Here is a 57316-nt window from a genome sequence, read left to right as displayed (position 1 = left end):
GCCGAAGCCGACGAGCACCCCGGCCGCGCCGGTCCGCATCAGGTGCAGCGCCGCGGTGTAGGTGGCGCACCCCCCGACGACCACGGGGACGTCGAGCTCGTAGATGAACTGCTTGAGGTTGAGCGGCTCGGCCCTGCCGGAGACGTGCTCGGCGGAGACCGTGGTGCCGCGGATCACGAAGATGTCCACGCCCGCGTCGATGACGGCCTTGTGGTACTGGACCGTGCGCTGCGGGGACAGCCGGACGGCCGTCGCCACCCCGGCGGCGCGGATCTCCTCGATGCGCCGGCCGATCAGCTCCTCCTTGATCGGCGCGTTGTAGATGTCCTGCAGCCGCCTCGTGGCGGGCTCACCCTTGAGCTCGGCCACCTCCTCCAGCAGCGGCATCGGGTCGTCGTACCGGGTCCACAGCCCTTCGAGGTCGAGCACGGCGAGACCGCCGAGCCTGCCGACCTCGATGGCGGTCCTCGGCGAGACCACGCTGTCCATCGGGCTCACCACGACGGGCAGCTCGAAGCGGTAGGCGTCGATCTGCCAGGCGATCGAGACCTCCTCCGGGTCGCGGGTGCGCCGGGAGGGAACGATGCCGATCTCGTCGAGCGCGTAGGCACGACGGCCGTTCTTGCCGCGGCCGATCTCCACCTGAGTCATATGTCTGTCTTTCCCGTTCCGTGCGTGCACAGCGCACGCCGCGTTCCATGCGTGCGCCATGCACGCCGCGTTCCATGCGGTACGGCCGTGCGCGCGGCGTCCCGTGCGTGCGGGGCGCACGCCACGTTCTTCCCGCGTGCGCGGCGCGCCGCCCTAGCGACCGTGGTAGTTGGGCGCCTCGACCGTCATCTGGATGTCGTGCGGGTGGCTCTCCTTGAGACCGGCCGCCGTGATCGGCATCAGCTCGCACCGCACGTGCATGTCGGTGACCGTACGGCACCCGGCGTACCACATGCCCTGGCGCAGGCCGCCGATGAGCTGGTGGGCCACCGCGGCGACCGGGCCCCGGTAGGGGACCTGCCCCTCGATGCCCTCGGGGATGAACTTGTCCTCGGCGCCGACGTCGCCCTGGGCGTAGCGGTCCTTGCTGAAGGAGGCGCCGCCGCGCTCGCGGTTGCGGACCGCGCCGAGCGAGCCCATGCCCCGGTACGACTTGAACTGCTTGCCGTTGATGAAGATCAGCTCACCCGGGGACTCCTCGCAGCCCGCCAGGAGCGACCCGAGCATGACCGTGTCGGCCCCGGCCGCGATGGCCTTGACGATGTCCCCCGAGTACTGGAGGCCGCCGTCGCCGATCACCGGGACCCCGGCGGGCCCGGCGGCGAGGGAGGCCTCGTGGATGGCCGTCACCTGCGGGGCGCCGACCCCGGCGACCACGCGGGTGGTGCAGATGGAGCCGGGCCCGACCCCGACCTTCACCGCGTCGACCCCGGCGTCGACCAGCATCTGGGCGCCCGCCCGGGTGGCGATGTTGCCGCCGATCACGTCGACCCGGCTGTTGGACTTGATCTTGGCGATCATGTCGGCGAGGCCCTTGGAGTGACCGTGCGCGACGTCCACCACGATCACGTCGACCCCGGCCTCGATCAGCGCGATCGCCCGCTTCTCCGCGTCGCCCCCGACGCCGACGGCCGCCCCCACGACGAGCCGGCCGTCGGCGTCCTTGGTGGCGAGGGGGTACTGCTCGCTCTTGGTGAAGTCCTTGACCGTGATGAGCCCGCGCAGCCGCCCTCCGGCGTCGACCAGCGGGAGCTTCTCGATCTTGTTCTGCTTGAGCAGGGCGAACGCGTCGTCGGTGGAGACCCCGACCGGCGCGGTGACCAGCGGCATCGGGGTCATGACCTCGCGTACCGGACGGTTCTCGTCGGTCTCGAAGCGCATGTCGCGGTTGGTGACGATGCCGACGAGCACGCCGGTCTCGTCGGTCACCGGGACGCCGGAGATCCGGTACGTCGCGCAGAGGCGCTCGACGTCGGCCAGCGTCTCGCCCGGGGAGCAGGTCACCGGGTTGGTGACCATCCCGGCCTCGGAGCGCTTGACGAGGTCGGCCTGCTGGGCCTGGTCCTCGATCGACAGGTTGCGGTGCAGGACGCCGATGCCGCCCTGACGTGCCATCGCCACCGCCATGCGGGCCTCGGTCACCGTGTCCATCGCCGCCGAGACCAGCGGGATCCGCAGGGTGATGCCCCGAGACAGCCGCGTGGTGGTGTCGGCCTGCCCCGGCTGCAGGTCCGAATAGGCGGGGACGAGGAGCACGTCGTCGAACGTGAGCCCCGGCTCGGTGAACTTGGCCATCTGCAACCCTCCTGCCGCGGCGCTCTCATGACGGGGAAAGGCGCCGACCCCCGGATCACAGTTTAGAGTCTGGCGCCAAACCCGATGGACCCGGGGGAAAGAGCCGGGTCCCGGGAGGCCCGGGGGAAAGACAGGCCCCCGAGGACCCGGGGAAAACGGGGAAAGAATGGAAAAGCAGGGAAAAGCGGGGGACCGAGCGGTCGGTGACCCGCTCGGTCCCCCGGATCACCGGCGTCGGCGCGGGGACGCCTTGACGCCACCCGGACCCCCCTCCGCATCCGGACGACGGCGTGATCCGCGCCTCTGCCGACGCTCCGTTAAGACTGCGTCACGATGCGTTCGCCTCGCAATGTCCAAACGTGCAATTGCACGAAGCTGCACACGGCGGTAAAGCGAGTAGGAGCAACGCCCGGACAGGGATGATTCGCCGGGTTATCCTCGCCAGACCTCGTGTCACCTGCAGGAGTCCCTCGCTAATGCGTACCGACACATTCGCACTGCCCGATCCGCTGGAAACCCTGGGGCTCACCCCGGCCCAGACGGCCCTGTACAACGCGGTCCTGCGCCTGCACCGCGCCACCTGCGCCGATCTCGCCCAGGCCACCAACGGCTCGCCCGAGCCGCTCCGCCGCGAGCTCGCCACCCTGGTACGGCTGGGCGTGGTCGACGAGCAGAAAGGCGAGTACCTCGCCCGCCACCCGGCCGCGGCCCTCGGCCACCTGATCGCCGAGAGGCTGGACCGGCTCGCCGCGGAGAGCCGCAGGATCGACACCGTGCTCGGCTCGATCCGCGGCTTCATCCACCAGTACGACGCCGGGCGCGACTACCAGACCGGCCAGTTCGCCGTGGACCTGGTCGGCGGGGCCGACGAGCTCTACGAGAGCGTGATCGGCATGGCGGTCCAGGCCCCGCCGCTGAAGCTGCTGTCGGGCATCCCCGACCGGCGGACGATGAGCGACTTCGCGCACCGCTACGCCGACCAGTGGATCGGGGCCCAGCGCGACGGCCTGCTCTCCTGCCGGGTCGCCATCCCGGTCCACACCCTGGAGATCCCCGGCCTGCGCGACAAGCTGGACCAGTTCGAGGAGGCGGGGGCCGAGGTGCGCACCCTCGACACGGTGCCGAGCTGGTTCCTCGTCGCGGGGGACGACGCCGCGGGCATGCCCGCCCAGTGGGGCGGCGCGCTGGCCGAGAACGCCTACAACTTCCACCTGGTCAGGGCTCCCGTCGTGGTGGCCGCGCTACGCTCGCTCTTCGAGGAGCTGTGGGCCCGCGCGGCCCGCCTGCCCTGGACGTACCGCGACGACGGGGTGGTCAGGGTGCTGCGGCTGGCCGGGCAGGGCGTCCCCGACGAGGTGATCGCCCGGCAGCTGGGCGTCTCGGTCCGCACGGTGCGCGCCAGGTTCGCCGACGCCATGGCCGAGCTGGGGGCGCAGTCGCGGTTCCAGGCGGGGGTGGAGGCCTCCCGGCGCGGCTGGCTCGTCTAGGGTCTCCCATGGATTCCCCATCCGTGTACCAAGCCTCCGGCTCTGTCCGGGCCGCCCCGAAGCGTCCTACTCGTGCAGTTCGGACCCTGTCTGTCACATCCAGGCCATAAGGTGGGATCGTGCTCGACGATGTCCCTCGCGACCCGTTCGCGGATGACCCCGACGACCCGGCGGCGGCGCTGGGCGATCCCGACGATCCCGAGCCGCTGACGACCGACGAGCGCGACGAGGCCATGACCGACCTCGCCGACGTGGAGGTCTTCCGCTCATTGCTGGAGCCCCAGGGTGTGCTCGGCCTGGTGCTCGACTGCCCCGAATGCGGGGAACAGCACTACTTCGACTGGGAGCTGCTGCGCGGCAACCTGCGCCAGATGATCGAGAACGGTCAGCCCCAGGTGCACGAGCCCGCCTACCAGCCCAACCCCACCGACTACGTGAGCTGGGAGTACGCCCGTGGTTACGTGGACGGCGTGATCGACACCGAGGAACACCGCTGATCCACGTCGTCGACGAGGGCCGCCAGCAGGGCGACCGCGACGTCTGAGGTGGAGACCGGCGCCCTGCCGGAGAGCGCCTCCACGAGCTCGTCGGTCTCGGCTACCGCCGGGTCCTCGTCCGGCCCGTATCTCCGAGCCGGACGTCGCGGGTGAACCGTTGTCATGATCGTTCTCGCTCCGGGTCGTCGCGAGCCCCGTCCCGCGGTTCGGGCTTCCGCTCGCGCCCCCTGCTCGACAGCTCCGCGGTCAAGCTATCGACTCCAGCTCCGCCATCGCTCGTAGCCGGGCCAGCGCCCTGTGCTGGGCCACGCGAACCGCACCTGGTGACATGCCAAGTACATTACCGGTCTCCTCGGCGGAAAGGCCCGACACCACTCGGAGCATGAGTAGTTCGCGCTGGTTGTCCGGCAGCCTCGACAGCAGCCGGCGGGCGTGTTCGGCCTCGATGTAACGCACCACGGTCTCCTCCGGCCCCGGACCCTCGTCGGGCCCGTCAGGAAGGTCCTGGGTGGGCACGGCGGATCGTACGGAGCTGCGCAGCGCGTCGGCCACCTTGTGAGACGCGATGCCGAAGACGAAGGACGCGAACGGGCGTCCCATGTCACGGTAGCGGGGCAGTGCGGACAGCACCGCTATGCATACTTCCTGGGCCACGTCGTCCGCGATGTGATACTGACCGGAAACCCGGCCCAGACGACCACGGCAATATCGGACGACCATCGGCCGCAGTTGCGCGATCAGAGATTCGATCGCGGTGCGATCCCCCTGAACGGCGAGGCTCGTCAGATCCTTGAGATCATCCCTATGGGCGACCCCATCAGACCTCGTCGCAAGCCTCACCCCATTTTTGGCGTCGGCGACGCATCCCTCGGTCACGTTAGGCATGATGCCCGCCCTGATAGTGACTGTCGTCATCGCAAACGGCTACGGATTGGTCACATTGAGGCGGAGATAACGGCGCGTAATCAAACGGCGACGGCAACGACTACAGAATGTGCAAATATTTCATTAGATTGCCAAATACGTCGGCTATTCGTTAGAACCGCGTTTGGCCTTCCGCCCCGCGAGACGCTTGAGATCGTTTTCGGTTTACCGCAAAACGCGAACGGCTCGCGCCTCCGGGGAGACGCGAGCCGTACGGAACCGGGATGCGGTGAGGGGTCAGTGGCCGTGACCGTGACCGTGGCCACCGGCGGCGGCCGGGGCCTCCTCCTCGGGCTTGTCCACCACGAGCGCCTCGGTCGTCAGCAGCATGCCGGCGATGGAGGCGGCGTTCTGGACGGCCGAGCGGGTGACCTTGACCGGGTCGATGACGCCCTGGGCGATCAGGTCGCCGTACTCGCCGGTGGCGGCGTTGAAGCCCTGGCCGACGGGCAGCTCGGTGACCTTCGCCGTCACGACGTAGCCCTCAAGACCGGCGTTCTCCGCGATCCAGCGGGCCGGCTCGACGAGAGCCTTGCGGACGATGGAGACACCGGTCGCCTCGTCGCCGGTCAGGCCCAGGTCGTCGAGGACCTTGGAGACGTGGATGAGCGCGGAGCCACCGCCGGAGACGATGCCCTCCTCGATCGCCGCACGCGTCGCCGAGATGGCGTCCTCCAGGCGGTGCTTCTTCTCCTTGAGCTCCACCTCGGTGGCCGCGCCGACCTTGAGCACGCAGACGCCGCCGGAGAGCTTGGCGAGACGCTCCTGGAGCTTCTCGCGGTCCCAGTCGGAGTCGGACTGCTCGATGGCGAGCTTGATCTCCTTGACGCGGTCGGCGATCCCCGCGGCGTCACCGGCACCGTCGACGACGGTGGTGGAGTCCTTGGTGATGACGACGCGCCGGGCGGTGCCCAGCACCTCCAGGCCGACGTGCTCCAGCTTGAGGCCGATCTCCTCGCTGACGACCTGGCCACCGGTGAGGATGGCGATGTCCTGCAGCATGGCCTTGCGGCGGTCGCCGAAGCCCGGCGCCTTGACGGCGACGGAGGTGAAGGTGCCGCGGATCTTGTTCGTGACGAGGACCGCGAGGGCCTCGCCCTCGACGTCCTCGGCGATGACCAGCAGGGCCTTCTTCGTCTGCGCGATCTTCTCGAGCAGCGGCAGGAAGTCCGCGACAGAGGCGATCTTGCCCTGGGTGATCAGGATGTAGGGATCCTCCAGGATCGCCTCCATGCGCTCCTGGTCGGTCACCATGTAGGGCGACAGGTAACCCTTGTCGAACTGGAGACCCTCGGTGAACTCGAGCTCCAGGCCCATGCTGTTGGACTCTTCGACGGTGATGACACCGTCCTTGCCCACCTTGTCGAACGCCTCGGCGATCAGCTCGCCGATCTTGGCGTCCTGCGCGGAGATCGTCGCCACATTCGCGATCTCCTTCTTGTCCTCGACCGGGCGGGCCGACTCGATCAGCCGGTCGCTGACGGCCCTGGCCGCGATGTCGATGCCGCGCTTGAGGGAGAGCGGCTGCGCTCCGGCGGCCACGTTGCGCAGACCCTCGCGGACCATGGCCTGGGCCAGGACCGTCGCGGTGGTGGTGCCGTCACCGGCGACGTCGTTGGTCTTGGTCGCCACTTCCTTGGCCAGCTGGGCGCCCAGGTTCTCGTACGGCGCCTCCAGCTCGACCTCGCGGGCGATGGTGACACCGTCGTTGGTGATGGTCGGCGCACCGAACTTCTTGTCGATGACGACGTTGCGGCCACGCGGGCCCAGCGTCACCTTGACCGCGTCCGCGAGAGCGTTCACGCCGCGCTCGAGAGCTCGGCGCGCGTCCTCCTCGAACGACAGGATCTTCGGCATGACAATCCTCTCTTATAAGTACGTCGGCGCATCAAAGCCCCGGGCGCTCTCGCGACCCGGGGCTCGATACGTCATCTTTGTGAAGTTGAGAATTACTTCTCGATGATGGCGAGCACGTCACGGGCGGAGAGCACGAGGTACTCCTCGCCGTTGTACTTCACCTCGGTGCCGCCGTACTTGCTGTAGAGGACCACGTCGCCCTCGCTGACGTCGAGCGGAATGCGCTTCTCGCCTTCCTCATCCCAGTTGCCGGGACCCACCGCGAGGACCTTGCCCTCTTGCGGCTTCTCCTTGGCGGTGTCCGGGATGACCAGACCGGAAGCGGTGGTCTGCTCGGCCTCAAGCGGCTGGACCACAATGCGGTCGCCGAGCGGCTTAACGGGAACCTTGGTGGCGGTCGTCACGTCGGACCTCCCCTTCAGATGTGAACGATCTAGAAGAGGCGACCAGCGGTCTGCCGTCGCGGGTGTCAGACCTGCCTCGTCGCATGTATTTGGCACTCTCACCGGGAGAGTGCCAATACGGAACAGTATGCAAGGTGGCCTTGACAGTCAACACGAAGCACCCCTTCTGCGCTTCACGCGAACGTCAAACCAGGTGGGAACCCCTCACGAAGCCCTACGGCTGAGGCGGTAGCGTCGCCTGGTGTGAATCTCGACGCATTCCGGGAACTCCTGACCCCGCGCGGCCAGGAGGCCCTGGGCGCGGCGGCCGAGACCTCCGGCGACGACCCGGTGGCGGCGGTGACGAGGCTGAGAAAGATCTACGATGCCGACCTGACCTCCGCGGCGCTCACCCAGGCCACACTTCGGTCGCGCGCGCGGGAGAAGTTCGGGGCCGACGCCGCTCTCATGTACTTCACCCGGACCGGCCTGGAGCAGGCCACCCGCCGCGAGGTCGCCGACCACCGGGCGCGGCGCGTCCCCGCGGGCTCACGGGTCGCCGACGTCTGCTGCGGCATCGGCGGCGACCTCCTCGCCCTGGCCAGGGCCGGGTGCTCCGTCGAGGCCGTCGACACCGACCCGCTCACCGCCGCGATCGCCCAGGCCAACGCGGACGCCCTGGGCTTCGGCGACCGGGTCTCGGTCCGCGCCGCCGACGCCTCCACCCTGGACCCGGCCGCCTTCGACGTCCTGTTCGCCGACCCCGCGCGCCGTACGGCACGGGGCAGGACCTTCGACCCGATGGGCTACTCACCGCCCTGGCCCGCCGTGCTGGAGATGGTGGCCCGCGCCGGGGCCGCCTGCCTGAAGGTCGCCCCCGGGATCCCGTACGAGTTCGTCCCCGAGGGCGCGGAGGCCGAGTGGGTCTCGTACCGGGGCGACGTCAAGGAGGCCGTGATCTGGTGCGGCACGCTGGCGGGCGAGACGGCGCGCAGGGCCACGATCCTGCCGTCGGGGGACACGATGACCCCCGACCCCGCCCTCGGCGATCCCGCCACCGGCCCCGCGGGCCGCTACATCTACGAGCCGGACGGCGCGGCGATCCGCGCCCACCTGGTCGCGGAGATCGCCGCGGCGGTCGGCGGGCACCTGCTCGACCCGCAGATCGCCTACATCACCGGCGACGTCGCGACCCCGACTCCGTGGGCGTCGCGGTACGAGGTCCACGAGACGCTGCCGTTCTCGCTCAAGCGGCTGCGGGCGGCGCTGCGCGAGCGCGGCGCGGGCAATGTGACGATCAAGAAGCGCGGCTCCGCGGTGGACGTCGACCGCCTCAGGAAAGACCTCCGGCTTTCCGGCGGCGAATCCGCGGTGGTCATTCTCACCCGAATCGGCGACCGGCCGTTCGCCTTCGTGTGCGAGCCTGGCTGACCTGCGGACCAGCCATGGTGGACCAGCTAAAAACCGTCAATTCTTCCAGCCAACCGGCAATTCCTCTTTTTTAATCTCGCTGCCGGAAAACCTTGATCCAGGGGCTAGGGTTACCGGGCGGGAGTTCTCTCTCGCCTGCGGTTTTCTCTCGTTCATCGGCAAATCCCATCAAATCCAACCGCGCGGCTGAGCGTCGGCGAGTGAAGGAGCTCTCGGTGGATCATTCCGACCACACCCTGCTCCAGGCAGGCAGCCAGACCGCCATCTCCGACCGGATGCGCGAGCTCCTCGCCCGCGCGGCACAGGACCACGTCTACGAGCAGCGGACCCAGGGCGCCGTGCTCGACGAGATCCGGCAGCGCCTGGAGGGCATGGAGTGGCTGCTGCGCGAGGTCAGGGAGCGCGAGATCGGCGGGCTGAACGGCACGCTGGAGTCCGTCCACGGGCGGCTGGACGACATCGCCGCCCGCCCGCCCTCCTGGGCCGAGGGCCTGGCCCAGCACGTCGAGGCGGTACGCGACCACGTCGACTCCGTCGGCGAGCGGATCGACTCCCTCGGCCGCCGCGTCGACACCGTCCGCGACCGGGTCACCCCTCTCGGCGAGCTGCCGAGCCTCTGGACCGACCTCGGCACCGTGGGCGAGAGCGTGGACGAGGCGCTCACCCGCCTGCGGTCGATCTCGGACGGCACCCAGGGCCTCGACGAGCAGGTGCGGCAGCTGGCCGAGCACCTCGGCAGGCTCCAGGCCGACATGGGCATCGCGGCGCACCGGTTCGGCCGCCTGGACAGGGCCCTGGCCGACCTCTCCCAGCGCACCGGGCGCGTCGAGGCGGGGATGCTCGACCTCGCGGCGAGCGTCCAGCAGAGCGTCGGCACGGCCACCGACCGGATGCTCGCCGCCGTCGAGCAGGTCAACGGCAAGGTGGACCTGGTGAGCGGCAGGATCGAGCAGGTGGGCGCCAGGGTCGATTTGGTCGTGCCGAGGATCGACGAGCGCGCCGCCGCCGTGGAGAGCCGCATCGACAGCCGCATCGACCGGCTGGACGGCCATCGCATGGCGTCCGGCGGCCGTTTCGACACCCTCGACGAGCGCCTCGACGACATCGAGGGCCGCCTCACCGGCCGGATGGACGTCATCGACTCCCGGCTGTCCACGCTGGACGGGCACGCGGAGAAGTCCGCCGAGCGCCTGGAGAGCCTGGACGAGCGCATGGAGGCCCTGCCCGCCGTCCTCGGCGTCGGCGCGCTCATCGGCGTCCAGACCGACGAGCAGCGCGAGCGCTTCGACTCCCTGGACGAGCGCGTCATCAGGGCCGAGGCCGCGCTGGCCCCCCTCGCCGAGACGCTCCGCGCCCTGCCCGACCGCGACCAGCTCTCCGAGGCCCTGAGCGAGACCGTGGAGCCCGCGCACACCGACCTCACCCGCCGCCTGGGCGCCCTGGAGGAGACCATGCTGGCCCTGGCCGAGGCCCTGCTCCGCCCCACCCGGGGCGACAAGGACTGACCCGGCCTCGTACGGGGTCCGGAGCACGGACGCCGCCAGCCGACGCGCGGGCCCTCGCCCTGCGGGGAGCGGGGGCCGTGCGGGGGGACGGAGCGGGGACGTCGCCGTACGGGGAGGCGGGGGGCGTCAGCCGACGGGTGTGGCATCCGGGGCTTCGACGACCCGCGCCTCCCGGCACAGGTTGCCCCTGACCACGGAGAGCAGGGACGACAGCTCGTCGGTCTGCTCGGCCGTGAGCCCCCGGGTCATCCGGCGGTGCACCTCGGCGAGGACCCGGTCCACCTCGGGGCGGAGCGCGTGTCCCCTGGGCGTGATGTCGACGATGCTGATCCGCCGGTTGGCGGGGTCGGGCCTGCGGCTGACGAACCCGCTGCGCTCCAGGCGCTGCAGGGTCTTGGTCATGGTGGACACGTCGATGCCGACGATTCTCGCCAGGGCGTTCTGCGACTGGGGGCCGTTGTCCCACAGGGCGCCCATCACGCGCTCCTGGCCCGGGTAGAGGTCGATCTCGCCGAGGAGGGCGGCGAGCAGCACGCGGTGGCCGCGGGCCGCGTAGGCCATCAGGTAGTTGAGGTCGCTGTCGTACTCGCCGCAGTCCTTGACCATGAGGCACGCCTCGGCCGTCTCCCCGCCCGCGACGCCTTCCCGGGTCGTGTCGTGTCCTTCGTCGGTCAGCGGCTCCGCCATGGTCAGGTCCTTCCGTTCTCCCCCGAGACTACCGCTTGCATGTTGGCCGACCAAGTTGTAGAAATGCTTATTGGCTAGCCAAGTTGGTCAGCCAACAAAGGAGTCACCATGCCGTTCTCACCGTTCACGCTCGCCGGTCTCCAGTTGCCCAACCGCTTGGTGATGGCGCCCATGACACGCTCACGGTCCTATGTCGACGGGATCCCCTCGTCGCTGACCGCCCTCTACTACGCCCAGCGGGCCTCCGCGGGCCTGATCATCACCGAGGGGGTGCAACCCAGCCAGGCCGGACAGGGCTACATGAACACCCCCGGGCTGCACACCGACGAGCAGGTGGCCGGGTGGCGTGAGGTCACCGACTCCGTCCACGCGGCGGGCGGCAGGATCTTCGCCCAGATCATGCACTCCGGCCGGATCGGCCACCCCGACAACACCGGCGCGCTGCCCATCGGGCCGTCCGCCGTACGACCGGCGGGCCAGATCTTCACGCCCACCGGCCTGCAGGACTACCAGACCCCGCGCGAACTGACGACCGCCCAGGTGGAGTCGACCATCCAGGACTTCGCCGACGCCGCCGGGCGCGCCGTGGACGCGGGCTTCGACGGGATCGAGCTGCACGGCGCCAACGGCTACCTCATCCACCAGTTCCTGTCGCAGAACGCCAACCTGCGCGAGGACTACTTCGGCGGCTCGGTGGAGAACAGGATCCGCTTCGCCGTGGAGACCGCGCGGGCGGTCGCGGACCGGATCGGCACCGCCAAGGTCGGTATCCGGCTCTCGCCCGGCAACGGCGCGGGGGACCTGGTCGAGGAGGACAGGCACGAGGTCTACCCGGCGCTGGTCTCCGAGCTGGCCGGGCTCGACCTGGCCTACCTGCACCTGGTGTCGGGTCCCTCCGACGACCTCAACCTGGAGATCCGCAAGGCCTGGCCGAACACCCTCATCGTCAACGACCCCTCCGTCGGAGACCCGGCGACGAGGATCGCGCACTCGCTGGAGCGCGGCGCCGACCTGGTCTCGCTGGGCCAGTCGTTCCTGGCCAACCCCGACCTGCCGCTCCGCCTCCGCCTCGGCGCCGAGCTCAACCAGGCCGACTTCGGCTCGGCCTTCGGCGGCGACCACCACGGCTACACCGACTACCCGGTGCTGGCCCTGCACTCCGCATAAAAGCAGGCGGGGAGGAGCCCGCGCAGCCGCCGCCCGACGGGGGCGCGACGGCCGGCGGGCACCGGGCACCGGGCACGCGCGGGACGTCACCCTCTGACGAGGGCGGAAGCCCCCGTCAGACGTGGACGGTGGTGACGGGCATCGAGGAGTCGGCGGGGATGTCCATCAGCGACGGCGCGACACCGGCCGCCACCAGGTCAGAGCCCAGGGCCGCCACCATGGCGCCGTTGTCCGTGCACAGCCCGGGGCTGGGAACCCGCAGCCGGACCCCGGCCGCGTCACAGCGCTCCTGGGCCATCGCCCGCAGCCGGGAGTTGGCCGCCACCCCGCCGCCGATCAGCAGGTCCTGAACGTCGTACTTGGCACACGCGCGCAGCGCCTTGCGGGTCAGCACGTCGACGACGGCCTCCTGGAACGACGCCGCCACATCGGGCACGTGGACCCGCTCGCCCGCCCTCTCCCTGGCCTCCACCCACCGGGCCACGGCGGTCTTCAGGCCGGAGAAGGAGAAGTCGAGCGTCCCGTCGTCGTACTTGCCACGCGGGAACGCGATGGCCGCGCCGGAGCCGTCGCGGGCCACCCTGTCGATGTGCGGCCCGCCGGGGAACGGCAGGCCGAGCACCCTGGCCACCTTGTCGAACGCCTCGCCCGCGGCGTCGTCCACCGTGGACCCCAGCGAGATGACGTCCCTGGCGACGTCGGGCACCAGCAGCAGCGAGGAGTGCCCGCCCGAGACCAGCATGGCGACGCAGGGCTTGGGCAGGGCGCCGTGCTCCAGCTGGTCCACCGCGACGTGGGCGGCCAGGTGGTTGACGCCGTACAGCGGCACGCCCAGGCCCAGCGAGTACGCCTTGGCGGCGGCGACGCCGACGAGCAGCGCGCCGGACAGGCCGGGCCCGGCGGTGACCGCGATCGCGTCGACGTCGGCGAGGCGCAGGCCCGCCCGTTCCAGGGCCCGCTCCACGGTCGGGGTCATCGCCTCCAGGTGCGCCCTGGAGGCGACCTCGGGCACCACCCCGCCGAAGCGGGCGTGCTGCTCGACGCTGGAGGCGATGGCGTTGGCCAGCATCGTGTGCCCCCTGACGATGCCGATGCCCGTCTCGTCGCAGGAGGTCTCGATGCCCAGGACCACCGGTTCGTCACGCATGGAGATCCTTCCTCATCATGATCGCGTCAGTGCCGTCCTCGTAGTAGCGGCGGCGCAGGCCGATCCGCTCGAACCCGAACCTGTCGTAGACGGCCTGCGCGCCCGGGTTGTCGGCGCGCACCTCCAGGAAGACCGACACGGCGCCCCTGCGGGCGGCCTCGGTCAGCAGCTCGGTCAGCATGGCGCCGCCGACGCCGGTCCCGCGCCACTCGGCCAGCACGGCGATGGTCTGCACGTCGGCCTGGTCCCCCGCCGCGGCGAGGCCCGCGTAGCCGACGATCACGTCGTCGACCAGGGCCACCACGTAGTGCCTGGTCCTCGGCTGGTCGTCGAGCTCGCCGCGGAGCATGCCCTCGCTCCAGGCGTCGGCGGGAAAGGTCTTCCGCTCGACCTCCATGACCGCGGGCAGGTCGCCCGCGGTCATCTGGCGCAGCACGGCGGTCATGTGGAGACCTTCTTGGGCGCCGAGGGCTCCTTGGCGTCGGGGCGGCGCAGGTAGATCGGGCGGGGCGGGCCGAGCACGGGGTGGGCGCCGCTCTCCACGGCCTCTCGGGCGCCCGGCTCGCCGAGAAGCCCGGCGGCGAGCGCCGCCATCGCGCCCGCGTGGGGATACTCCGGCACGTCCAGGAGCCGGGAGGCGCCGACGACCTCGGCGTACATCCGCGCGCCCGCACCGGCCAGCGGCAGCTCCCCGGGCAGATCCTGGGGCCGGTCCACCGCGGGGCCCGACACCCGGGTGCGCGCGTCCCGGTAGTGGCCCCAGAACACCTCCTTGCGCCGGGCGTCGGTGGCCACCAGGAACGGCTCGGCCAGCCCGCTGCCGTACGCGAGCGCGTCGAGGGTGCACACGCCGTACGCCGGGACGCCCAGCGACGTCGCGAGGGCCTGGGCGGTCACCAGGCCGACCCGGAGCCCGGTGTAGGGGCCGGGGCCCGATCCCGCGACGACGGCGGTGACGTCGCGGAGCGAGGCTCCTGCCTCGCTCAGGACCGTCTCGATCGTGGGCACGAGCAGCTCGCCGTGACGGCGCGCGTCGATCGTCGTCGACTCGGCGAGGACCCTCTCACCGTCGTGCAAAGCTGCGGTGACGGCGGGGGTGGCGGTGTCAAAGGCCAGGACCAGCACGAACAGTTAGCCTATCCCGTCCCGCGAGGGCTCAGGGGCACTCCCCCCACACGGCCCCCGGACAAAAGGCCGTATCCAGGGCGGGACGATCCGGGACGAGCACACGTTCCAGGACCGGGGCACGGCTCAGGACAGGCGCGGTCCGGAGCGAGAGTCGGCTCAGGACGAGCACGATCCGGGGCACGGCTCAGGACTGGGGCTCGGGGCGAGCATGATCCAGGACCGGGCGGCTCGGGGCTGAGCGTCAGGGCGGGCCGGGCTCAGGTCTTGACCAGGGTGGCGTAGACGATGAGGTTGTCGCGGTACTCGTGGCTGTCCCAGTCGAAGGCCCCGCCGCAGGTGATCAGCCGGAGGCCGTCCTCAAGATAGACCTTGTCGGCGGGGAACCGGTTCTTGCTGATCTGCTCGACCGTGTCCACCCGGTACTGGGCCACCTTGCCGTCGCTGCGTACGACCTTGATGACCTGTCCCTCCCGCATCTCCTTGAGCTTGTAGAAGACCGCGGGCGCGGTCTTGGTGTCCACGTGCCCGAGGATCACCGCGGACCCCTCGTCGCCGGGGACCGCGCTGTCCTTGACCCAGCCCGCGGTGTCCGGCTTCTCGTACGGCGGCAGGTCGACCCGGCCGTCCGTCACGCCGAGCTTCATCAGGGGCGCCTTGATCCCCAGGGACGGGATGTCGATGCGGCTGGGCACGATCGAGGCGCGGGCGGGCGCCTTCTCCTTCTCCTTGACGTCGCCGCCCCTGTTGCCGAACGCGACCATGACGGCACCGGTGATGACTCCGGCCAGGACGATCCTGGACCAGCGGGTGGAATCGGCCATCGGGGACTACGAACGGCGGCGACGCACGACCGCGATGCCGATGCCACCGGCCAGGGCGAGGGCGAGCAGGACACCCGTCATGCCGATCGGGCCGCCCGAGTCGCCGGGCCCTCCGGCGGCGGTGCCGCCGCCGCCCGTACCCGGCGCCTCGGTGCTGATGACCGTCCTGGTCGGCCTGGAGGTGGGAGTGGAGCTCGGCTCGGTGTCGGCCACGATCCTGAGGTTGGCCTTGCCGGTGTCGTTGGTCCCCTCACACCTGGCGTTGACCTCGTGGACCCCGGTGGCGGCGCCCGAGGCGATGGTCGCCTGGCCGCGGACCCACGGGCGCGGCGTCGGGGTCGCGGTCGAGGCGGGGTCGGGCGTGGGCGTCGCGAGGATCGGGTCGAGGGTCACCGGGGTGCGGAAGATCCGGGAGGACGCGGTACCGCGATGCTCGGGACCGCCCTGCGGGATCGGGCAGTTGGCCAGGATCCACACCTTCTGCCCGGCCCTGGCGCGGGCCGGTTGGAGCTGGACCTCGATGTCCTGCCGGCTGATGCCGGAATCGGGCGGAGTTGGGGTGGGAGTGCCCGTCGGGTTGCCGGCTTCGGCACCGGCCGAACACCCGACCAGCCCGAAAAGGACGATGGCTCCCAGAACCGCGACACGCTTGACGCTTGGCACCGTCGAACTCCACTTCGCCCTCCGGCCGACGACCCTCGCCCGGCACGATTTCCCACCTGTTCCCCATTAAACATGGGCAAACCCGCCAGAGTCGATCATCACGCCTGACGATCTAGACCAATGGGGCGTAGTGCCAGCGTGCCAGGATTTCCCTGACTTCGTCGGCTTATCCGATGACTCAGATGACGGCGTGCCACCGCGGGCCGACTCCCCGGAGGGTCACGGTCCGCTCCTCGCCCGGCTCGCCGGGCGCTCCCCGGCCGATGAGGATCTCCAGCCGGTCGTCGGCGAGCCCCTCCACCAGGCCCTCGCCCCACTCCACGATCGTCACCGACTCCTCCAGCGAGGCGTCCAGGTCCAGGTCGTCGACCTCCAGATCGCCCCCGAGGCGGTAGGCGTCGACGTGGACCAGCGCCGGGCCTCCCGAGAGCGAGGGGTGCACCCGGGCGATGACGAAGGTCGGCGAGGTGATCGGGCCGCGCACCTTGAGCCCCTCGGCGATCCCCTGCACCAGGGTCGTCTTGCCCGCGCCGAGCGGGCCCGACAGCACCGCCAGGTCTCCCGGGCGCAACAGCGCCGCCAGTTCCTCGCCCAGCTCCCGCATCTCCTCGGCGGTCGCCACGATTCTCACCGCTTCGTCACTCCTGTTCCGTACTTCTTTCCGTACTTCCCGGACCGTGGGCTCACCGGTCGTCGGCCGCGTCCACCCGCTTGAGCAGGTCGTGCAGGGCGTCGTTGACCACGGTAGGCCGCTCCAGCTGGACCAGATGCGAACTTTCCTGAACCTCGGTGAACCGGGCGGTGGGCAGCGCCGCCGCCATCGCCCTGCTGTGCTCGACGGGGGTCAGCCAGTCCTTGTCGCCGACCATGATGGAGGTCGGGACCTCGTCCAGCACGCGCAGCGCGCTCAGCTTGTCGTGCGACATCAGCGCCGGATAGAACTCGGCGATCACCTCGAAGGGGGTGGAGCGGATCATCGACTCGGCGAAGTCGACGACCGTGGGGCTGACGTTCCTGGAATCGCCGAAACCCAGGTGGCGCAGGGCCAGGAAAGCCACGTCGTTGCCGACCTGGCGGCTCTTGTCGACCAGCGAGCCGCCGCGCCTCAGGATCGACACCGTGCCCGGCGTGACCTTGTGCACCGCCTTCGACAGCAGCGCGGGCAGGCCCAGGGAGATCTCGCCGAGCTTGCCGGTGGAGGTGGAGATCAGCGCGACACCCCTGATCTTGTCGCCGAACAGCTCCGGGTGCCGGTCGGCCAGAGCCATGATCGTCATACCGCCCATGGAGTGGCCGACGAGCACGCACGGGCCGGGCACCAGCGCCTCGATGATCTCGGCCAGGTCGTCGCCGAGCCGGTCGATCGAGCAGTCCTTCATCGGGATGCGCGGCGAGCGCCCGTGGGAGCGCTGGTCCCACAGGACCAGGCGGTGCGTGCCGCCCAGGTCGCGCCGCTGGTAGTGCCAGGAGTCGAGGTTGAGTGTGTAGCCGTGGCAGAACACCACGGTCAGCGGGGCGTCCTCGTCGCCGTCGACCTCGGCGTACAGGGGAACACCGTCGGAGGTGGTGACCGTGGTGGGACGGCCGCGCAGCTCTCCGAGCGGCTCGCTCGCCTCCAGGTCGGGGCGGAGCCTGATGCGTCCGACGGCGTACCGCTTGGCGAGGGCCCCGGCGGCCACCCCGGCCGACGCGACACCGACGATCGCGCCCGCGATACCGACCCTGCGCCGGCTGGTACTACTCATGCGACCCCCTGAGCTGCCTTTCACCGGTAAACGCGCGGGACCCGCGAACCGATCCTGGTCACGATCTCATGCGTGATCGTGCCGAGGGAATCCGCCCACTCCTGGGCGGTGGGCTCACCCCGCGAGCCGTCACCGAACAGGATCACCTCGTCACCCTCCGCCAGCGGGTCGTCCCCCACGTCGATCATGAACTGGTCCATGCAGACCCTGCCCGCGATCCGCCGCCTGCGGCCACCGGCCAGAACCTCCGCCAGGTTGGTGGCGTGCCGCAGGACCCCGTCCGCATACCCGAGGGGGACGAGGCCAAGCGTCGTCTCCCGGTCCGTGACGTACAGGTGCCCGTAGGACACGCCGGAGCCGGAGGGCACCCTCTTGACCAGCGCGATCCGCGCGGTGAGCGTCATCGCGGGGCGCAGCCCGAAGCCCCCGAGCCGGGGCACGGGGCTCAGCCCGAAGGTCGCGATGCCCGGACGGACCAGGTCGTAGCGCGCCCTGGGCAGCGTCAGGATGGCCGCCGAGTTGGCGATGTGCCTGATGACGTGGGAGCCCCCCGCGCCCGCCTTCTCCGCGACGAGCAGCGCCTCGTCGAAGGCGGCCAGCTGGGCCGCGACGGACGGGTCTCCCGGGATGTCGGCGCAGGCGAAGTGGGACCAGAGCCCGACGATCTCGATCGTGCCCTCGGCCCGGTGCCGCAGCGCCCGCTCGACCAGGGCGGACCAGTCCGCCGCCGACGCGCCGCCGCGCGACATGCCGGTGTCGGCCTTCAGGTGCACCCTGGCGGTCCCGCCGATCCCGGCCGCGGCGCCCGCGATCGCGTCGACCCCGGCGACGGAGCCCGCCGACAGCTCGACGTCACGCGCGACGGCCTGCTCCAGCGGCTCACCCGGCGGGATGATCCACGCCAGGATCGGCGCGGTGATCCCGGCCTCCCGCAGCTCCAGGGCCTCGCGGACGTAGGCGGTGCCCAGCCGCCTCGCCCCGGCCTCCAGGCAGGCGCGCGCGACGGGGACCACCCCGTGCCCGTAGGCGTCGGCCTTGACCGCGACCATCATCTCGGCGCCGGGAGCATGGCTCGCCAGCAGCGTCAGGTTCTCGCGGATCGCCGAGAGGTCCACCCGTGCCTCGGCGGGAGTCATCGGGAAACTCATGACCCCAGTTTGGCAGGTGAGCGGCCGTGCCCGGGTCCGTTGAGCAGGGAGCGCACCGCCTCGGGCAGGGCCTCGGCGACGTCCAGGGCGGTGAGAGGGCCCCTCTGACCGGCGATCCCGTGCAGGTGGGCGGCGCAGGAGGCCGCGTCGTACCCGCTCAGTCCCGCGGCCAGCAGCGCGCCCGCCAGGCCCGCCAGCACGTCGCCGGTACCGCCGGTCGCGAGCCAGGGGCTGCCGGTGAGGTTGATCCTGACCGGCCGCCCCTCCTCGGCGACCAGCGTGGTCGAGCCCTTGAGCAGCACGGTCACGCCCAGCTCCGCCGCCGCCCGCCGCGCGTTCTCCAGGCGCCGCCCCTCGATCCGCTCCCTCGGCACGCCGATCAGGCGGGAGAGCTCGCCCGCGTGCGGGGTGATCAGGACCGGCGCGGCACGCCGGAGCAGGGCCCTGTCCTGGGCCACCAGGGTGAGCGCGTCGGCGTCGACGAGCACGGGGACCTCGCTCGACAGCACCGAGCGGACGACGGCGCGCGACTCGTCGCCGGTGCCGAGGCCGGGGCCGAGCACCCACGCCTGGACGCGGCCCACCCTCTCTACCCCCTCGCCGGGGGCGAGCGTGGTGATCACGGCCTCGGGCCAGCGGGCCCGCACCCGGGCCACCGGCTCCGCGACCCCCGCGTAGCGGACCATGCCCACCCCGGCCCGCAGGGCCCCGCCCACGGCCAGCACCGCGGCACCGGTGTAGAGCTCACCGCCTGCCGCGATGCCGACGACGCCCCGGCGGTACTTGTCGGACGAGGCGCCGGGCCTGGGCAGCGTCGCGGCCACGTCGGCGTCCGTCGGCGCGGCCGCGTCGGGGTCGGGCAGGTGGGGGCCGAGGCCGATGTCGACGAGTTCCGTACGGCCCGCGTGCCCGGAGCCGGGATCGACGAGCAGCCCGGTCTTCCAGGCCCCGAACGTGACGGTGGCGTCCGCGGCGACCGCCGTCCCCTCCACCCGGCCGCTGCTCGCGTCCACGCCGCTCGGCACGTCCACCGCGACGACCTCTCCCGGCGCGTCGTTCGCGAGCCCGGCGAGGGTCGCGTACGGCTCCCTGAGCGCCCCGGTCCCGCCGATCCCGAGCATCCCGTCCACGATCAGCTCCGCGGTGCCGAGCAGGCCGCGAACGCGGGCGCCCACCGGGTCCGCCGGTTCCCCCGTGTCTCCTGTGTCTCCTGCGCTCGTTTCGGGGGCGGCGCGCAGGTCGGTCACCCGGCCGCCCGCGCGGCGCAGGGCCTCCAGGCCCGCCGCGTGGACGCGCGTCCCGGCGAGGAGCGCGTCGACCCTGGCCCCCCTGGCCGCGAGGCGGGCCCCGGCGTAGAGGGCGTCGCCGCCGTTGTCACCGCCGCCGACGAGCAGCACCACGCGGGAGCCGTACACGGCGCCGAGCATCCTGGCGCAGACCACCGCGAGCCCGGTGGCCGCCCGCTCCATCAGGGCGCCCTCGGGCAGCGTCGCCATCAGCGCCGCCTCGGCCGCCCTGATCTGGTCGGAGGTGTACGCGGTCCGCATTCCACCGAATCTATCCCTCGGCGATCACGTAGGCGATGGCGACGCCCCCGTCGTGGGTCAGGGATACGTGCCACCGGGCCACGCCCAGGGCCTCGGCGACGTCCGCCACCCGCCCGGTCACCCGCAGCTCGGGCCGCCCGTGCGCCCCGCTGAGCACCTCGGCGTCCAGGTGCCGCAGCCCGGGAGGGGCGCCCAGAGCCTTGGCGACGGCCTCCTTGGCCGCGAACCTGGCGGCGAGGGACTCGGTGGCCAGAGCGCTCTCCCCCTCGGTGAACAGGCGCCCCCGCAGCGCGGGCGTCCGCGCCAGCGTCGCCTCGAACCTGGCCACGTCCACGACGTCGACACCGATACCAACGATCACCCTCCCAGGCTAGTGGCGTCCCGCCACCGGCCCGGAGGTCAGAAGCCGCCGCGCTGCCAGGGGCCCCAGACGGCGAAGCTCGTCCCCTTGGACGACTGGACGTTGACGTAGAGGGTGTGGCCGCCGGGGCCGAAGGTCGAGCCGGCGAACTCGGCGCCGGAGTCGCCGTCGACGGGGACCAGGCGGGAGAAGTCGAAGATCTCGCCCTTGCGGGTGAGGCCGCGCAGGTAGTTGTCGCCCGAGCCGTCCTCGCAGAGGACCAGGGTGCCTTTGGGGCTGGCGGTGACGTTGTCGGGCAGGTCGAGGGTGACCGAGCCCGGCGACTCGTAGACGAGCCTGAGCCGCCCGCTCCACGTCTCGTACGCCCACACCTGGCCGCGTCCCTTGCCGAAGCCGCTGGGCGGGGTGTCGCCGGACGCGGTCGCGCCGCCCTGGGTGGAGACGAAGTAGATCGTGCCGTGGTGGTTGACCGCCCCCTCCAGCCGGGAGAAGAGCGCCGCCCCCTTGGACCTGCCCTGATTGCCGACGGCCTGGACGGCGACGTCGTTGGCGGGGGTGCCGATGAACGCGGGGTCGGGGTCGTCGATGTCCACCCAGGTCGTCGCGTACGAGGCCCCCTTGAGCTGGCCGAGCGAGAGGTCCTTGCCCGGGGCGCCCCGTACGGCCAGCATCTGGAGCCTGCCGCCGTCGAGGATGCGGCCCGCCGTGAGCGGGTTCTTCGGGGGCAGGTAGCGGTAGAAGCCGGAGGCGAAGCCGAAGTTGTCCTCGGTGAGGTAGATCGCGCCGGTGAACCCGTCGAACGCGGCCGACTCGTGGGCGAACCGCCCGGCGCTCCTGATCGGTCCCTTCGCCCTGCCGTCGAGCGGGACCTCGAAGATGTAGCCGTGCTTCTGCGTGAGCCTGCCGTTGTCCTGGCCGCTGAAGTCGTTGCCCACGTCCGGCCCGTTGACGGTCTCCTCGCAGCTCACCCAGGCGCCCCAGGGCATCGGGCCGCCGGAGCAGTTCATCTGGGTGCCGGTCAGGCTGGGGGCGGAGGTGAGCACCTTGCCGTAGCGGGTGACCCGCAGCGTCGAGGTGCCGCCGCCGGCCGCCGGGTCGTAGGCCCTGGCGAAGTCGCCGAACGCGCCGACCGGGCCGTTGACCTCGTGGTTGCGGACGAGGATCGCGCTGCCGGAGGGCCCGCGGAACGCGGCCATGCCGTCGTGCCGGGAGGGGACGAGGGATCCGTCGCCGTATTTGTCACCGGCCGCGCTGAAGGACCTGTAGTGGAAGCCGTCGGGCAGGTGGAGCCGTACCACGCCGTCCCGTTCGTCCTTGACCGGCTTCAGCGGCCCGTATCCGGCTCCCGGGAGGATTTGCCCGTTCGCCCCCGCCCGCGCGACACCCGCGAACGGCCCGGCCACCCCCAGTGCGGCCAGCGCACCGCCTCGGGCGAGGAAACGACGACGATCCATCTTGCGGCTCCCTTGGGTCCGGTGGATTCACGCCACGTTAATGTGCCCTAGTAAACCGTTATATGGCATATATCGACAATTAATCTGACAAGAAGGCGGTCAGGCCCCATACCCACTTATGGCTGTGGGTAATCCATAGACTTTATCCACAGGCTGTGGACGACACGTGGGGAGCACTTACTCCACCGTGACCGACTTGGCGAGGTTGCGGGGCTGGTCGACGTCGTGCCCCTTGGCCGTGGCCAGCTCGCAGGCGAAGACCTGGAGCGGCACCGTGGCGACCAGCGGCTGGAGCAGGGTCGGCACGGCCGGGATGTGGATCAGCGTGTCGGCGTACCGCCCGACCACGGTGTCCCCCTCCTCGGCGATGACGAGGGTCCTCGCGCCCCTGGCCCGGATCTCCTGGATATTGGACACGATCTTGTCATGGATCACCCGCTGGCCGGACGGCGAGGGGACGACGACCACCACGGGGAGCCCCCGGTCGATCAGCGCGATCGGGCCGTGCTTCAGCTCCCCCGCCGCGAAGCCCTCGGCGTGCATGTACGCCAGCTCCTTGAGCTTCAGCGCCCCCTCCAGCGCGACGGGAAAGCCCACGTGCCGCCCCAGGAAGAGCACGCACCGCTCGTCGGCCAGCGACCTGGCCAGCGCGCGGACCGGCTCGACGGTGACCAGGACCTCGCTCACCTTGGACGGCATCTCCGCGAGCCGGTCGACGATCTGGGTGATCTCGTCGCCGAACTTCGTCCCCCTGACCTGGGCGATGTAGAGCGCCACCAGGTAGCACGCCACCAGCTGGGTGAGGAACGCCTTGGTGGAGGCGACCGCGACCTCCGGGCCCGCGTGCGTGTAGAGGACGGCGTCGGACTCGCGGGAGATCGTGGAGCCGTTCACGTTGCACACCGCCAGCACCCGCGACCGCTGCCCGCGCGCGTGCCGTACCGCCATGAGGGTGTCCATGGTCTCCCCCGACTGGCTGATCACGATCACCAGCGTGTCGCGGGTGAGGATCGGGTCGCGGTAGCGGAACTCACTGGCCACCTCGACCTCGCAGGGCAGCTGGGCCCAGTGCTCGATGGCGTACTTCGCGATGAGCCCGGCGTGGTACGAGGTCCCGCAGGCGACCAGGATGACCTTGTTGATGTCCCGCAGCTCCTGGTCGGACAGCCGCATCTCGTCCAGCACCAGCCGCCCGTCCTGGCCGACCCTGCCGAGCAGCGTGTCGGCGACGGCCCGGGGCTGCTCGGCGATCTCCTTGAGCATGAAGTGGTCGTAGCCGTCCTTCTCGGCGGCGGAGGCGTCCCAGTCGACGTGGTAGTCACGCGTCTCGGCCGGGAGCCCCTGGAAGTCGACGACCGTGATCTTCGAGGGACGCAGCTCGACCACCTGGTCCTGGCCCAGCTCCACCGCCTCGCGCGTGTACGCGATGAACGCCGCCACGTCCGAGCCGAGGAAGTTCTCCCCGTCGCCCCTGCCGACCACCAGCGGCGAGTTGCGCCGCGCCCCCACCACCACGTCGGGCTCGTCGGCCGAGACCGCGAGCAGGGTGAACGCCCCCTCCAGCCGCAGGCAGACCCGGCGCATCGCCTCCATGAGACCTCCGGCGGCGAACTGCTCCAGCAGGTGCGCCACCACCTCCGTGTCGGTCTCGGAGACGAGCCGGTGCCCCGCGTTCTCCAGCTCGGCCCTGAGCGCGGCGAAGTTCTCGATGATCCCGTTGTGGATGACCGCGATCCGCCCTTCACAGTCGGTGTGCGGGTGGGCGTTGCGGTCGGTGGGGGCCCCGTGGGTGGCCCACCGGGTGTGCCCGATCCCCGTCGTCGCCGGAGGCGTGGGCCGCGAGGCCAGCACCGCGCGCAGGTTGGCCAGCTTCCCCGCCCGCTTCTCCACGTCCAGGCCGTCCGCCCCGATCAGGGCGATCCCCGCCGAGTCGTACCCCCGGTACTCCAGCCGGCCCAGCCCCTCGACCGCGACCTCGATCGCCGGACGCTGCCCCGTATATCCCACTATTCCGCACATTGTCATACCCCCTCCCTGAGAGATCGTCCGCAGCGTCTATGGAGAACCCCCTGGACAGACCAAGAATCCCGCCCGGTACCCACCGGGAGCCCGTTCCCGGTGGATCAGTAGGCTCTCTGAGCATGGCCAACGGTTTGGACACCGCGACACCGTACGTGCAGCTCAGCCGGGCTCAGTGGAGCGAACTCCGCAAGAACACGCCTCTCACGCTCACCGAGGACGAGCTGGAGGAGCTGCGCGGCGTCGACGACCCGATCGACCTGGCCGAGGTCACCGACATCTACCTGCCGCTCACCCGGCTGCTCAACCTGCACTTCACCGGGGCCAGGCAGCGCAGCGCGGCGCTCAACACCTTCCTCGGCGGCGGGAAGCGGGAGGCCCCGTACGTCCTGGGCATCGCCGGAAGCGTCGCGGTCGGCAAGTCGACCACGGCCAGGCTGCTGCACACCCTGCTGGCCCGCTGGCCGGAGCACCCCCGGGTGGACCTGATCACCACCGACAGCTTCCTGTTCCCGAACGAGGTCCTCACCGCCAGGGACATCATGCACAGGAAGGGCTTCCCCGAGAGCTACGACCGCCGGGCCCTGGTCAGGTTCGTCGCCGACGTCAAGGCGGGCCTGCCGGAGGTGACGGCCCCGGTCTACAGCCACCTGGAGTACGACATCGTGCCCGGCGCGACCCAGACCGTACGCCGCCCCGACATCCTCATCGTCGAGGGCCTCAACGTCCTCCAGCCCGCCCCGCCCGCCGCCCTCGCGATCAACGACTACTTCGACTTCTCCATCTACGTGGACGCCAAGGTCGAGCACATCCGCGACTGGTACGTGGACCGCTTCCACAAGCTCCGCCGCACGGCCTTCGAGGACCCGAAGTCCTACTTCAGATACCTCGCCGACCTGTCGGAGGAGGAGGCGACCGACTTCGCGAGAAACGTCTGGCGCGACATCAACGAGCTCAACCTCGTCGAGAACATCGCCCCCACCAGGGGCCGGGCGGACCTGGTCCTGCACAAGGGCGCCAACCACTCCATCCAGCGCGTCCGCCTCCGCCGGATCTGACCTCCTCCTTCACTTCCCGTCTCTCATGCGATGCGGTCCTGGCCGACCAGCAGCTGGGTCTTCGCCAGCTCGCGATAGAGCCGGTCGCCGCTGACGAGATCGGCGTGGGTGCCGGCCGCGCGCACCCGGCCGTGTTCCAGCACGATGATCTGGTCGGCGTCGGTGACCGTCGACAGGCGGTGGGCGATCAGGACGACCGTGCATCTCCTCGCCGCGCGGCTGATGGTCCTCCTCATGGCCTGCTCGTTGCGCGCGTCGAGCTGGGCCGTCACCTCGTCCAGCAGCAGGACCCTCGGGCGGCGCAGCAGCGCGCGGGCGATGGCCAGCCTCTGCCGTTCTCCTCCGGAGAGGGAGAGACCCCGTGCTCCCACGGGTGTCTCCACGCCGTCGTCGAGACCGGCGACGAACTCGCTCAGGCAGACCTCGGCGAGCACCTCGGCGATGTCGTCGGCGGTCGCGTCCGGTGCCGCGTAGAGAAGGTTCTCGCGAATGGTCCCGCTGAGCACCGGCGCGTCCTGCTCCACGTAGGCGATCCATTGGCGGACCTCCGCGCGGGGGAGCGTGGCGATGTCCTCCCCGTCGACGCGGATCACGCCGTGCTGCGGTTCGTAGAAACGCTGGATCAGGGACAGCAGGGTGGTCTTACCCGCCCCGGACAGGCCGACCAGCGCGGCCTGGGACCCCTTCTCGACGACGAAGGACACCCCGGCGAGGGCGGGAGACCTGTCGGGATAGGCGAAGTGGACGTCGCACAGCTCGATCGACGGAGGCCCGTCCGATGGCCTTTCGGCCGGTACGGGCACGTCGACGTCCTCCTCGATCGGTATCTCCCGGATCTCCTCAAGCCGGGTGGCGGCCCCCAGCCCCTGCTGCAGGGCGGTGGCTCCGCCGATCAGGGAGCTGATCGGTGTCGACAGGTAGAACAGGTAGAGCAGGAACGCGATCAGGGCGGAGGCGCTCAGCCTTCCCGAGGCCACGAGGGCCCCGCCCAGCCCCAGCACGACCAGGAAGGCGAACTGCACCGCCGCCCCGGAGGCCATGTTGACCACCGCGGTGTACCGGGCACCGAGCAGACCCGCCTGATAGGCCTTCTCGATCGCGTCGTTGGACAGTTGCGTCTCCCGGGCCTCGGCCCCGTTGGCCTTGACCGTCCGGGCGGCGTTGAGGGTCCGGTCCAGTGCCGCGCCGATGTCGCCGACGGCGGACTGGGCGCGGGTGACCGCCAGGCGGATCCTCGGAAGCACCACGGTGAGGACGGCCAGGACCACCAGCAGGACGGCGACGGTGGTGGCGAGCAGACCCGCGTGGAGCGTGGACATCAGGACGATCGCGCCGACGAAGGTGATCGCGCCGTTGACGATCATGATGACACCGTCGGTGGCGGCACTCTGGATCAGCACGCTGTCCGAGGTGACCCGGGAGGTGAGATCACCCACGGGACGGCGGTCGAATTCGCTGATTCGCATTCTTATCAGGCGGTGGACGGCCTCTCGGCGAACCTGGCGCACTATGCGTTCCGAAGTGCGCTGCTGCAGCCAGGAATTGAGTCCGGTGAGCACCGTCGCGACAACGAGGACCATGGCGAGTCTTATCGTGTTCGCGACGACATCGCCTCCGGAGCCGATCGAGTCCATGACACCCTGCGCGGCGAGCGGTAACACCAGTCCCGCGCCGCTGGCGAGCAGGCTGATGACCAGACTTATTGTCAGCACGCCGCGGTGTGGACGGATGTAGCGGGCCAGTGTCCCGAATGATCGGCCGGGTTTTCTTACTGCGGAATCGGCGGCGGCGCTGACGGCCACGACTGGCCCCCTGTCTCAGTGGGTCGTTTTCCGAACGACGGAGGGGTGCGGACGGTGACGTCACGCACCCCTCGTCGGCAGAGGCTTCACAGCCCACGGACGCTAGGCGTTCGTGTTCGTGTTCGTGCAGGTACGGCAGGTGTAGATGACGAAACTGGCCAGCGGGTTGGTCAGGCAGGTATACCAGCAGCAAACGGCCAGAGGCATCCCGTCCGACTCCGTCTGAGGCAGCTCCTGGAGAGCGGCGACGTCAAGGTTCACGATGTTTCACCTCCTCTCAGTTCGGCTTTTCCTGTTGTCGTGCTCACGTTGTCTTGGTGTTCCGGCTGCACAGGATCGTGCACGTGTCGCAGGTGACTATCGACCAGAGCGCACAGCATCCCAGCGACGCACCGAGACGCTCGGTCTCCGGGAGCTCCTGCAGAGCGCCAATCTCAATTTCCAATTACTTTCCTCCTCCCGATGGATTCTCATGACCGCCTGGACGCCGGTGTCAACGAGTCACCGAGCATCCGAAACAGGTCGCCCAGCTGGCGCAGATATCGATCCAGGGAGTGGTGCAACAGCCCGCGTACTGCCTCGCCTGCAACGGAATGGGATCCGTTGGCGACAGCTCCTGGAGCGCGTTCACGTCAACTGACAATGGAATTTCACCTCCTTTCGACGGGAGTAAGTAAAAGGAACTGGGAGATCAGCTCCCGAATCGGCTTTCCGTCGATGTCGAAGAGCGGGTTGTGTCCCTCACCGGGGATCTCCCAGTAGGCGAAATCGACGCCGTCGCGCCTGCCGGCCTCAGCCAGGCGGGCGCACAGCGCACGGGACTGGGTGACCGGGACCACGGGATCCTGGTCGCCGTGAACGATGAGCAGTCTTGAGGTGATCCGCGGGGCCAGCCGGAACAGGTCGCGTGGCCCGATGGCGTCGTCGATCTCCGTGAGCCCGTCCAGGCGGTCGAGCAGCAGGCGAACGTTCGGCCCCGCCTCCCGATAGAGCCTCGGACCCGACATGAAGGGCGCGACCACCACGCACGCGCTCCACAGCTCCGGCTGGACACTGGCGGCCAGCAGCGCGAGGTACGCCCCGTAGCTGATTCCGTACAGGGAGAGCCTGCTGTCGGGCAGGCGCCGTTGCGCCGTGACGGTCTCGGCGAGATGGCGGACGTCCTCCAGGTCGGGCCCTCCCCAGGCGCCGCGGATGGCCTCCTGATGGGCCGGGCCGTACTGGGTGCTCCCCCGCTGGTTCGGGGCGATGACGGTGACCCCGGCCAGGGCCAGACCGGCGAACAGCGCGTCGAACCGGGGGCTCCAGTGGTGCTCCGGCCCGCCGTGCAGGGCGATGAGCACGTGACGGGCGTCCCGCCAGTCCTTCTCCCCGTAGACGATGGCCTCGATCGGCCCGCCGGGCCCCGGAAACCGCTCGATCCGGGCGTTGGGCGGGCTGGGCGGGCCGGGCGCCTCCGGGGATTCCCGGAGCGGGACGTCGATGATGTCGGCGGGCCGGTCCGGGGTGGAGTAGGCCATCCGCAGGCCGTCCCCGGTGAAACGCACCGGTCCGCAGAGGCCGCCGAGGGGCACCGGCACCTCGGTGGTCTCACCGGAGCCGAGGTCGTAGAGCACCGGGCTCTGCCGGACGCCGTGGCTCACCTGGAGGAGGAGGTGGCGCCCGCCGTCGTCGAAGATGAGCGGGTAGATCGACCCGTCGATGCCGTTCAGGCCGTGCGGGACCGTGCGTTCCCCGGTGGCGAGCCGGTTGACGACGAGCCGGAAGTCCCCGGTCGCGTCGCTCGCCGTCAGCACCAGGTCGTCGCCGGGACAGGTCAGCTGGAGAATCTCGTTGCCGGTCCGTACCGAACCGAGAAGGGGTGCCGACTCCCCGCCGGGCACACCGATGGCCAGGGGGCGGACGCCCCCGTCGGCGTGCCGCCGGTTCACCGCGTACCGGCGACCGGCGGGGTCCAGCCACCCGCCGCCGATCAGCTGGAGACCGGGAACGTCGCAGACCTTCTCCAGGCGTACCGTGCCGGCGTCGACGCGCCACACGGACCCGCCGGAATCCCCGGTACGAGCGGTGATCAGGGCGAGGGCCTCCGTCCCCGGGCACGGCCGGATCCGGAGTTTGTCGCATCGGATGCTTCCCAGGGGAAGCTCGCGGCCCCCGTCAGCGAGCACGAAGGTGTGGACGGGTCCGGCCTCCGAGTACGCCGAGTAGCAGAACACGACTCGCCCGTCATCCAGGGGCAGGACGTAGGAGGGGACCCCCAGGTCCTCCCGCGTCGGCACGTGGTGCGACCGGGTGGGCTCGTCACCGAACGACCACTGCTGGATCTGGACCTGAAGCCGCTCGTCCGCGGCGAGACACGCCGCCCTGGTTCCGTCCCAGGAGAACTCGAAGTTGATCCGCTGCACCGTGGGCACCTGGAGGGTCTGGAGGGTGGTGGAGGTCATCGGGGGGAGTCTTCCGCCGCCACCCCGGCCGGGCGCTCCGGTGCCGTGAGACCGTCCGCCGTCCACAGCCTGCCGCCGCCGTACCGCAGTCTCAGCAGGAAGCTGAGGACTCCGGCGAGGCCGGAGTTGTAGCCCATCTCGATGGTGCTCATCGAGTCGGCGGGGACCACCATGCGCCCGTCCCGGATCGTGTTGCGCGCGAAGATGCACATGGCGAGTTCCTCGGCCCACTCCCGGTAGCGCTCCTCACCGAGCGCGTCCGCCAGGTCCAGGAGGAACTCCCCTCCGCTGGAGGCGCCGTGACAGGCGGCGGGTGAGTAGAGCCACTTCTCGGTCCGTACGGCGACGGCCGCGGCCTCGGCGAGTTCGCGGAACTCGTCCTCACCCGTGGCCTGCCACAGTCTGATGAGGAAGGTGCCGATCCCCGCGGAACCGCTGCACCACCACGTCAGCCCGATGTCCTCGGCGCCCTCCTCACCGGTGGGCCACCGCGCGGCCTCGCCCTGCCGGATGGCCGCCCGGACCAGGGTCCTGCCCCCCGCCCGCGCGAGTTCCACGTACTCGTCCCGGCCGAGTATCCGGCCCGCGGCCAGCAGGAACATGCTCACCCCGGCGACGCCGTGGGCGTACCCGTAGTGGCTGATCCCGGCCATCTCCGAGCGGAACTCCTCCGACACCGACCACCGCACCTCCGAGCTCCCCAGCTGCGCGGACGCGATCAGTCCCTGCGCGCAGCGGTGCGCGCGATCCGCGAAGTCCTGGTCGCCGGTCGCGGTGAGGAAGTACAGCATCGCCATCCCGGCACCGGCCGTGCCGTGGGTCAGGTCCGAGTTGGGCCAGCGGAGCGGGATGAGCCGCGCGTACTCCGCCGCCCAGTCGGCCAGTTCCCGGTCCCCCAGCGTCGTCGCCGCCTCGTGGAGCGCCCACGCGGTCCCGGAGCGGCCGAAGTACAGGCCGGGCAGGACCCTCGGCTCCTCCGGCAGGCGGCGGTTCAACCACTTCGCGGCCGTGGCCAGGCTCTCCTTGAGGAAGGGGTCGTCCATGGTGCGCGCGGCACGGTTGAGAACCGAGAGGACCCCTCCGGCTCCGCACTGCACGTTGCACGGGTCGGAGGTCATGCCCTCCGCGACGATCGGCGGCCACAGATGCTCCTCGTCGGGAGTCATGGTGGCGGCCGTGTGCGCGAGTCCGTCGCGCAGCAGCCTGCTCTGGCCCTCCTCGGGAAGACGCCCCTCCTCCCGGCTGACGGCGAAGGACGTGCTCGTGGACGTGCCTGTCAGGAACTCACCCGCCCGCGCCAGGCTCCAGCGCTGCGAGGGGTCGTCCGCCGTCAGCCCCAGGATCAGGGGGGCGAGCCTGCGGGTGGCCTCTCCGGTCGCCGCCGCCGCCCGGACGAAGGTGGTGAGCCGCTCGCCGTACGTACGGCCGGGCTCTCCGTCGTCGGGGAGGACCGGGTCGATGTTGGCGGTGAGATAGAGCAGTGTGGCGCCGAGACTGTAGAGGTCGGCGGCCTGCTCGGGCGCCGGGCCGTAGCGCTCGGCCGCGAGCTGCTCCGGGGCCGTGTATCCGAAGGTGGCGATGTTCCTGACGTGCTCACCGGGACGCGCCAGGAACTCCAGGTCGATCAGGTGCGGGATGTCGTCCGCGACGACGACGTTTCCGGGATTGAAGTCCCGCATCACGAAGCCTTTTCCGTGGATGACGTCGATCAGGTCCACCAGGGTCATCGCCATCGGCTCGGCGTCCTGCAACGAGATCGAGCGGGTGGGCTCTTTCTTCACCCGCTCCTCGCACCAATGGCGCAGCGAATTCCCCTTGATCTCCTCTTCCGCGAGGAAGAGATCGCCCTGGTACTCGAAAAGGTCGACCAGTCGTGGAGTGATTCCCATGGGTTCGAACAGCGCGAGCATTTCCGCCTCATGGCGCATCCAGTCGCGGGCGTCCTTTCCGGTCAGATCTGCCCCCACGTGCGGACGCGCCTGCTTGATGACGACCTTCTCGCCGGTCTTCTGGTCGAAAGCGCGGTACACGCCGCCGCGGAAAGAGTGCCGGATCGCCTCCTCCACCACGAACCGGTCGGCGAGAAGCACTTTCTTTCCCCGCTCTGAGTCCGGTTTCGCGGAAGGGGTGTCGGGCAGCGGGGGCGGCGCCCACGGTGGCGTGCTGAACCAGGCCTGACGTTTGTCCCTGAGGAATGACCCGTCCGGTTCCACCAGGACGTACTCATAACTGCCCTCGGAGTTCAGCACCTGCCGCGGGGAGAAACCGCCGTACCGGTAGTGGACCAGGCTGCCCGGGGAGTAGACGCGGTCGGAGAGGATGCCAGGACCGTTCTGACCTCGGGTGACCCGGTCGAGCTCCTTGATCACCTCGCGAAACTGGTCGTCATTGTCGGGATACACGGTGATGAACTTTCCACCCGAACCGCGGTCACATCGCGACGAGACGAGTTCCTCGATCTCCTTGTATCCTCTTGCGAACTTGAACGCACACCTCTTGCCGATCAGCACTTTCGCCGACGCCGCAAGAACGGCCGGAGCGGACAGCGGGGTCGCCGAGACGTGAATCTTCCAGCCCTGGTCGCGGCGAAGATGACCGGCCGGGGTCACGTAACACCAGAAACCTTCGCTCTTGATTCCCCATCTCTCGTTCTCGCCGAATTCATTGAGAGCGTTCTCCAGCAGAGATCTCAGGTCAGCGCCCGCGCCGCTCTCCCCCTCAGAGTGAAGGTGTGCCGACTGATCCGCCGCATGTGGTGATGAGGTCGCCGACATGGCTTTCTCCAATTGGTTGGCGAGGAACGAGGAATCGCGTGACCGCCGCGCTCCCGCATCCTTTCTGGCTCTACAGTGAAACTGTCCCTCTCGGGCGTAGACGGTTACCGGAATTCTCTGTAGATTCGCCGTTCAACGCTTTTTGTGACCAAGTGGACGCGATCGGTCATCGACCCGGCTCCGGCTCTCCCGGCCTTCACGCGGCCGGCCTTCATGCGACCGGCTCGCAGGTGAGGCGGACACCGCGGAGCCGGTTCCCACACGCCGACGGCAACGCGCCCGCCCGACAGGACCCGGACCGGGCAACCCCGAGGGTTGCCTCACCCTCCACGATGGGTTATCGTTTTTCAATAACATCGATATTCGATAAGGAGGTTGGTATGGAATCACCCACGTCCACCCCCGGCTCAGGGTCGGCACCGCTCCGGACACGCCGAAACTCCTGGCTGAAGTGGCTGTACGGGGCACTTCTCCTGGCGCTTCTCTCCGTCACCCTGCTATCGATGCGACAACTGGCCGGCAGCGTCATGCTGGCGTTCGGTCACGGGGAGCCGATTCCCATCTCGATCCCGGCCAGCGGTGTCCGTCTCGACACTCCACTGCCACCGGGCGTCGAGCTCGTCGGCGATCATTTACAGGCCACGGTCCGCGTGGCGGGCGGAGGCCTCACCACGGCGCTCTACCATCTCCTCACCTGGCTTCCGCTGGCCGTGGTGAACGTTCTGTCCTTCTGGTGGATGGTGCGGCTTCTCTACGGCGGGCTCAAGAGCGATCGCTCCTTGTTCTCCGCTCAGACAACCCGTAACCTCCGCCTGATCGGCGTGACCCAGCTCATCGGCACGACAGTGATCTCGCTCACCGCGAGCATGGTCCAGAGCACACTCTCAATCCATGTGCTCGGCACCGGCGCCTACTATGGCGGCCTGTCTCCATACACTTTCACCGGTGGTGCTCTCATCGGTCTATCCGCACTAGCCGTATCCGAGATCATTCGGAAGGGGCGATATATGCTTGAGGATCTCGAAGGAACTGTCTGATGAAGGATGAGGTCCCGGATCACGGAATTGAGGTCGCGCTCAGCGAGATACTCGCCGAGCGCGGCATCACCCTCACGGATCTGTCCATCCGGGTGGGAATAACATTGGCGAATCTGTCGATTCTCAAGAACGGACACGCGAAGGCGATCCGCTTCAGCACACTCTCCCGGATATGCGAGGAACTCGGCTGCCAGCCCGGCGAGCTGCTGAGATACAGGCCTTCACATCCCGGCGACGCGGCCTACGGGTCCGTCGTGGATGACACGTCCTGATCCCGGAGTCCATGACCGGGCGCACGGCCGGAGATCAGGCCAAACCGTCGTGCCGTGACGAGTCGATACCGATGAGGTTGAGAATCTTCCAGGACTCACAACCTTCGAGTATCGCCTGGTGGATATCCGCGAGCAGTACGGAGGGCTCCATTCCCGCCTTCTCCTGGAAGTTTCTCCGAGCGCAGAGAAACGTTTCAGCGGCGTCCACGGAGCGGTCGGCGACGGCCAGGGCGGTCATCAGCTGGGCCCAGAAGCGGTTACGCAGCGGGTATCTCACCGTGAGCATTCGCAGAAGAGGGATCGCGTCGACCGCGCGGCCGATGGCCAGGTAGGCGTCCATGAGCATCTCCTCCGCACGCGACCGAAGCTCCTCAAGCCTGACCGCCTCCGCCTCCAGCTCGTGGATCTCGCGAACGCCCTCCAGAGCCAGGGGCCCCCGCCACAGGGAGATCGCCTCCTGCAGTTTCTCGGCGGCCAGGTCGATCCTGTCTCCGGCCAGCAGTTTCCGCGCCTCGACCAGCAGATTCTCAAAGATCCACGCATCGATCACACAGGAGTCACAGCGGAGCCGATATCCACTCATGTCGATCTCGACCAGGTCCAGCCCCTCCGCCCCGATCACCCGGCGTAGCTTCATGACATGGCCGCGAACCAGCTGAGACGCGGATACAGGCGGCCGATCACCCCAGATACGATCGATGATCCGGTCAACCGGAACCGTCTGGCCGTGTGCCGCCACCAGGAGGGCCAGCAACTGCCGCGTCTTACGCTGGAGAGTGTTTCTTCTTCCGTCCGGGAGCCCGTACACCTCCACGGCGCCAAGGACCAGGAACCGGGCCTTCATCTTAATATCATGCAATTCTGTCATGTTGCCTCAAGCGGCCTCTCATTGGTTTTGGCCGGCCGGACCGTCTCCCTGTCGCTCCATCACTTTGGACGCAGGTTGCCTACTTGAAACAAGTCGACGCATGAGACGGCCCGGCGGCTTCCACATAATGCCGTCGAGCTGCGGGCGCGGCAGGAAACCGTGTCCCCGTCCTGCCGCAGGCACGGCCGAGGCCCTGCTGGACGCAGGGTCTGACCGGATGACGCCGAGATCCCGATCACAGATGGCGGTGATGTCATGGGCCGGACCGCGTAACGCGTCCGGCACCTGGTCCCGGAGGTCGCCGCGGTGAAGGGGCCCCGAAGTCCGGCGACGAGAGAAGGAAACCAGCTGGAGCACCGGAAAACGGTGCAGGTCACTTTTTGGCGCTAAACTTTTAATTCCCCCCGATATCCCCGAGAATTGAACCGCAGCGCGAAAACAAGTTTACCGACTCAACCGTCGATCATATGGCAACCACTCGATTCGGCATCCGGAGATGCGACAAACGCATCAAGCGCCGTAATGCCGGTCGCCCGGCACCATGACTCTCGACCCGTACCCAAAGAGGCGCCCGATCCGGGTGGAGGACACCTTCAGACGAATCCAATCCAATGCCGGCGGAGCTGGCGGAGAGCGTGATCATCAGGACGACCAGGCCCGACAAGCACACGGCTCTCTTTGTGGACGCCTTTATTGTTAAACAATATGTTGCCCATCCCGGACTTTCAAGTCAAGATCAGGGCGCGTCCTCGCACAGGCTCTCCATGATGCGTTTCACCTGCCCGAGCGGCGGGCCAAGGACCGATCGCCGTCCGAGATTCTCCGTCGCGCACCCCTGCCCGCCTCGGTATTTCGCGAGGATCGTCGCATCACGGGCTTCCACGGGTCCGGACTCACCCTGATGACGGCCGACTCTGATAAGTCGCGATCGGGAACATCCGGGAGCCGCCTGCGAGCCCCTCGACCTTTCCGGCTCGGGCTCCCACCGCGCTCCTGGGCGCGTTAACGACCCGTTCGCCGCATACACAGCCTTTGGCGAAAGGGTCATTGAACAGCACGGCTCAGAGCGCGACGGGCAGCACCACGGGCCGGTTAACGGAACCGCACGAATCAGGGATCCACACGTGTGCAACCTCCGGTTTTCAGCACTTGCACACCGGACCCGGCCTGCCGGACAGCGGCACCGAGGACCGTGTGAGAGGACCTCGCGTGGCCAAGGGGAGGGCTCCCGCCACAGGTCGCGAGGACACGGTCAGAGCGGTGGAGGTGTGAGCGGACGGTCCGGTCGGCCGCGGCGCGCTCACCGGCGGGCCATAGGCGATGTTCTCCTTGACGGCGGGCACGAAGGCACCGTGTTCATGGCTCTCGAAAAACCTCACCCGTATGGCCTCCTCTCCGCGCGACGTCGCCACCCACAACCGTATCCACCGGTTTTAACGATCGGCGTGCGGATTCGGTACGGCCGGCGGACATAAGTGGACACCACACTGGACCCCGGCCGCATTGAGTGATACGGCCACGCCGAAGAAGAGGCGCCCGCCCCGCCTTTCCGGACGGGGAAGACGAAGCGCCGCCCGGTTGGAAAATCTCTTGACCGTGCCGAATGACGCATGTCGTGAGGAGATTTTCCTGCGGTCACCCTACCGGGCCGAAACCACTTTCCCCAGAAGGATGTCCGGAAAGGGAAGCACGGGATTTTCTCTTGATCACGGCTGTTCCTCGTGATAGCCCTTCATTGAGGTCGTCCACTCGAACCTATCGGAAACCACCCCGCGGAGAGGACGGCTGATTTTTCGCTGTTGACGGCCACGTTCCCGATGCGGGGTGATTTTCTTGATAATGGGCGCCTCACGTCCTGTCAACCATCCCGCGCGTGGAAACGCGATCCCACCGGTGTCGCCGCTTTTTCATACCCACCGGTCCAACCGGGAATTCCCTCACAAATGAGGCCCCCTCATAAATGGCCGTGCCTGCCCGCCTCCGGCGTGAGAGGCACACCCCGGCTTCGAGGCATGCCAACCCGACCCGACGTGCCCCAGGCCGATCTCCGGCCTGCCCGGCTGTTTCGGGCCAGGCCCCGCGGATAGTTTTCGGGACGGGAACCGGGTGAGGAAGGCGGGTGCCGTGGGGAAGGCAGCGAGCGATCGGGTGATCGTGAAGGTCCTGAGCCCGGAGGAGGCCGAGACGATCGCCGAGGAGGTCGGCGCGGCCTACCGGGAGTCGTTCGGTGCCCCGCCCAACGACGAGGGGCCCGCCGAGTTCGCGCACCAGCGCGCCTCCTACGCCGACCTCCTCGAACGGCGGGGGTTCCGGCTGTCGATCGCCCGGCGGGACGGGCTGCTGGTCGGCTTCGCCTACGGGGCGTTCCTGCGGGAGGGGGGCCGCTGGTGGAACGGCATGCGTGATCCGCTCCCCGCCGGGTTTACCGACGAGTCTGGCTCCCGCACCTGGCACCTGGTGGACCTGGGCGTACTGCCGGGCCACCGCGGGTGCGGCGTCGCCAGGCGGCTGACCGAGGCGGTGCTGGCCGGGTGCGGGGCGCGGCGGGCGGTGCTGGCCGTGGAGCCACGGCTGGAGGGCAACCAGCGGCTCTACCGGTCGTGGGGCTGGCGGCAGGTCGGGAGCGTGGACGCCCCGGCGTCGTCCGTCAACGACGTCTACGACATCTACGTGCTGGAAGACCTGCCAGGGGGCAGACCGTAGGAGCGCAGCCGCTCGTCCAGGCGCACCACGGGGTCGGTGCGGTTCCAGGGCGACAGGGCCCGGCGGGCGTCGGCGGTGGCCGCGACCAGTCGCGGGGACCGGTTGCGACCGGCGAGCTCGGCGGCCCGGGCCAGCTCCGTACAGGCCTGGCCGATCTCGCGTTTCTGGGCGAACGCGCGGCTGAGATACAGGTGACCGAACGCCAGGTTGCGGGAGAAGGCCGTCCCTATCGAGACCATCGCCTCCCGCGCGCAGGCGATCGCGCTGTCGGGCTCACGCATGTCGAGGTGGCACAGGGCGCGGGTCAGCGTGAGCATGGCCGGGCCGAAGAAGTACGTCAGCCTCCGGCCGGGGTCGTCCTCCGTGGAGTCGCCCAGCGCCGAGCGGGCGGCCGACAACGCCGTACGGCAACGCGCGTGGTCCCTGGCCCGGTCCTTGCCGTTCTCGCGGCGCAGGATTCCCGCGTAGGCGCGGGCGCCGACGTCGTTGGCGTAGGCGATCAGGATGGGACTGCCACCCCGCTGCGCCCAGGCGAGTGCCCCGAGAGCGTGCTCGACCCCGAGACGGGGGTCGCCTGACCAGGTGGCCAGATGACTCCACTGGGCGAGCACGTAACTGGACATGAGGTCGTCGTCGGCCTCGTGGGCGGCACGCCGGGCCTGGCCGTAGTAGTGCTCGGCTCCGGCGAAGTCGTCGGAGTTGAACAGCAGCCACCCGATAAAACGGGATATGTCAGCCAGTAGCGACATCAACCGGCGGCGCAGGTCCTCGTCCGCGGTACCGGTCAGGAGCCGCCGGACCAGCCCGTGCTGCGCCAGGGCGGTCTCCAGCACGGCCTGGGGACCCAGGATGTCCTCCTGCCTGATGGCGTGATGAATGATCGTCTCCACGTGCCCGATCGCCTCGCCGTCGACCCGCGAGGGCGTCCGGGAGACCAGCGTCAGGCGTTCGAGGGCGTCGCGGTCCAGGTGGGCGAGGAGGGGGGAGGCGTGCGCCGCGGCGGCCGCGGAGGCGACCACGGCCAGGAGGTCGCGGCGTTTCATCCCGTCCGCCCACTGCGTGAGCGCGGCGACCAGGTAGCCGAACTCCTGCTCCCGCGGATCCGCGACCGCGAGAACCCGATCGGCCCCGTCACCCGGCGACCGTGTCGGTAATCCGCCCAGGAACGAGGCGATATCGGTGACGGTGAGTACGGGCCGGGAAACGGGTCCGTCCTTGGCCGCCGGGTGCCTGCCGGCACGGTCGTCGTCACGGCTGTGGTCCTCCCCGTGAACCAGGTCCCCGGCCCGGCACTGGTAAATGCGGGCCAGGCGTTCCAGCCCGGAGATGGGAGGCTCGTTGCCGGTCACCGAGGGCCAGGCCTCCCAGGCCCCGAGCCTGCGTTCGCTGAGCATGTCGTCTGGCCAGCGCAGATTCCATAGTTGGACCACCTTGGACTGCGTGTATCGGTGTGCCTCGCGGAAGCCGCGCAGCGGATTGAACGTGAACCGGAGCTGGTAGTCCGCGGCGATCTGGCTCCACGTCGCCCCGTGCTCACGCATCTGGGCCGTGAGAGCGTCCATCTGCTGTTTGAGGCTGCGGGGTCTGGGTGGCATCGCTCGCCCCTCCCGGGTGTCACTCTCCCGAGGCGGTTTGTTTTCCAAACGCTACGACATCGCTCACGCCCCGTGACGGCCCATTCAGAAACCGGCGGCCAGACCACCGGTTTTGGTCGCGGATCGCCCCGGCGGCCGGTGTTCACCACCGCCCGGCACGATCCGCCGCGAGCGAGTCACCCGAAGGCTGTGACCCCGGCTTCGCCACCGCCCGGCGCGACCCGCCGTGAGCGGGCCGCCCGAAGCGACGGGTCACCTGAAGGCGTCGACGTTGCGCCGCGCCCATTCGGCGAAGGCGCGGGGGGCGCGGCCGAGGATCCGTTCCACGTCGGGGCTCACCCGCTGTTCGGCGGCCGACGGCTCGCCCAGGATGGCGAGGGTGCCGTCCGCGACCGGCTCGGGCATGAACCGCAGCATCTGCTCCCGTGCCTCCTCGCGGCTCTGCTCGACGAACCGCACCGGCGCGCCCAGCGCGTCCCCGATCTCCCGGGCCCGCTGACGCGGGGTGATAGGGGCCGGACCGGTGAGCTCGTACGTGTGACCGGCGTGCTCCTCCTTACGCAGGACCACGGCCGCGACCTCGGCGATGTCGGCCGGGTCGACGACCGGCAGCCCGACGTCGCCGAACGGCGCGGCGGCCGTCCGCCGCGAGCGGATCGTCTCCGCCCACGCGAACGCGTTGGAGTCGAAGCCTCCCGGCCGCAGGATCGTCCACTTCAGGCCCGACCTCCGTACGGCGTCCTCCAGCACCCGGAGGGGGGCGTGGGAGCCGGACTCCGGTCGTGTCCCGGCGGCCTGGGAGGACTGCAGGACGACCCGCCGGACCCCGGCCGCCTTCGCGGCGTCGAGGATGCCCCGCGGGTTCAGGTGCTCACCGGCACCGGCGACGAGGAGGAACAGCGCGTCCGCTCCGTCGAGCGCGGGCCTGAGGCTTTCCGGGTTGGCCAGGTCGGCCGGGTGGTGCGTCACGCCTTCCGGCATGTCCGAGGGTCGCCGCGAAACCGCCGTCACCCGCTCTCCCGCCTCGGCGAGCGCCCGTACGAGCACCTGTCCGACGTTCCCGGTCGATCCCGTAACCACGATCATGAAAAGTCCTGTCCGTCGCGAGTAAGTTAGTTAACTGACTAAGCACGACCATAGCCAGCCGTCGCGTCGGTTGTCTACACTTCTTAGTGAGATGACTGACTCAACCAAGACAAAGCACGGCAAGCGGGAACGACTCGTGGCCGCCGCGTCCCGGGTCCTGCACGAGCAGGGCGTCGAGAAGACGACGCTGGCCGACATCGCCCGCGTGGCCGAGGTCCCCCTGGGCAACGTCTACTACTACTTCAAGACCAAGGATCAGCTCGTCGAGGCGGCGATCGACGCGCACGCGCTCAACTTCCGGGCGATGACCGCCTCGCTCGACCTGCGCACCGGCCCCCAGGACCGCCTGAAGGCACTCCTGCGCGGCTGGGCCGAGCAGCGCGAGGTCACCGCGCGGTACGGCTGTCCCACCGGGACCCTCTGCTCGGAGCTCGACAAGCGCACCGACGGCCTGGACCGGGCCGCGGCCGAGGTCATGCGGTTGCTGATCGACTACGCCGAGCGGCAGTTCAGGTCGATGGGCCGATCCGACTCCCACGAGCTCGCGATCGCCCTGGTCGCCGCCTACCAGGGCATCTCGCTCCTCACCAACACCTTCAGGGACCCCGAGCTCATGGCCGGGGAGTGCCGCCGCCTGGAGCACTGGATCGACTCACTCGCCTGAGAGCCAGCGTCGCCGGATCGACTCACTCACCTGAGGCTTGAGGGTCGCCGTCGAGGGCGGACGTCCCCGACGCGGCACCGGCTGGCGACCGAGGTCACGGCCGGGGGCGCGTCCAAGGTCATGTCCGGGGTCACGGCTAGGGGCACGGACGGGGTCACGGCCGGGAGAAAGACCCCCGCTCAGCCGGTCCGGCGGGCGACGTACAGGATCCGGTCGTGGCCGTCCTCGTCGGCCGGTTCCTTCGCCGACGTCCCCACCAGCCCGCGGGTGCCCACGACGCGCAGCCCGGCCAGCTCGGCCACCCGGCGCACCGTACGGTCGGAGTGGTGCCGCTGCACGTGCCGCATCGACACCCGCTCCCAACCCGTCCCCGCCCGCTCGAACAGGTCGAACTGGGTGACCACGACCGCGTCGGCCTCGATCCGCGGGGACACCGCGAACCACGCCACGTACCGGTCCCCTCGGTCGGCGACCGTGGGGACGCCGAACGCGCGCCGGTAGTAGCCGATGGTGCTCAGGTCGAAGACCAGCACCCCGCCCTCGGCGAGCTGGTCGCGTGCGGCCTCCAGCGTCCGTCGCAGCTGGTCCGTGGCCGTCAGGTACGCCATCGGCAGATCCACGCAGGCGACCACGTCGAAGCCGGTCAGCCCCGGAGGGGGCTCCTGCAGCCGTCCCACCAGGAACCGGATGTCCTCGGTGCCCGGCCGGTTCCTGGCCATCGCCACCATCGCCGGGGACAGGTCGTAGCCGGTCACCTCGAACCCCCGCTCGCGGAAGGCCACGCTGCTGCGGCCGGTCCCGCACCCGGCGTCCAGCAGCCGCCGCCCGCCCGTCCCGTACCGATCCGCCACCTCCACGTAGCGGTCCACCAGGGTGGCGGTGTCCATCCGCGCGTTCAGCTCGTCGTATCGGGCCGCGACGCTCTCGTACGCCGCCAGAGTCTCGTCCACATGCGTCATGAGCGCCTCCTGCGCGCGCGGGCGTCCCACCGGCCGCGCGCCGGGTCGGGGGCCGCGCCGGGCCGTCGGGCCCGGCGCGGCCGGAGAGACCTACCAGATGAACCACGCCTGCCGGTTGACCCGGCGGCCGGTAACCCGGCGCAGCAACTTCCTCACGGAATTCACCTCCTTTCCTGATGGTCCTGGTGATCCTGATGGCCTGATGGTTCTGGTGGCCGTTGGCGGTCAGGGTCTGGCGGGGGTCCGGAGCAGCTGGAACGAGGGAGGGGTGATGATGCCCGCGACGCGGGGGCGCCCGTGGCCGCCGCGCACCTCCAGGCGGGCGCCGTCGGTCACGGCGGCGAGCAGACCGGCGGCCAGGGTCTGGGCGACGGCGGCACCCGCGCAGGTGAACGGCCCGCCGCCGAACGGCAGGTAGGCCCCCCGGGGGCCGGGGGCGTCCCACCGGCCGGGCCGGAAGCGGGTGGCCTGCGGCCAGTGCCGGTCGTCGCGGTGCAGCAGGTAGACGCAGACCGACACGCTCTCCCCCGGCTCCAGCCGCACGCCGCCGACCCGGTGGGCGTGGCGTACCGGGCGGCCCAGCAACCACGCCACCGGCCACAGCCGCAGCGACTCCCGTACGGCCGACTCCGCGGACACGTCCGCCAGGTCGACGCCGTGGGTCGCGGCCGCCAGCAGTGCCCAGGCGACCACGTGGCCCACCGGCGCCACCGAGGTCCGGAACAGCAGGAGGTACACCTGGGCGACCTGCCCGGCGGGCGTGCCGGGCGGGGTGGATCCGAGCACGGCGTCCAGCAGGTCGCCGGGCGGGCCCGGCCGGGAAGCGGCCCGCCGGGCGCGTACCTCACCGGCGACCGCCCGCACCACCCGCGCCCACAGCGCCGCCCGCGCCGCGCCCGCCAGCCGCCCCTCCGGGCGGATCAGGACATCGCGCTCCACCACCCGCGCCATCAGCTCCCGTAGCTCCGGAGGGCTGTCCGGGCGCAGCAACATCTCGGCCAGGAACCGGTGCGTGGCGGCGCGCCCGGCCGACGGCCACTCGCTGACCTCCCCCAGCTCCGCCACGACGGCGGGCAGCCGCTCGCGGTGCGCGGCCAGGTGGGCGCGCACCGTCGCCCGCGCCGCCCGCCCGATGGCGACCTGCGTCTCCCTCGGCCCCAGCCGTCCACCGCGTACGTGGAAGAAGTCGGACACCTCGTCGTAGTGGCCCTCCTCGTCGTGCAGCACCCGCAGGGCCTCCGCCGGGTCGGCCACGCACAGCGACCCGTCGTCGGGCAGCCGGAACACCGGGCCCCGTTCGCGGGCCGCCCGTTCGACGAACCCCAGCGGGTCCCGGCGGTAACTCCGCGCCGCCCCGCCGGGCAGGCCCGCCCACGGCCACCTCTCACCGGGAGCGGTCCGATCCGATTCGCCAACCGTCGCCATCCCCACCTGCCCCACGCCGTCCGTGATCTCGGGTGTACGCGCGGGTGCCGCCGTCCGCGCGCCCCGCCGGGAGAGCCGCGCCGCCCGCCACCTCACCGGGCGGGCGACGGGCCTGCTGACCTGCTGGCCTGCCGGTACGCGGCAACGATGGAAAGGGCGACGCCAAACCAGGAACAGCGGAAGCGTATACCTTCGGGCCATTCTCACTGGTCATTAAGTGAATGATGAGAAATATCAGTGTTTTATTTGCAGAATTGATGAAATGCCGTCGCGGGAGTATCCCCGGAATGGGTCGTCCATTTTCCCCCGGCGAGACGAGATCCCCCATGGACGCGAGCCGCGGCCGTCCGGCCACTCTCCAGCCACCGATCTACTACTGATCGGCTACTGGTCAACTGGTGATCGGCTACTGATCGGCACGTCAGGGCCTTGATCGCGACGTAGCGAACTCCGGGTGTGACGCCCCGTTACCCTTCCCGCCCCGGAGCGGGCCGCTCACCCATCGGAGGTAAAAAACTTCCCCGCCTGCGGTTATGCATGCCGTAACAGCACCAAGCATCGGCCAGTGGAGTGGATTAGTGTCTTATATGTGAGCATCTCATCTCATGGTCCTCATAGCCCGTACGGCCCGCACGGCCCGTACAGCCCGCTGAAAAGTCCGGCGAAAGGTCCGCTGAGGCTGAGTGTCGGCGCGAGCACCGGCATGAAGGTCGGCGCCACGCTCCTGGCCGTTCCCTTCGTCGGCATTCCGCTGCTCGTGATCTCGAAGATCGAACAGGCCATCCAGCTGTCCGCCGGAGGCTCCTCGCTCGACTCCCAGATCCTGATGGTGCCCTTCGTCGTGGTCCTGGTGGTCTTCCTCACCGTCCTCCTCGGCATCTTCCGCTTCCGGGCGGAGATGACGGGAAGCGTCGTGGAGGTCCACGGCGCGTTCACGACACGCAGGGTGGATCTCGCGCGGGCCCACGTCTGGCTGGACTCCTTCCCCGAGTGCTCAAGGGCCCGCGACCTGACCGGCCGGCGGCTCCCGTACCTGTACCTGTACGCCCAGGAGCGAGGCGGCCGCAAAGTCCTGCTGCGGCTGCGCGCGGCGCGCGCCTTCATGCCTCCGCACGAGCTGGCGATCCTCGCGGACGCCATCGAGTCGGACCACCGGACCGGCCAGGAGGCCGAGCAGGCCCTCCGGACGGCCGACCTGCTCCGCCGCCTGAGCGCCGACCCCGCCACCGTGGTCCCCTGACCCACACCCCCCGGGGTCCCTGACCCGCGCCCGCCCCATAACCGTCCGGTTCGGGGCTTCAGCGGGCCCGGACACAGGTCCTAGGGTTGGCCCGTGCTGCATCTACGTGTGATCAGTCCGCCTGAACTGTCGGACAAGGTGCTGGAGGTGCTCGACGGGTGCGTCGGCGTCGTCAACATCGTCGTGTTCCCCGGTGCCGCGCGCTCCCCCGCCGGTGACCTCGTCCAGTTCGACATCGCCCGCGAGGCCGCCAACGAGGTGATCGACCGGCTCCAGGAGCTCGGCCTGCACACGGAGGGCTCGATCGCGGCCGAGCAGGTCGACCTGTCGATCTCGGAGGTGGCCGAGCGCGCCCAGGAGGAGGCGCCGGGCGACAGCGACGACGCCGTGGTCTGGGCGGAGTTCGCCCAGCGGGTCGACGAGGACACCCGGCTCACCTGGGCCTTTCTCGCGTTCCTCACGATCGCCACGCTGCTCGCGGCGATCGGCGTGATCGTCAACTCGCCGATTCTTATTATTGGCGCGATGGTGATGGGGCCGGAGTTCGGCGCGATCGCGGCCATCTGCTTCGGCCTGCTCCGTACCGACCGGGACCTCATCGGACGCGCGGCCAAAACCCTGGTCCTGGGGTTCGCCGCCGCCATCGCGATCACCTTCGCCTGCGCGCTGGCCTTCCGGGGGCTCGGCTGGATCGGCGTGGGCTCGCTCGGGACGGGGCACGAGGAGATCGAGTTCATCGTCAAGCCCGACAGGTGGTCGTTCATCGTCGCGCTGCTCGCCGGGGCCGCCGGGGTGCTCTCGGTCACCGCGGGCAAGTCCTCGGCCCTGGTCGGCGTCTTCATCTCGGTCACCACGGTCCCCGCCGCCGGATACTTCGCGGTCGCCGCCGCGCTGGCCCGCTGGGAGGACATGTCCGCCTCGGCCGTCCAGCTCGGGGTGAACGTCGCGGGCATGGTCATTTCCGGCGTGGTGACGCTTCTCCTCCAGAGGGCCTACTGGTCCCGGTTCGGCATGCGGCTTCCGGCACGCCCGGGTGGGAGCTAGCGGCTGAAAAATTGCCCTTTCGGACGAGGGGAGACTCCTTCGCATGACGGAGGTGCACCCTGGTGGCGACGGATAGTGTCCGAGCATGACTATCCTCGCCACCGAGGGACTAACCAGACGTTTCCCCCGGGTGACGGCGCTCGACCAGCTCACTGTCACCGTCGGCCCCGGTGTGACCGGCCTGGTCGGCGCCAACGGCGCGGGCAAATCCACGCTGATCAAGATCCTCCTCGGCCTCCTCGAACCCAGCGCGGGCAGTGCCCGGGTGCTGGGCATGGACGTGACGACCAAGGGCGCGGAGATCCGCCGGACCGTGGGCTACATGCCCGAGCACGACTGCCTGCCACCCGACCTGTCCGCCACCGAGTTCACCGTGCACATGGCCCAGATGTCCGGCCTGCCGCGCACCGCGGCCCGCGAGCGCGCCGCCGACGTCCTGCGCCACGTCGGGCTGTACGAGGAGCGCTACCGGGCGATGGGCGGTTACTCCACCGGCATGAAGCAGCGCGTCAAGCTGGCCCAGGCCCTGGTGCACGACCCGCGCCTGGTCCTGCTGGACGAGCCCACCAACGGCCTCGACCCCCGGGGCCGCGACGAGATGCTCGCGCTGATCCGCAGGATCGGCTCCGAGTTCGGCATCAGCGTGCTGGTCACCTCCCACCTGCTGGGCGAGCTGGAGCGGGTCTGCGACCACGTCATCGTGATCGACGGCGGCAAGCTGCTGCGCTCCTCGTCCATCGGGGAGTTCACCCAGATCACCCAGACCGTGACCGTCGAGGTCGAGGAGGGGCAGGACGCGCTGGCGGCCCGCCTGACCGCGCTGGGCGAGACCGTCACCCCGCACGGCAGGATGCTGCTCGTCCACGTCCGCGCGCCGGAGACCTTCGACGCGCTCCGCGACGCCGTCTGCGAGCTCGACCTCTGCCTCGTCCGCGTGGAACAGGGCCGCCAGCGCATCGAGGACGTCTTCAGGGAGCCGGTCAATGTCTGAGTCCATGCCCGAACCCACGGGTGTCATCCACGACATCGGATACCGCCACTACGAGGGGGTACGCCTCGGCCGTGGCCACGCCACCGTCGCGCTGACCGTGCACAGCCTGCGCGGGATCTTCGGACTCGGCCGCACCGTCCGCTCGAAGATCATCCCGTTCGTGCTCCTGGGCGTCATGCTCCTGCCCGCGGTCGTCTCCATCGCGATCATGGCGCTGGTCAAGCAGGAGGGGATGCGCTACACCGAGTACGCCGTCGTCATGCAGGCGGTGCTCGCGATCTTCCTGGCCTCGCAGTCGCCGTACACCGTCGCGCCCGACCTGCGCTTCCGGGTGCTGCCCCTCTACCTGTCGCGCCCGGTGACGCTCCTGGACTACGTCGGGGCGAAGCTCGCGGCGATGACGACCGCCATGTTCCTGCTGCTGGCGGCTCCCCTCACCGTGCTCTACATCGGCGAGGTGGTCATCGACCTGCCGGGCGACACGCACACCGTCGAATACCTCACCTCCATGGCGGGCGCGGCCGGGTACGCGCTGCTGCTGGCCTGCCTGGGCGTGGCAATCGCCTCGTTCACCCCCAGGCGCGGCCTGGGCGTGGCCGCGGTCATCGCCTTCTACCTGCTCGCCTCCGCCGTGTCGACCGTGCTGTTCGCGACGCTGGAGTCGATGGGCGACGACGCCACCGCCGCCTGGGCGTGGCTGATCAACCCGTTCTTCCTGGTGGACGCCGCCGTACACGTCGGAATCTTCGGGGCGGCACCCACCGCGGGCGTCATCTACCCCTCGACCGGCGGATCCCTGGTCGCGGGAGCGGTCATGATCGCGCTGATCGCCCTGTCCATCACGGCCCTGATCGCGCGCTACCGTAAGGCGGCCTCCCGATGAAGATCGAACTGGCCCAGGTCTCCCGCTGGTACGGCAATGTGGTCGCCGTCAACGACATCACCATGACCGTCGGCCCCGGCGTCACCGGGCTGCTCGGCCCGAACGGCGCGGGCAAGTCCACCCTGCTGCACATGATGGCCGGGTTCCTCGCCCCCTCGGGCGGCACCGTCACCCTCGACGGCGACCGCATCTGGCGCAACCACCAGATCTACCGCTCCATCGGCCTGGTCCCCGAGCGCGAGGCCGTCTACGGCTTCCTCACCGGCTGGCAGTTCGTGCTGTCCAGCGCCAGGCTGCACCGCCTCCCCAACCCGGACGACGCCGCGCGCAAGGCGCTCGCCCTGGTGGAGATGGAGAGCGCCAAGGACCGCAGGATCGAGACGTACTCCAAGGGCATGCGCCAGCGCGTCAAGGTGGCCGCGGCCCTCGTCCACGACCCGCAGGTCCTGCTGCTCGACGAGCCGTTCAACGGCATGGACCCGCGCCAGCGCCTGCACCTGATGGACCTGGTCCGCGCCATGGGCACCGCGGGCAAGACCATCCTGTTCAGCTCGCACATCCTGGAGGAGGTGGAGCGGGTCGCCCAGCACATCGAGGTACTGGTCGCCGGGCGCCACGCCGCCTCCGGTGACTTCCGCGAGATCCGCCGCCGGATGACCGACCGGCCGCACCTGTTCAAGGTCCGCTCCAGCGACGACCGCCGCCTGGCGTCCGCGCTGATCGCCGACGCCTCCTCGGGCGCGGTCTCGCTGACCGAGACGGGCCTGGAGGTGCACGCCGTCGACTTCCGGCGCTTCACCCGGCTGCTGCCCAGAGTCGCCAAGGACGCGGACATCCGGATCCTCCAGGTCTCCCCCGCCGACGAAGACCTGGAGAGCGTCTTCTCCTACCTGATCAACAGGAGCAGCTGACCATGAACGGTGTCATCGCCGGAATCTCCTACCGAGCGCTCCTCGGCCGTCGCCGGATCTGGCTGCTGATCATGCTGCCCCTGGTGCTGATCGCCATGGCCGCGCTGCTGAGGTTCATCGGCGCCGCCGACGAGCGGACCGCGGTCACGCTCATGCGGACCTTCGCCATCGGCACCATGCTGCCGCTGCTCGGCCTGATCGCGGGGACCGGGGTGATCGCCCCCGAGATCGACGACGGCACGATCATCCACCTGCTGTCCAAGCCGATCTCCCGCCCGGTGATCGCCCAGACCAAGTTCGTGGTCGCCGCCTCGATGCTCGCGCTGTTCGCCGCCGTGCCGACCTTCGTCGCGGCCTACCTCCTGGTCAACCTCGAATCCGGCATCGCGTACGGCTTCGCGCTCGGCTCCCTCGTCGGCGGGATCGCGTACGCGGCGGTGTTCATGCTGCTGGGCGTGCTGACCCGGCACGCGGTCACGATCGGCATCGTCTACGCCCTCGTCTGGGAGGGCGTGGTCGGCAACTTCGTCCCCGGCGCCCGCAGGTTCTCCATCCAGCAGTGGGCCCAGACGATCGCCGACCAGCTGTCGTCCTCCGCGTTCTTCTCCACCGAGATCGCCCTCAGCTTCGCCGTCCCCGCCCTGGCCGTCGTCACCGTCGGCGCGGTCCTCTGGGCGGGCAGGCGCCTGCGGAGCTTCTCCCTCACCGGCGACGAGTAGCGCGGGGAACTGGCCGACACCCCGTAGCCCGAGAAAGAGCGTGGCCCGCACCTTCCGGTGCGGGCCACGCTCTTTCATGTACTGCGACGTCACATGCTCCGACGGTTCAGACGCAGGCCGTACGGACGACCTCGGCCAGCCGACCCGCCAGCTGCTCGGCCTGCTCAGCCGAGGCGGCCTCGACCATGACGCGGATCATCGGCTCGGTACCGCTGGGCCGGATCAGCACGCGCCCGGTCTCCCCCAGCTCCGCCTCCGCGGCGCTGACCGCGGCGGCCAGCTCGGGAGCCGACGCCTTGGACCGGTCGACGTCCTTCACGTTGACCAGGACCTGCGGCAGGCGGGTCATCACCGAGGCCAGCTCGGCCAGCGACTTCTTCTCCCGCGCCACGACCGCCAGCAGGTGCAGCGAGGTCAGCAGACCGTCCCCGGTGGTGGCGTGGTCGAGCATCAGGACGTGGCCCGACTGCTCGCCACCGAGGTTGTAGCCCCCCGCCCTCATGGCCTCCAGGACGTAGCGGTCGCCCACGGCGGTCTCGACGACGTCGACACCGGCGTTCTTGAGCGCGATCTTGAAGCCCAGGTTGGACATGACCGTGGCCACCACGGTGTCGCCGGCCAGCCTGCCCTCGGCGTGCATGGCCATGGCCAGCACGGCCATGATCTGGTCGCCGTCGACGATCTCGCCGGTGTGCGAGACGGCCAGGCAGCGGTCCGCGTCGCCGTCGTAGGCGATGCCCACATCCGCGTTGCGGGAGACCACGATCTGCTGGAGCTTGTCCAGGTGGGTGGAACCGACCCCCGCGTTGATGTTGAGACCGTCGGGGCGCGCCCCGATCGTCTCCACGGTGGCTCCGGCCCGCAGCAGCGCCTCGGGAGCCACCATGTGGGCGGCGCCGTGGGCGCAGTCGAGGATCACGTTCAGGCCGTCGAGACGGCCGTCGACGGTGGACAGCACGTGGGACACATAGCGGTCGGCCTCACCGTACGCCTCGCGTACGCGGCCGACCGAGGCACCGACAGGACGCTCCCACTTCTCGCCGAGCCGCTGCTCGATCTCGTTCTCCACCGTGTCGGGCAGCTTGTAGCCGCCTCGGGTGAGGAACTTGATCCCGTTGTCGGGGGCGGGGTTGTGGGAGGCGGAGATCATCACGCCCATGTCGGCTCTGAGAGCCGTCGTCAGGTAAGCGACCGCCGGGGTGGGCAGCACGCCGAGCCGGAGAACGTCCACGCCAGACGACGCGAGGCCGGCGACCACCGCGGCCTCCAGGAATTCTCCTGAAGCCCGAGGGTCCCGGCCCACGACGGCGACGGGACGGCCTCGCCGCCCGACGCTGGCGTTGAACGCCCCGGCATCGCCGAGGACATGAGCCGCGGCCACGGACAGGTCCATGGCGAGCTCGGCCGTGAGGTCGCGTCCGGCGACCCCACGTACCCCGTCGGTGCCAAAGAGGCGCCCCAACGCTTAACGCTTGCTGTACTGCGGAGCCTTGCGGGCCTTCTTGAGGCCGTACTTCTTGCGCTCGGTGGCGCGGGCGTCACGGGTCAGGAAGCCGGCCTTCTTCAGCGGCGGGCGGTTGACCTCGACGTCCAGGGCGGTCAGCGCGCGGGAGAGACCCATGCGCAGGGCACCGGCCTGGCCGGTGACGCCGCCGCCGTTGATGCGGGCGATGACGTCGAACTGGTCCTCGGCGCCGAGCACCACGAAGGGCTCGTTGACGATCTGCTGGTGGACCTTGTTCGGGAAGTAGTTGTCAAGCGTACGACCGTTGATCGTCCACTTGCCGGTGCCCGGAACGATGCGCACGCGGGCGACGGATTCCTTGCGGCGGCCCGTGCCGTACGAGTTGCCGGTGGTGATGGGCTTGCGGACGGCGACGTCGCCGCTGGCAGTGGACTCGGAGGTGTACTCGGAGGGGAACTCCTCCGCGGAGTACGCTTCCTGCTCGCCCTCGACGGGCGTCTCGACACCGGTGGGCTCAGCCACGGTTCTCCTCTAACTTTCCTACTCGGCGTCGGCCATCGGCCAACGCTGCTGGCGACAAGCAGCTAGTGACTACTGGGCGATCTGGGTGAGCTCGAAAGACACCGGCTGCTGCGCCTGGTGCGGGTGCTCGGAACCGGCGTAGACCTTGAGCTTCTTGATCATCTTCCGGCCGAGGGCGTTCTTGGGCAGCATGCCCTTCACGGCCTTCTCGACGGCGCGGTCGGGACGCTTGTCCATGAGCTCGCCGTAGGTCATGGAGCGCAGACCGCCCGGGTAGCCCGAGTGGCGGTAGGCCTTCTTCTGCTCAAGCTTGTTACCGGTCAGCGCGACCTTGTCGGCGTTGATGACGATGACGAAGTCACCGGTGTCGACGTGGTTGGCGAAGGTCGGCTTGTGCTTACCGCGAAGCAGGATCGCGACGTGGCTGGCCAGCCGGCCAAGCACGATGTCGGTGGCGTCGATGATGTGCCACTGACGCTCGACTTCGGCAGGCTTGGGTGTGTACGTGCGCACGGTCGTATGCCTTCTTTGGTCGCGTCTTCGGCGCTGTCGGAAAGGACAGCAACATGGTCGGTAGGTGCGGGCACACGACAGCCCGGACCTTCCGTCTCCAGGAAAAGAGGAGATGACGCCGGACGCGCCGCGTATCGGTCTGCGAGAGGAGACCAATTCGCACACAACGAACTAGCAGGATACCGGCGCGGGAGAGTGCTTGCAAAACGACATGACTCTCCGCCGGTGCCCCTGGCAGTCTACCCGCCGCCGGGCAGTGCCCGGGAACCGCCACACGGACCGCCCGGATCGCCTGAATCGTCTGAATTACCTGGATCACCCGGACCGCCCGGGATCTCCGGCCCCGCGAGCGGACCGGGAACGGAACGCCGGGAATCCGGCGACGGCGGGAAAGAGGCCGTCACCACGGCGGAAACCCCTCGGGCGCGAGGCCGGGCCCGACCGCGCGGCGTTCCCGGCGAGAGGCGCCGGGCCGCGATTTCCGAACGGCCGTGTCCACATCTTCGCCGAACGGTTTCAACCTGTTCTCAACATTCCCTTCTTCCTCACCGCAAACATCTCTATCTTTGATAGCGGTATGTGGCAGCTTCCTCACCCCGGGCATACCCAGCGAGCGCGCCTGCGTCGTATGGGGGTGTTCGCGTGTCTGCTCGCGGTTCTGCTGGTCGGCTTCATCATCGGCCGGGGCAGCCGCGCCGAGGAGGCCGCCGACCAGATCTACCTGAACGACGCGGGACCGGCAAGGCCCACACCCAGCGGCGCCCTGGCCGGGCAGGTCGAGCGCGCCCCCCTCGCCCGGGTCGCCCGCTCCACCCCCGCCCCCCAGGACCGGCGCCCGCGCCCCACCCCGAGCCCCGGCACGTCGCTCGACGACTCCGGCGACGACGGCCCCTCCCGCTACCTCCTCAACGGCGAGGGCGACGGCGCCACCTCCGCCCTCGGCGCGATGGAGCGCGAGGTCGTCCGGCTCATCAACGTCGAGCGCAGGCGGGCCGGGTGCGCGCCGCTCAGGATCGACAGGAGGCTGACCGTGTCGGCCAGGAGGCACTCGGCCGGGATGGCGTCCGCCGGAAGCCTCTCCCACACCTCAGCCGACGGCACCTCCCCCTGGGAACGGATGGAGGCCACCGGCTACCGCGACGGCGGCGCGGAGAACATCGGGCGCGGCTACACCTCCCCCGACGACGCGGTACGCAGCTGGATGGGGACCGGCGGCCACCGGCGCAACATCCTCAACTGCGAGCTCAGGGCCACCGGGGTCGGAGCCGTGCAGGGGGCCGACGGGCCCTGGTGGACCCAGGACTTCGGATACACCTGAGCCAACCGGCTCCGATACCGAGCTACGCTCGGCGCATGGGTTTTCCCGTGGAGCCGCCGCGCCGCCAGCCTTACGACCGGCCCGACGCGTCGCCGCCCGCACAGGGCCAGCACTGGTTCGACGCCTCGCCGAACAACCGCGCCTCCGACCCCGCCGCACCGCCCTCCCAGCCCACCCGGCCACAGGGACGGCCCGCGAAACCGCCCGGCGAACGCCCCCGCAAGGAGATGTGGAGCCCGTACGACGAGGGGCCCCGCTCACGCCGCCCGATCTTCATCGCGGCCGGGGCGTTCGCGGCGCTGGTCGCCGCGGGCATCGGCCTGGCCGTGCTGGCCAACTCCGACCCCGCCCCGGTGCCCGGCGCGGCGAGCCCCACCGCCGAGGCCCCGCTCCTGCCGCCCGCCAGCACCGCGGAGGGCAAGTTCGGCTTCGCCTCCTCCCGCGCCGGTGACCCGCACCTTCTCACCCTGAACGAGGTCTTCAAGCTCAAGAAGGTGAAGATCGGCGGGCAGACCTACCTGATGACCACGCGCAGGACCGACAAGAAGTGCGACAAGGCGGTGGTCGGGGCCAAGCTCCAGAAGGCCCTCACCGCGGCCAAGTGCAACCAGCTCCTGCGTGCCAGCTTCCGCGACGCCTCGGGGAAGGTGATCGGCACCGTGGGGGTCGCCAACCTCAAGACGTCGGCGGGAGCGTCCAAGGTCGTCTCGGTCGGCTCCGGCAAGGAGCGCGAGGAATACATCAAACCGCTGCCCGGTAAGGATAAGGTCACCAAACTTCTCGGCACCGGCGAGGCCTTCGTGGGGGAATGGCGCCACGGGCACTACGCTGTAATGGTCTGGTTCCAGTACAAAGACGGCCACCTGCCCAAAAAGGGCGAGGTCAAGAAGCTGAACCAGGCGGCCTTCGGTACGGCGGACGCGACCATCACCCCCGCCCTGGAAGCACGATCGCTGACCGGAAAACGCCCCTGACCATGGGGTCGTAATGCCGCTTTGAGGCACGAATCCGACAGACGATACGGCCATACCCGCATGACGATCTCCGGCTGTCGCTAGGCTGCGTCGTATGCGTGGCCAGGAATCCGGGTCCGAGCACCAACGTGAAGCCGAGGGTTCGGCAGCACCGGCGACGCCGCCGCCGAGTTTCGGCCAGCCCTCGCCCCACGTGCTGCGGACCGATCTCACAGGTGACGAGCAGTCCCACAGCCCCTCCGCGTGGCCGGAGGTGACCCCCGGGGCGGCTCAGCCATGGACGGTCCCCGGCGACGGGGCCCCCTACGACTGGTACGCCCAGCCGGAGGACGACCCGCCCGCCCCCTGGTCCGGCCCCTCGCACTCCGCGCCCCGGCCGGGACAGCTCCCCTACCCGGAGCCCTCCGGCCCCCCTCGGCCCGAGTTCCCCGGCCCCTCTCGGCCTGAGTTCCCCGGTCCCTCTCGGCCCGAGTTCTCCCCGGAGCCCTCCGGTCCTCCCCGGCCCGAGTTCTCTCCCGAGCCCGCGGGTCCCGCCAGGCCAGGCTTCCCCCCTGGCCCCCCCGAGGCCGCTCGGCCCGACCTTTCCCGCGACCCCCTGGGCCCGCGCCCCGAGTTCCCTCCCGGTTCGCCGGAGTTCCCGCACTCCTCCCCGGGAGCGGCTCGGCCCGATCTCCCCCGCGACCCCTCGGGCCCGCGCCCCGAGTTCTCCCCCGGTTCGCCGGGCCCCACCTGGTCCGAGTTCTCCCGGCCCGAGCCGGCTCCTCCGGCGTGGATCAGCTCCCCCACGCCCCCGGAGACCCCCCCTCCCGCCTGGCCCGCCGCACAGAACCCGGCCGCCCCTTCCGGCCCGCCCCTGCCCGGCGCCCCCACCACCTCGGACGCGACCTCCCCCGCCTGGTCGCCCCCGCTCCGGGACGCCGCCTCCCCTGCCTGGCCGACGGAACCGGCCGCGCCCCGCGACGCCGCCTCCCCCACCTGGCCGGCAGGACCGGCCGTGTCCCGAGAGGCGACCTCCCCCGCCTGGCCTGCGGAACCGGCCGCCCCCCCGCGGCCCGGCGGCACCGGTGAGGGCGAGCGCCACGAGCCGCCGCGAGACGACCAGCCGCTGACCACCGCGCCCATCGTGCCGGGGGCGCCGCCCTGGCAGCCGCCCCCCGCCTTCACTGCCGCGGCCGCGGGCATGCAGGTCTGGCCCTCGTCCGGCCAGGAGGCCCCCTGGCCCGCCGCGACCGGCGAGCCGGTGTGGACCGATCCCGAAGAGAGCGCCGCCCGCCCGGGAGAGCCCGGCGACGTCGCCGTCTGGCCGCCGGACGCCGCTCCCCACCAGGAGCCGGAAGAAAGCAGCGACACCACGATCGACGTCCGCGCCATCGGAGTCGGCATACCGGGGCACCTCGGACACCCCGGGCAGGGAGACGGGGACCTCCTGGATCCTGGCCACGTCCCCGCCCCCCGGCAGGGTCCGCTCCAGCAGAGCCCGCCCGCCCACCAGGCCCCCGCGCCACCCGCTCCGGAGCAGCCCGCTCCAGGGCAGTCCTCCCAGCAGCCCTCCGTACAGCCCTCTCCGGGGCAGTTCCCCCAGCAGGACCCCGCACAGCCCTCTCCGGCCGTCCCGCGCGACGAGAGCCCGTCCAGCCCCGCTCCCGCGACCCCGCCCGCCGGTCCCGGGCCCATGTCCGCGCCCGTGACCCAGCCCGTCACGCGACCAGAACCGGAGCTGATCTCGCAGGTGCCCGCGCCCTCCTACGAGCAGGACACCCGCGACCGGACACCGTCCCAGGCGGCCGGTCCCGGCCCGGCGGCGCACCCCTTCTCCCCCTCGGACCAGGCGACCCCGCCCGGCGGCATCCCCATCGTCACCGGCGTCGCCCCGCCGTTCCCGGTTCTCCCGCCCCCGCCGACCATGTCCTCACCGGCAGGACAGGCGGGCGAGCCGACGGCGTTCTCCGAGGGCGGACCGGCGACGACGCGCGGGGCGTTCACCCCGCTCTCGGAGTTCACCCCCGAGCCCCCGCCCCCTCCCCCCGCGCCGGCCCGCAGCAGGGCCAGCACGACACTCCTCGCCGCCGTGGTCGCGGTCGTGGTGGTCGGCATCGGCACCGGGGCCTTCTTCGCCTACCAGTCGTTCAGCGCCAAGCAGTCGGCGAACGCGACGGACCCGATCCCCAGCTCGGGGACCCTCGACCCCACCGACAACCTGGACATCAGCGGCGAGCCCGAGCCGATCAACACCACGATGCTCAACTCCGAGAAGACCGACCCGGGCACGATGACCGTGGCCGACGCCTTCGGCAAGAAGGTGTCCGTGGCCGGGACGACGTTCAAGCTGGTCAAGACCAACGTCACCGAGCAGTGCCAGAAGGCCGCGTCCGGCAGGTTCGCCGGCACCCTGCGCAGCCAGGAGTGCCGCCGCGTGCTGCGGGCGACGTACGTCGACAGCAAGCGGAAGTACGCCGTGACCACGGGGATCGCCGTGCTGCCCACCCGCGAGTCCGCGGTCGCGGCCGACAAGGCCAAGAACCTGGACAGCAACCTCTGGTTCCGCGGCCTGCCCTCCGCCGCCGGTACGGGCGGCGAGCGGGTGCACATCGCGGGCGGCTACGCGGCCGGGATGGTGTGGGGCCGCTACATCGTGTTCAGCTACGCCACCTTCAGCGACGGCCACACCCCGACCGCCAAGGAGAAGTCCCTGGGCAAGGTCAGCGGCGCCTTCCGCGACCAGACCGCGAAGGTCGTGGAGCGCCGCGTCACGAGCTGAGCGTCCGCACCCGGCGGGTCTCCGCGGCCCGCCGGGCGAGCTCCTCGGCACCGGGGTAGCGCACCTCCTCCAGGCAGAGCCCGTGCGCGGGCGCGACGTGCACCCCCGAGTCCCGTACGGCCCGCGCCAGCACCCCTCCCGGCCAGTCGACCGGGAGCCGGCCCTCGCCGACGGGCAGCAGCGACCCGACGAGCGCCCGGACCATGGAGTGGCAGAACGCGTCGGCCATCACGGTGGCGACGAGAAGCCCGTCCTCGCGGGCCCAGTCGAGCCGCTTGAGCTCGCGGATCGTGGTCGCGCCCTCTCGCCGCTTGCAGAACGCGGCGAAGTCGTGCTCGCCGAGGAGGGCGGCGGCGGCCTCGTTCAGCCTGTCCACGTCGAGGGGCCTGTTGTACCAGACGACCTCGCGGCGGCGGAGCGGGTCGACACCGCCCGGGGCGTCGGAGATCCGGTAGGCGTACCGCCTCGACAGCGCCGAGAACCGCGCGTCGAAGCCCTCAGGAGCCACCGTGACGCGATGAACACGGACATCGGGGGGCAGGACTCCGGCGAGTCTCCTGCGCATGGCAGAGAGCCTCTCGTCGAGCTCTTCCGCGGATCCGGGCTCCGGGCCCGTGGCTCCTCCCCGGCGGTCGCGGCCGTCCAGGGCGGCCAGAGCGCCGGGATCCAGGTCGGCGTGGGCCACCTGGCCCCGGGCGTGCACGCCCGCGTCGGTCCGCCCGGCCACGGTCAGCGCCGGAGGCTCGGGAAGCCGCAGGATCCTGCCGAGCGCCTCCTCGATCTCCCCCTGGACCGTACGCCGTCCGGGCTGCTTGGCCCAGCCGGAGAAGTCGGTGCCGTCATAGGCGAGATCCAGCCTCAGCCGTACCACGATGGTTCCTTTCGGGGACTCTCACGGCCCCTCGGAGAGAACGGAAAGGGCCCGGCGCCCCCGCGGAGGGGGTGCCTGCCGCGCGACGACACGCTGGCCCTCGGCGAGGGGATCGCCCGGCTGCTCATCGAGGCGGGCGATCGGAACGTGCCACTGAGCGAGC

The 57316-nt window shown here is 70.2% G+C and carries 51 protein-coding genes (1 of these 51 cut by a window edge); 19 read left to right on the top strand and 32 right to left on the bottom strand.

Features of this window, described 5'->3' with window-relative positions:
- Together ACW9TB_RS20830 and guaB are read right to left on the bottom strand one after the other, a co-directional pair.
- Positions 1 to 651, bottom strand: partial view of a GuaB3 family IMP dehydrogenase-related protein gene (locus ACW9TB_RS20830; protein WP_472749691.1) — the 5' portion only. 468 nt of this gene lie to the left of the window's left edge; 651 of the gene's 1119 nt are visible here — the first part of the coding sequence; its start codon is at positions 649 to 651; its stop codon lies beyond the left edge, outside the window.
- A gap of 153 nt (positions 652 to 804) precedes the next feature.
- Positions 805 to 2286 (bottom strand): IMP dehydrogenase, encoded by a 1482-nt coding sequence (gene guaB, locus ACW9TB_RS20825; protein ID WP_472749690.1) that lies wholly within the window; start codon positions 2284 to 2286, stop codon positions 805 to 807.
- A 476-nt stretch (positions 2287 to 2762) separates the two neighbouring features.
- On the opposite strand from guaB, the gene ACW9TB_RS20820 reads away from it, so the two are divergent.
- On the top strand, positions 2763 to 3773 hold the full coding sequence (locus tag ACW9TB_RS20820; protein WP_472749689.1) for a helix-turn-helix transcriptional regulator: 1011 nt from the start codon (positions 2763 to 2765) through the stop codon (positions 3771 to 3773).
- 119 nt (positions 3774 to 3892) lie between these two features.
- Positions 3893 to 4270, top strand: a complete 378-nt coding sequence (locus ACW9TB_RS20815; RefSeq protein WP_326635634.1) for a DUF5319 family protein — start codon at positions 3893 to 3895, stop codon at positions 4268 to 4270.
- Here the strand turns inward: ACW9TB_RS20815 and ACW9TB_RS20810 are convergent.
- The 4 genes from ACW9TB_RS20810 to groES all read right to left on the bottom strand — a co-directional run bounded on the left by ACW9TB_RS20810 (position 4231) and on the right by groES (position 7455).
- Positions 4231 to 4434, bottom strand: coding sequence for a hypothetical protein (locus ACW9TB_RS20810; protein ID WP_472749688.1), 204 nt, complete (start codon positions 4432 to 4434; stop codon positions 4231 to 4233). The genes ACW9TB_RS20815 and ACW9TB_RS20810 overlap by 40 nt on opposite strands.
- A gap of 82 nt (positions 4435 to 4516) precedes the next feature.
- On the bottom strand, positions 4517 to 5155 hold the full coding sequence (locus ACW9TB_RS20805; protein WP_329090055.1) for a sigma-70 family RNA polymerase sigma factor: 639 nt from the start codon (positions 5153 to 5155) through the stop codon (positions 4517 to 4519).
- A gap of 276 nt (positions 5156 to 5431) precedes the next feature.
- Positions 5432 to 7051 carry a chaperonin GroEL gene (gene groL, locus ACW9TB_RS20800; RefSeq protein ID WP_472749687.1) on the bottom strand — a complete coding sequence of 540 codons (1620 nt, stop codon included), beginning with the start codon at positions 7049 to 7051 and terminating at the stop codon, positions 5432 to 5434.
- A 92-nt stretch (positions 7052 to 7143) separates the two neighbouring features.
- Positions 7144 to 7455, bottom strand: coding sequence for a co-chaperone GroES (gene groES / locus ACW9TB_RS20795; RefSeq protein WP_329090052.1), 312 nt, complete (start codon positions 7453 to 7455; stop codon positions 7144 to 7146).
- Between the two features lie 243 nt (positions 7456 to 7698).
- Between groES and ACW9TB_RS20790 the strand changes: the two genes are divergently transcribed.
- Positions 7699 to 8865 carry a class I SAM-dependent methyltransferase gene (locus tag ACW9TB_RS20790; protein ID WP_472749686.1) on the top strand — a complete coding sequence of 389 codons (1167 nt, stop codon included), beginning with the start codon at positions 7699 to 7701 and terminating at the stop codon, positions 8863 to 8865.
- A 215-nt stretch (positions 8866 to 9080) separates the two neighbouring features.
- A complete protein-coding gene (locus tag ACW9TB_RS20785; protein ID WP_472749685.1) occupies positions 9081 to 10370 on the top strand; it encodes a coiled-coil domain-containing protein in 1290 nt (429 codons plus the stop codon).
- A 126-nt stretch (positions 10371 to 10496) separates the two neighbouring features.
- On the opposite strand, the gene ACW9TB_RS20780 is transcribed toward ACW9TB_RS20785, so the two are convergent.
- Positions 10497 to 11057 (bottom strand): MarR family winged helix-turn-helix transcriptional regulator, encoded by a 561-nt coding sequence (locus ACW9TB_RS20780; protein WP_472749684.1) that lies wholly within the window; start codon positions 11055 to 11057, stop codon positions 10497 to 10499.
- A 108-nt stretch (positions 11058 to 11165) separates the two neighbouring features.
- Between ACW9TB_RS20780 and ACW9TB_RS20775 the strand changes: the two genes are divergently transcribed.
- Complete coding sequence (locus ACW9TB_RS20775; protein WP_472749683.1) at positions 11166 to 12224, top strand: alkene reductase; 1059 nt, start codon at positions 11166 to 11168, stop codon at positions 12222 to 12224.
- A gap of 115 nt (positions 12225 to 12339) precedes the next feature.
- On the opposite strand, the gene tsaD is transcribed toward ACW9TB_RS20775, so the two are convergent.
- From tsaD to glmS, 12 genes are all read right to left on the bottom strand, one after another.
- Positions 12340 to 13371 carry a tRNA (adenosine(37)-N6)-threonylcarbamoyltransferase complex transferase subunit TsaD gene (gene tsaD / locus ACW9TB_RS20770; protein WP_472749682.1) on the bottom strand — a complete coding sequence of 344 codons (1032 nt, stop codon included), beginning with the start codon at positions 13369 to 13371 and terminating at the stop codon, positions 12340 to 12342.
- Entirely contained in the window at positions 13364 to 13816 is a 453-nt protein-coding gene (gene rimI / locus ACW9TB_RS20765; protein ID WP_472749681.1) for a ribosomal protein S18-alanine N-acetyltransferase, read from the bottom strand. Before rimI ends, tsaD begins: the two co-directional genes overlap by 8 nt.
- Positions 13813 to 14496: a tRNA (adenosine(37)-N6)-threonylcarbamoyltransferase complex dimerization subunit type 1 TsaB gene (tsaB, locus tag ACW9TB_RS20760; RefSeq protein WP_472749680.1), complete on the bottom strand. Its 684-nt coding sequence runs from the start codon at positions 14494 to 14496 to the stop codon at positions 13813 to 13815. Before tsaB ends, rimI begins: the two co-directional genes overlap by 4 nt.
- A gap of 260 nt (positions 14497 to 14756) precedes the next feature.
- On the bottom strand, positions 14757 to 15320 hold the full coding sequence (locus ACW9TB_RS20755; RefSeq protein WP_472749679.1) for a class F sortase: 564 nt from the start codon (positions 15318 to 15320) through the stop codon (positions 14757 to 14759).
- 6 nt (positions 15321 to 15326) lie between these two features.
- Entirely contained in the window at positions 15327 to 15983 is a 657-nt protein-coding gene (locus tag ACW9TB_RS20750; protein ID WP_472749678.1) for a hypothetical protein, read from the bottom strand.
- Between the two features lie 178 nt (positions 15984 to 16161).
- Positions 16162 to 16614, bottom strand: a complete 453-nt coding sequence (gene tsaE / locus ACW9TB_RS20745; protein WP_472749677.1) for a tRNA (adenosine(37)-N6)-threonylcarbamoyltransferase complex ATPase subunit type 1 TsaE — start codon at positions 16612 to 16614, stop codon at positions 16162 to 16164.
- A gap of 52 nt (positions 16615 to 16666) precedes the next feature.
- Positions 16667 to 17728: an alpha/beta fold hydrolase gene (locus ACW9TB_RS20740; protein WP_472749676.1), complete on the bottom strand. Its 1062-nt coding sequence runs from the start codon at positions 17726 to 17728 to the stop codon at positions 16667 to 16669.
- A gap of 20 nt (positions 17729 to 17748) precedes the next feature.
- Positions 17749 to 18876 carry an alanine racemase gene (gene alr, locus ACW9TB_RS20735; protein WP_472749675.1) on the bottom strand — a complete coding sequence of 376 codons (1128 nt, stop codon included), beginning with the start codon at positions 18874 to 18876 and terminating at the stop codon, positions 17749 to 17751.
- Positions 18873 to 20423 (bottom strand): NAD(P)H-hydrate dehydratase, encoded by a 1551-nt coding sequence (locus ACW9TB_RS20730; RefSeq protein ID WP_472749674.1) that lies wholly within the window; start codon positions 20421 to 20423, stop codon positions 18873 to 18875. The genes alr and ACW9TB_RS20730 overlap by 4 nt, the downstream gene beginning before the upstream one ends.
- A 10-nt stretch (positions 20424 to 20433) precedes the next feature.
- The gene (locus ACW9TB_RS20725) at positions 20434 to 20784 is read right to left on the bottom strand and encodes a holo-ACP synthase (RefSeq protein ID WP_472749673.1); all 351 of its coding nucleotides are present in this window, start codon (positions 20782 to 20784) and stop codon (positions 20434 to 20436) included.
- A 38-nt stretch (positions 20785 to 20822) separates the two neighbouring features.
- Positions 20823 to 22238 carry a PhoX family protein gene (locus tag ACW9TB_RS20720; protein ID WP_472749672.1) on the bottom strand — a complete coding sequence of 472 codons (1416 nt, stop codon included), beginning with the start codon at positions 22236 to 22238 and terminating at the stop codon, positions 20823 to 20825.
- Positions 22239 to 22415: 177 nt separating this feature from the next.
- Positions 22416 to 24263, bottom strand: a complete 1848-nt coding sequence (glmS, locus tag ACW9TB_RS20715; protein ID WP_472749671.1) for a glutamine--fructose-6-phosphate transaminase (isomerizing) — start codon at positions 24261 to 24263, stop codon at positions 22416 to 22418.
- Positions 24264 to 24379: 116 nt separating this feature from the next.
- Between glmS and coaA the strand changes: the two genes are divergently transcribed.
- On the top strand, positions 24380 to 25315 hold the full coding sequence (coaA, locus tag ACW9TB_RS20710; RefSeq protein WP_472749670.1) for a type I pantothenate kinase: 936 nt from the start codon (positions 24380 to 24382) through the stop codon (positions 25313 to 25315).
- A 23-nt stretch (positions 25316 to 25338) separates the two neighbouring features.
- Here coaA and ACW9TB_RS20705 read toward each other — a convergent pair whose 3' ends face one another.
- From ACW9TB_RS20705 to lanL, 4 genes are all read right to left on the bottom strand, one after another.
- The gene (locus ACW9TB_RS20705) at positions 25339 to 27027 is read right to left on the bottom strand and encodes an ABC transporter ATP-binding protein (protein ID WP_472749669.1); all 1689 of its coding nucleotides are present in this window, start codon (positions 27025 to 27027) and stop codon (positions 25339 to 25341) included.
- Positions 27028 to 27219: 192 nt separating this feature from the next.
- A complete protein-coding gene (locus tag ACW9TB_RS20700) occupies positions 27220 to 27378 on the bottom strand; it encodes an ALQxL family class IV lanthipeptide (RefSeq protein ID WP_472749668.1) in 159 nt (52 codons plus the stop codon).
- Between the two features lie 389 nt (positions 27379 to 27767).
- Positions 27768 to 29561: an alpha/beta hydrolase family protein gene (locus tag ACW9TB_RS20695; RefSeq protein ID WP_472749667.1), complete on the bottom strand. Its 1794-nt coding sequence runs from the start codon at positions 29559 to 29561 to the stop codon at positions 27768 to 27770.
- Positions 29558 to 32335, bottom strand: a complete 2778-nt coding sequence (lanL, locus tag ACW9TB_RS20690) for a class IV lanthionine synthetase LanL (RefSeq protein ID WP_472749666.1) — start codon at positions 32333 to 32335, stop codon at positions 29558 to 29560. Before lanL ends, ACW9TB_RS20695 begins: the two co-directional genes overlap by 4 nt.
- A 503-nt stretch (positions 32336 to 32838) precedes the next feature.
- Between lanL and ACW9TB_RS20685 the strand changes: the two genes are divergently transcribed.
- Together ACW9TB_RS20685 and ACW9TB_RS20680 are read left to right on the top strand one after the other, a co-directional pair.
- On the top strand, positions 32839 to 33372 hold the full coding sequence (locus ACW9TB_RS20685; protein ID WP_472749665.1) for a hypothetical protein: 534 nt from the start codon (positions 32839 to 32841) through the stop codon (positions 33370 to 33372).
- Positions 33372 to 33644: a helix-turn-helix domain-containing protein gene (locus ACW9TB_RS20680; RefSeq protein ID WP_472749664.1), complete on the top strand. Its 273-nt coding sequence runs from the start codon at positions 33372 to 33374 to the stop codon at positions 33642 to 33644. The genes ACW9TB_RS20685 and ACW9TB_RS20680 overlap by 1 nt, the downstream gene beginning before the upstream one ends.
- 34 nt (positions 33645 to 33678) lie before the next feature.
- Here the strand turns inward: ACW9TB_RS20680 and ACW9TB_RS20675 are convergent, their stop codons facing one another.
- The gene (locus ACW9TB_RS20675; protein WP_472749663.1) at positions 33679 to 34488 is read right to left on the bottom strand and encodes an AfsR/SARP family transcriptional regulator; all 810 of its coding nucleotides are present in this window, start codon (positions 34486 to 34488) and stop codon (positions 33679 to 33681) included.
- A gap of 2148 nt (positions 34489 to 36636) precedes the next feature.
- On the opposite strand from ACW9TB_RS20675, the gene ACW9TB_RS20670 reads away from it, so the two are divergent.
- The gene (locus tag ACW9TB_RS20670; protein WP_472749662.1) at positions 36637 to 37215 is read left to right on the top strand and encodes a GNAT family N-acetyltransferase; all 579 of its coding nucleotides are present in this window, start codon (positions 36637 to 36639) and stop codon (positions 37213 to 37215) included.
- Here ACW9TB_RS20670 and ACW9TB_RS20665 read toward each other — a convergent pair.
- A complete protein-coding gene (locus tag ACW9TB_RS20665; RefSeq protein WP_472749661.1) occupies positions 37179 to 38810 on the bottom strand; it encodes a hypothetical protein in 1632 nt (543 codons plus the stop codon). The genes ACW9TB_RS20670 and ACW9TB_RS20665 overlap by 37 nt on opposite strands.
- Positions 38811 to 39062: 252 nt before the next feature.
- Positions 39063 to 39896 (bottom strand): NAD(P)H-binding protein, encoded by an 834-nt coding sequence (locus tag ACW9TB_RS20660; RefSeq protein WP_472749660.1) that lies wholly within the window; start codon positions 39894 to 39896, stop codon positions 39063 to 39065.
- A gap of 91 nt (positions 39897 to 39987) precedes the next feature.
- Between ACW9TB_RS20660 and ACW9TB_RS20655 the strand changes: the two genes are divergently transcribed.
- A complete protein-coding gene (locus ACW9TB_RS20655) occupies positions 39988 to 40560 on the top strand; it encodes a TetR/AcrR family transcriptional regulator (protein ID WP_472749659.1) in 573 nt (190 codons plus the stop codon).
- Between the two features lie 179 nt (positions 40561 to 40739).
- Here the strand turns inward: ACW9TB_RS20655 and ACW9TB_RS20650 are convergent, their stop codons facing one another.
- Entirely contained in the window at positions 40740 to 41519 is a 780-nt protein-coding gene (locus ACW9TB_RS20650) for a class I SAM-dependent DNA methyltransferase (protein ID WP_472749658.1), read from the bottom strand.
- Between the two features lie 225 nt (positions 41520 to 41744).
- On the bottom strand, positions 41745 to 42944 hold the full coding sequence (locus ACW9TB_RS20645; RefSeq protein WP_472749657.1) for a cytochrome P450: 1200 nt from the start codon (positions 42942 to 42944) through the stop codon (positions 41745 to 41747).
- Positions 42945 to 43533: 589 nt separating this feature from the next.
- Between ACW9TB_RS20645 and ACW9TB_RS20640 the strand changes: the two genes are divergently transcribed.
- The 6 genes from ACW9TB_RS20640 to ACW9TB_RS20615 all read left to right on the top strand — a co-directional run bounded on the left by ACW9TB_RS20640 (position 43534) and on the right by ACW9TB_RS20615 (position 48732).
- Positions 43534 to 44184, top strand: a complete 651-nt coding sequence (locus ACW9TB_RS20640; RefSeq protein ID WP_472749656.1) for a hypothetical protein — start codon at positions 43534 to 43536, stop codon at positions 44182 to 44184.
- Between the two features lie 93 nt (positions 44185 to 44277).
- Positions 44278 to 45228, top strand: a complete 951-nt coding sequence (locus tag ACW9TB_RS20635; protein ID WP_472749655.1) for a DUF389 domain-containing protein — start codon at positions 44278 to 44280, stop codon at positions 45226 to 45228.
- Between the two features lie 85 nt (positions 45229 to 45313).
- Positions 45314 to 46219, top strand: coding sequence for an ABC transporter ATP-binding protein (locus ACW9TB_RS20630; RefSeq protein ID WP_472749654.1), 906 nt, complete (start codon positions 45314 to 45316; stop codon positions 46217 to 46219).
- Positions 46212 to 47102 (top strand): ABC transporter permease, encoded by an 891-nt coding sequence (locus tag ACW9TB_RS20625; RefSeq protein ID WP_472749653.1) that lies wholly within the window; start codon positions 46212 to 46214, stop codon positions 47100 to 47102. Before ACW9TB_RS20630 ends, ACW9TB_RS20625 begins: the two co-directional genes overlap by 8 nt.
- Positions 47099 to 48013 (top strand): ABC transporter ATP-binding protein, encoded by a 915-nt coding sequence (locus ACW9TB_RS20620; RefSeq protein ID WP_472749652.1) that lies wholly within the window; start codon positions 47099 to 47101, stop codon positions 48011 to 48013. The genes ACW9TB_RS20625 and ACW9TB_RS20620 overlap by 4 nt, the downstream gene beginning before the upstream one ends.
- A 2-nt stretch (positions 48014 to 48015) precedes the next feature.
- A complete protein-coding gene (locus ACW9TB_RS20615; protein WP_472749651.1) occupies positions 48016 to 48732 on the top strand; it encodes an ABC transporter permease in 717 nt (238 codons plus the stop codon).
- 106 nt (positions 48733 to 48838) lie between these two features.
- Here the strand turns inward: ACW9TB_RS20615 and glmM are convergent, their stop codons facing one another.
- From glmM to rplM, 3 genes are all read right to left on the bottom strand, one after another.
- Positions 48839 to 50194 (bottom strand): phosphoglucosamine mutase, encoded by a 1356-nt coding sequence (glmM, locus tag ACW9TB_RS20610; protein ID WP_472749650.1) that lies wholly within the window; start codon positions 50192 to 50194, stop codon positions 48839 to 48841.
- Positions 50195 to 50197: 3 nt separating this feature from the next.
- Complete coding sequence (gene rpsI, locus ACW9TB_RS20605; protein WP_472749649.1) at positions 50198 to 50719, bottom strand: 30S ribosomal protein S9; 522 nt, start codon at positions 50717 to 50719, stop codon at positions 50198 to 50200.
- Positions 50720 to 50788: 69 nt separating this feature from the next.
- Entirely contained in the window at positions 50789 to 51232 is a 444-nt protein-coding gene (gene rplM, locus ACW9TB_RS20600; RefSeq protein WP_344746717.1) for a 50S ribosomal protein L13, read from the bottom strand.
- A 628-nt stretch (positions 51233 to 51860) separates the two neighbouring features.
- Between rplM and ACW9TB_RS20595 the strand changes: the two genes are divergently transcribed.
- From ACW9TB_RS20595 to ACW9TB_RS20585, 3 genes are all read left to right on the top strand, one after another.
- Positions 51861 to 52550 carry a CAP domain-containing protein gene (locus ACW9TB_RS20595; RefSeq protein ID WP_472749648.1) on the top strand — a complete coding sequence of 230 codons (690 nt, stop codon included), beginning with the start codon at positions 51861 to 51863 and terminating at the stop codon, positions 52548 to 52550.
- A 35-nt stretch (positions 52551 to 52585) separates the two neighbouring features.
- Positions 52586 to 53524, top strand: coding sequence for a hypothetical protein (locus tag ACW9TB_RS20590; protein WP_472749647.1), 939 nt, complete (start codon positions 52586 to 52588; stop codon positions 53522 to 53524).
- A gap of 94 nt (positions 53525 to 53618) precedes the next feature.
- On the top strand, positions 53619 to 56282 hold the full coding sequence (locus tag ACW9TB_RS20585) for a hypothetical protein (RefSeq protein ID WP_472749646.1): 2664 nt from the start codon (positions 53619 to 53621) through the stop codon (positions 56280 to 56282).
- Here the strand turns inward: ACW9TB_RS20585 and truA are convergent.
- Positions 56272 to 57153 (bottom strand): tRNA pseudouridine(38-40) synthase TruA, encoded by an 882-nt coding sequence (gene truA, locus ACW9TB_RS20580; RefSeq protein ID WP_472749645.1) that lies wholly within the window; start codon positions 57151 to 57153, stop codon positions 56272 to 56274. The two genes, ACW9TB_RS20585 and truA, sit on opposite strands and share 11 nt — an antisense overlap.
- Positions 57154 to 57316 lie beyond the last annotated feature (163 nt).

The sequence above is a fragment of the Streptosporangium sp. H13245 genome (assembly GCF_055690525.1).
Note: the sequence above shows the minus strand (reverse complement) of the source record. Positions and strands in the feature narration are given on the sequence as shown.

Excerpts from the sequence above, each read along its gene's own strand:
- alr (WP_472749675.1), bottom strand. The coding sequence starts at position 18,876 with ATGAGTTTCCCGATGACTCCCGCCGAGGCACGGGTGGACCTCTCGGCG.
- ACW9TB_RS20585 (WP_472749646.1), top strand. The coding sequence starts at position 53,619 with ATGCGTGGCCAGGAATCCGGGTCCGAGCACCAACGTGAAGCCGAGGGT.
- rimI (WP_472749681.1), bottom strand. The coding sequence starts at position 13,816 with ATGACCGCCGTGCTGCGCCAGATGACCGCGGGCGACCTGCCCGCGGTC.
- ACW9TB_RS20720 (WP_472749672.1), bottom strand. The coding sequence starts at position 22,238 with ATGGATCGTCGTCGTTTCCTCGCCCGAGGCGGTGCGCTGGCCGCACTG.
- ACW9TB_RS20620 (WP_472749652.1), top strand. The coding sequence starts at position 47,099 with ATGAAGATCGAACTGGCCCAGGTCTCCCGCTGGTACGGCAATGTGGTC.
- ACW9TB_RS20755 (WP_472749679.1), bottom strand. The coding sequence starts at position 15,320 with ATGGCCGATTCCACCCGCTGGTCCAGGATCGTCCTGGCCGGAGTCATC.
- ACW9TB_RS20730 (WP_472749674.1), bottom strand. The coding sequence starts at position 20,423 with ATGCGGACCGCGTACACCTCCGACCAGATCAGGGCGGCCGAGGCGGCG.
- ACW9TB_RS20695 (WP_472749667.1), bottom strand. The coding sequence starts at position 29,561 with ATGACCTCCACCACCCTCCAGACCCTCCAGGTGCCCACGGTGCAGCGG.
- coaA (WP_472749670.1), top strand. The coding sequence starts at position 24,380 with ATGGCCAACGGTTTGGACACCGCGACACCGTACGTGCAGCTCAGCCGG.
- ACW9TB_RS20810 (WP_472749688.1), bottom strand. The coding sequence starts at position 4,434 with ATGACAACGGTTCACCCGCGACGTCCGGCTCGGAGATACGGGCCGGAC.
- lanL (WP_472749666.1), bottom strand. The coding sequence starts at position 32,335 with ATGTCGGCGACCTCATCACCACATGCGGCGGATCAGTCGGCACACCTT.
- tsaD (WP_472749682.1), bottom strand. The coding sequence starts at position 13,371 with ATGCGTGACGAACCGGTGGTCCTGGGCATCGAGACCTCCTGCGACGAG.
- ACW9TB_RS20775 (WP_472749683.1), top strand. The coding sequence starts at position 11,166 with ATGCCGTTCTCACCGTTCACGCTCGCCGGTCTCCAGTTGCCCAACCGC.
- ACW9TB_RS20680 (WP_472749664.1), top strand. The coding sequence starts at position 33,372 with ATGAAGGATGAGGTCCCGGATCACGGAATTGAGGTCGCGCTCAGCGAG.
- glmS (WP_472749671.1), bottom strand. The coding sequence starts at position 24,263 with ATGACAATGTGCGGAATAGTGGGATATACGGGGCAGCGTCCGGCGATC.
- ACW9TB_RS20625 (WP_472749653.1), top strand. The coding sequence starts at position 46,212 with ATGTCTGAGTCCATGCCCGAACCCACGGGTGTCATCCACGACATCGGA.
- ACW9TB_RS20650 (WP_472749658.1), bottom strand. The coding sequence starts at position 41,519 with ATGACGCATGTGGACGAGACTCTGGCGGCGTACGAGAGCGTCGCGGCC.
- ACW9TB_RS20780 (WP_472749684.1), bottom strand. The coding sequence starts at position 11,057 with ATGGCGGAGCCGCTGACCGACGAAGGACACGACACGACCCGGGAAGGC.
- guaB (WP_472749690.1), bottom strand. The coding sequence starts at position 2,286 with ATGGCCAAGTTCACCGAGCCGGGGCTCACGTTCGACGACGTGCTCCTC.
- groL (WP_472749687.1), bottom strand. The coding sequence starts at position 7,051 with ATGCCGAAGATCCTGTCGTTCGAGGAGGACGCGCGCCGAGCTCTCGAG.
- ACW9TB_RS20665 (WP_472749661.1), bottom strand. The coding sequence starts at position 38,810 with ATGCCACCCAGACCCCGCAGCCTCAAACAGCAGATGGACGCTCTCACG.
- ACW9TB_RS20590 (WP_472749647.1), top strand. The coding sequence starts at position 52,586 with ATGGGTTTTCCCGTGGAGCCGCCGCGCCGCCAGCCTTACGACCGGCCC.
- ACW9TB_RS20645 (WP_472749657.1), bottom strand. The coding sequence starts at position 42,944 with ATGGCGACGGTTGGCGAATCGGATCGGACCGCTCCCGGTGAGAGGTGG.
- ACW9TB_RS20675 (WP_472749663.1), bottom strand. The coding sequence starts at position 34,488 with ATGAAGGCCCGGTTCCTGGTCCTTGGCGCCGTGGAGGTGTACGGGCTC.
- ACW9TB_RS20805 (WP_329090055.1), bottom strand. The coding sequence starts at position 5,155 with ATGCCTAACGTGACCGAGGGATGCGTCGCCGACGCCAAAAATGGGGTG.
- ACW9TB_RS20655 (WP_472749659.1), top strand. The coding sequence starts at position 39,988 with ATGACTGACTCAACCAAGACAAAGCACGGCAAGCGGGAACGACTCGTG.
- ACW9TB_RS20595 (WP_472749648.1), top strand. The coding sequence starts at position 51,861 with ATGGGGGTGTTCGCGTGTCTGCTCGCGGTTCTGCTGGTCGGCTTCATC.
- ACW9TB_RS20660 (WP_472749660.1), bottom strand. The coding sequence starts at position 39,896 with ATGATCGTGGTTACGGGATCGACCGGGAACGTCGGACAGGTGCTCGTA.
- ACW9TB_RS20820 (WP_472749689.1), top strand. The coding sequence starts at position 2,763 with ATGCGTACCGACACATTCGCACTGCCCGATCCGCTGGAAACCCTGGGG.
- ACW9TB_RS20615 (WP_472749651.1), top strand. The coding sequence starts at position 48,016 with ATGAACGGTGTCATCGCCGGAATCTCCTACCGAGCGCTCCTCGGCCGT.
- ACW9TB_RS20685 (WP_472749665.1), top strand. The coding sequence starts at position 32,839 with ATGCGACAACTGGCCGGCAGCGTCATGCTGGCGTTCGGTCACGGGGAG.
- ACW9TB_RS20630 (WP_472749654.1), top strand. The coding sequence starts at position 45,314 with ATGACTATCCTCGCCACCGAGGGACTAACCAGACGTTTCCCCCGGGTG.
- ACW9TB_RS20740 (WP_472749676.1), bottom strand. The coding sequence starts at position 17,728 with ATGAGTAGTACCAGCCGGCGCAGGGTCGGTATCGCGGGCGCGATCGTC.